Origin of the sequence: Sphaerisporangium rhizosphaerae (assembly GCF_042665155.1) — a bacterium.
Classification (GTDB): Bacteria; Actinomycetota; Actinomycetes; order Streptosporangiales; family Streptosporangiaceae; genus Sphaerisporangium; species Sphaerisporangium rhizosphaerae.
In genome coordinates this window covers 57,163-102,961 of record NZ_JBHTCG010000033.1, presented here as the reverse complement: position 1 = coordinate 102,961, position 45,799 = coordinate 57,163, and the positions used below count along the sequence as shown (strand labels likewise).

The following is a 45,799-nucleotide window of genomic DNA, read 5'->3' as shown; positions in this document are numbered from 1 at the left end:
TCCAGGATCACCGGGTTGGACACGCCCTTGTCCTTCAGCGTCTTGCCGATGTAAGTACCCGCGGCCACGCCCATGCCGTAATTGTCCCCCCCGATCCACGTCCGGTACGAGAGCTTGTCGGGGAAGATCCGGTCGACGTTGATCACCGGAATGCCGGCGTCCATCGCCTTACGAGCCACCTGGTTCAACTGCTCACCATCGTTGGGCAGGATCACCAGCGCACTCACCTTGGCGGCGATCAACGACTCCACCGCCGAGATCTGCTGGTTGATGTCATTGGTCGGCTCGACCGGCTTGAACTCCACATCCGAGTACTTCTTCGCCGCGTCCTGCGCGTTCTTGGTGATCGCCGCGATCCAGCCATGGTCGGCCGCCGGAGCCGAGAACCCGATGACCACCTTCTCGCCGGGCTTGTCGTTGTCCGTCCCCGCCGCCGCGGCGGCCTGGGTGGCGGCGGCGGAGGGCGCGGCGGCCGGCTCGTTGCTCGTGCAGGCGCTCACCAGGGCGCCGGCGCCGACGACGGCGCCGCTCACCAGGAAACCGCGCCGGCCTACGTTCTTTTCCATGATCTCTCCTTTGGGTGCAGCTGATCGCATGCGCGATCCGGCCGCGGAGCCCTCGCCGCGAAGTGGAGAGGGCTCCGCGGTTTCAGGTGCCTGTCGCCAGGCTTCGCCGCTGCAACAGCACGGCGACGACGATGATGATCCCCTTGGCGATGAGCTGGTCGCTGGTGTTCAGCCCGTTCAGGATGAACAGGTTGGTGATCAACGTGAAGATCAGCAGGCCGAGGATGGAGCCGATGATGCTCCCCCGGCCGCCGGTGAGGAGCGTGCCGCCGATGATGACCGCGGCGATCGCGTCCAGTTCGTACAGGTCGCCGTGCGTCGACGAGCCGGTCGTCGTCCTGGCCATGATCAGTACCGCCGCGATGCCGCAGCACAGGCCGGACAGCACGTACAGCAGCACGGTGTGGCGGCGCACGTCGATGCCGGCCAGGCGCGCGGCCTCAGGGTTGCCGCCGACCGCGTAGGTGCGCCGGCCGAAGGTGGTGCGGTTCAGCAGGATCCAGCCCAGCAGCACGACGACGGCGAAGATGTACACCAGCACGGGCAGGCCGAGCACCCGCGTCGTGGAGAGCCCCACGATCGCGTCGTTGCCCTGCTGCACGAGCTGGGTCCTGCGGTCCGACATCCGCTGCGCCAGCCCGCGGGCGGCCACGAGCATCGCCAGCGTGGCGATGAACGGCACCATCCGCCCATAGGCGATCAGCAGCCCGTTGACCAGGCCGGCGCCGGCGCCCACCAGGACGGCGCACACGATCATCACGAACGGGCCGTAGGCCTGCGTGGCCAGCGTGGTGGCCCACACCGAGGCCAGCGCCATCAGGGCGCCGACCGACAGGTCGATGCCGCCGCCGATGATCACGAAGGTCATGCCGACGGTGATCACGCCGATGGTCGCGGTCAGCGACAGCACGCTCACCAGGTTGGACCCGGTGCCGAAGGCGTCGGGCACCGTCACCATGCCCACCGCCGCGAGCAGCGCGAGCGCGATGATCAGTCCGAGATGGGGGATCGCCCCCAGGCGGTTCAGCGTCGTCGTGGTAGGGGCGGGTCCGCCGGTCCGTGACCGGCCGGTCGTCCCCTGTTCGTCCACCGCGGGCTTCAGGGAGTCGCTCACGCCGGTCTTCCTTCCATGATCATGTCGAGGACGTTGTGTTCGTCGAGGTCCCGGGCGTCGCTCTCGTGGATCACGCGCCCCTCCCGGATGACGAGCACCCGGTCGGCCAGGCCGAGCACCTCGGGGACCTCGCTGGAGACCAGCAGCACGCCGATCCCCTCGTCGGCCAGCTTCCTGATGACGGCGTAAAGCTCCGCCCGGGCCCCGACGTCGACGCCGCGGGTCGGCTCGTCGAGCAGCAGCAGCCTGCGGCCGTTGATCAGCCAGCGCGCCAGCACCGCCTTCTGCTGGTTGCCGCCGGACAGGTTCTTGATCGGCCGTTCCAGGTGAGGGGGGCGGATGCCCAGGTCCTCGACCTGGCGCCAGGCGTCGGACGCCTCCCGGCGGCGGTCCATCCAGCCGAACCTGGCGTAGCGGCCGAGGCTGCTCAGCGAGATGTTGCGCATGACGCTCTGGTCGAGCAGCAGCGCCTGGGCCTTGCGCTCCTCGGGGGCGAGCCCCATGCCGGCCCGCACGGCGCGGGTGGTGCTGCCGCCACGCACCGGGACGCCCTCCACGACGACCCTGCCCGTGGCGCGGCGGGCTCCGTAGACCGCTTCGATGATCTCCGAACGGCCCGACCCCACCAGCCCGGCCAGCCCGACGATCTCCCCGGCGTGCACGGTGAACGACACGTCCCTGACCCGGCCGGGGACGCTCAGCCCCTCCACGCGCAGGATCTCCGGACGGCCCTCGTGGCCGCCGGGCGCGGGCCGGGGCGGGAAGACGTGCTCGACGTTGCGGCCGGTCATGAGCGAGACCACCTGCGAGGTGGGCGTCTGCTTGGCCGGCAGCCCGACCGCGACCGTGCGCCCGTCCTTCAGGACCGTCACCCGGTCGCCGATCTCGCGGATCTCCTCCAGCCGGTGGGAGATGTAGACCACCGCCACACCCCGCGCGGTCAGGTCGCGGATGATCCGGAACAGGTTCTCCACCTCGTCGTGGGCCAGGGCCGCCGACGGCTCGTCCATCACGATCAGCCGGGTGTCGTACGAGAGCGCCCGGGCCATGCTGACCACCTGCTTGGCCGCGGGCGCCAGCCGGCCCACCTCGGCCGTCGGGCGGATCTCGCCGTGGCCGAGCCCGGTCAGCAGCTCGCGGGCGGCGCGGCGCACCTCGCCCTGGCTGACGAACCCCATCCGGGCCGGCTCGTGGCCGAGGAAGATGTTCTCGGCCACGCTCAGCCCGTCGACCAGGTCGAGCTCCTGGTAGATCGTCGAGACGCCCAGCCTGATCGCGGCGGTCGGGCTGGTCAGGCGAACCGATTCGCCCCCGAAGGTGATGGTGCCCTCGTCGGGCTGGTGCGCTCCGGCCAGCACCTTGATGAGGGTCGACTTGCCCGCGCCGTTCTGGCCGAGCAGGCAGTGCACCTCCCCGGCGCGGACGTCGAGGTCGACGCCGTCGAGGGCGCGCACGCCGGGGAACTGCTTGACGATTCCTCGCATGACGAGGAGAGAAGCCGAGTCGGGAGATGACCGCGGCACGGGGAGCCTCCGGGGGTGTGTCTGGACGGCCGAGCGGGGAGAGGGGATCCCGTTCGCCGGCCGGGTCAGACGGCACGACTGGGACGGCACCGAAGTCGGCGAGGACGGTGACGTCACAGCTCTGACCGACGGCCGGCGAACGGGACGCTTGGTGAGGGGCGGTGAGGACAGGGGGAAGCGTTCAGGGTGCGGGGGTGGTCGTTGCCTTCCGTGCCAGGGATCTACGAGTCGCGGATCGCGATGGTGGTGGGGTCGGACAGCACCCGCTGGATGACGACGTTGACCGCGCCCCGTGCGGCCGCGCCGAAGCCCAGGGTGGAGGCGAGGAAGCGGCAGCGGCCGGTGACGGCGGTCATACCCAGCTCGTCCAGCTCCGTCTGCGCGACGGGGATGAGCCGGTCGGCGAGCCGGGCGAAGTATCCGCCCAGCACGACGGCCCGCGGGTTGAACAGGTTGATCAGCAGCGCGGTTCCGCGGCCGAGCCACCGGCCCACCTCGGTGATGGCGGCGTCGACCCGGGGATCTCCTTCGGCCCGCCGTTGGTCGATCTCCGCCAGTCGCTCCTCGGGATCGCGCAGCAGGTGCCGGTCGGTGCCGTAGGCGTGGTCGGGGACCGCCATCCGCACCAGCGCCGCGAGCCCCACCTTGGTCTCCCAGCAGCCGGTCCTGCCGCAGCCGCACGGCTCGCCCGACGGGTCGACCACGACGTGGCCGACCTCGCCCGCGAACCCGTCCGCCCCGCTCAGAGGACGGCCGCCGGAGATGATGCCGCAGCCCACGCCGACCTCCCCGGTGAGGTAGACCAGGTCGGGCGTGCCCATGGCGACCCCTGAGGTGTACTCGGCCAGCGCGGCGAGGTTGGCGTCGTTGTCGATGGTGACGGGCACCCGCGCGGAGATGCCGGCGGACTTCAGCCGGTCGACCAGCGGCACCTGGTGCCAGCCGAGGTTGGGGGCGACGACGACGGTGCCCGTGGCGGCGTTGACCAGTCCGGGGATGGCCACGGTGATCCCCGCCAGCGTGACTCCGAGCCGGTCGAGGTCCGTGACGGCCTTGTCGATCACCTGGGAGAGCTTGCCGAGGGAGCGGCCGGGGCCGGCTCCCATCGCGTCGAAGCCGATCCTGCGGTCGATGAGCACCCGTCCCGCCAGGTCGGTGGCGAACGCGGCGACGTAGTCGACGTTCACCTCCACGCCGAGGGCGCCGACCCTCGCGCCGTCGAGGGTGAGCGCGAGGCTCGGCCGCCCGACGGAGCCCGCGTGCTGCGGCCCGATCTCCTTGAGCAGTCCGCGCGCCTGCAGCTCCCCCACCAGGCTGGTGATGGTGGTCTTGTTCAGGCCGGTCTCGATGGCGACCGCCGACCGGGAGCACTGCCCGCGTTCGCTGACATGGCGAAGCACCAGGGAGAGGTTGGAACGGCGAACCGTGGTCTGGTCGGCGGGAAGCCCCGCCGGTCGGCCGAGACCCCTCGGTTCGACGAGGCGGCCGTCGGGCTGGTTGTGCTCCACGGCCCTCCCTTAATTGATTCGCATGGCTCGCCGAATTAAAGACATAGACACCCGGATCAGACAAGCGGCGCAGGGCGACGAGCTGTGTAACTTTCCCGTAACGAGAGGTTTTTTGCTGCTGACCTGCCGTTCTCCGGCGCGATGCCAACTCGTTACCTCGCAATGGAGTGCATACCGGACATCTCCGTGTTACAAACCTCATTAATTGATCACGGAGATAAACGAAGGGCGGTGACCGCGTGACCCAGGACCCCCGCCTTATCCGCGCGGCGAGCGGCACCGCCCCGCCCACCAGTGCCACCGCTCTGCGCAGGGCCAACCTGTCATCGGTGCTTCGTCAGCTTCGCGACCATGTGTCACGTTCCAGGGCCGACATCGCCGAGGCGACCGGCCTGCACCGGGCCACGGTCTCCAACCTCGTGGCCGAGCTCCTCGAATGGGACCTGGTGCGGGAGGTGGGCATCGAGCACGTCGGCGCGGTCGGCCGTCCCCGGCGGGCCGTGGCGCTGCACGGCGCCCACGTCGGCGCGCTGGGCCTGGAGATCAACGTCGACTACATCTCGGTCCACGGCCGCGACCTCAGCGGCCATGTCCTGGTGGAGCGCCGGGTCAGCTTCGACGCGGTGGGCAGCGGCACCGACAGGTCACTGCGCCGGCTCGGCCTGGTGGCCCGGGAGGCCATCGAGGCGATGAAGCGCGCCGGCGCCGTCCCGGCCGGCGTCGCGGTGGCGATCCCGGCCCTGGTCGACGTCGCGCGCGGCGTCGTGAGGTTCGCGCCCAACCTCGACTGGCACGACCTGCCGCTGGCCGATCGGCTGTCCTCCGCGCTCGGCCCGCTCAGCGTGCCGGTGATGGTGGACAACGACGCCAACCTGGCGGCTCTGGCCGAGTACACCTCGGGCGTCGCCGCCGGCACGCCGCACATGGTCTACCTCACCGGCGAGGTCGGCGTGGGCGGCGGGATCATCGTCGACGGCAGGCTGCTGCGCGGCGCGGACGGCTTCTCCGGGGAGGTGGGGCACCTGCCCGTCGACCCGGCCGGCGCCCGCTGCGGATGCGGCCGGCACGGCTGCTGGGAGACCAAGGTGGGCCTCGCGGCGCTGGCGCGCGCGGCGATGCCCGAGCAGGCGTACACGCTGCCCGGTCTCCCGGTGTCCGACCCGGAGGAACGGGCGACGGAGATCGCCCGAAGGCTGGCCGCGGGCGACCGCGGCATGCTGGAGGCGGTCACGCAGGTCGGACGGTGGCTCGGGCTCGGCGGCTCGATCGTGGCCAACCTGTTCAACCCGCGCGTGATCGTCGTCGGCGGCTACTTCGCCACGCTGGCCGAGTGGCTGCTGCCGCACGCCCAGGCGGAGCTGGAGCGGCTCGTCGTGGCCGGCCCCGCCCCCCAGTGCAGATTCACCGCCTCTGATCTAGGTTTCGGCGCCGCGTCCCGCGGCGCCGCGAGCATGGTGGTCAACCACCTCATCGACGACCCGACGACGATCATGAGTTCCTTACCCAGGCCGACGGTTCCCTGACGGCCTCCCAGTACCTGGAGACGGCACATCTCCAGTCACCGCAGTGTCCATCTCAACAAGCGGCAACAAGCGCGGCGGCGCGCGCCTTGCCTGACGTCCCCCCGGTCAGGAAAGGGTTTCCCATGTCACCACGTTCTCGAACGTGGGCCAGGCCGTTCACCGCGGTCCTGCCAGCAGATCACCTTCGCCTTCTACGGGCGACGGCGGCGACGATGGCCCTCGCCCTCGTCCTTCCCATCCTCACCTTCCTGGTGTCCTCGCCGAGCGCCGCGAACGCCGAGAGCACGGCGAGCGCCGCGGCCCCCGACTTCAAGGTCCTGGTCTTCTCCAAGACCACCGGCTTCCGGCACGACGCGATCCCCGAGGGCATCGCGGCCGTCCAGAAGCTCGGCCAGGAGAACAACTTCGCGGTCGACACGACCGAGGACAGCACCAAGTTCACCGACGAGAACCTGGCGCAGTACCAGGCCGTCATCTTCATGTCCACGACCGGCGACCCGCTGGGCACGCAGGACCAGAAGGACGCCTTCCAGCGCTACATCGAGGCCGGCGGCGGTTACGCCGGTGTCCACGCCGCCTCCGACAGCGGCTACAACTGGGCGTGGTACGGCAAGCTGGTCGGCGCGTACTTCAAGCAGCACCCGGCCATCCAGCAGGCCACCGTCAAGGTCGAGGACCCGGCGCACCCCTCCACCCAGGGGCTGCCGACGTCGTGGACCCGCACCGACGAGTGGTACGACTACCAGTCCAACCCCCGCGGCACCGTGCACGTGCTGGCGTCGATGGACGAGAAGTCCTACACCGGCGCCACCATGGGCATCGACCACCCGACGGTGTGGTGCCAGGACTACGACGGCGGCCGCTCCTGGTACACCGGCCTCGGCCACACCAAGGAGAGCTACGCCGAGCCGAACTTCCTGAAGATGCTGCTCGGCGGCATCGAGACCGCCGCGGGCGCCGTGAAGGCCGACTGCTCGGCCTCGCAGAGCGACAGCTTCGACAAGGTCAGCCTCGACGAGAACACCTCCAACCCGATGATGCTGGACGTGGCCAAGGACGGCCGGGTCTTCTACATCGACCGGCTGGGCGACGTCAAGATCATCAAGACCAGCGGCGGCTCCGTCACGGCCGGTCACCTGAACGTCTTCACCGCCAACGAGAGCGGTCTGCTCGGACTGGCGCTGGACCCGGCGTTCGACACCAACCACTGGCTGTACCTGTACCACTCGCCGGCGGGTGAGAACGTCGACCGGCTCAGCCGGTTCACGGTCACCGGGGACACCCTGGACATGTCCAGCGAGAAGAAGATCATGGACGTGCCGGTGCAGCGCGCCGAGTGCTGCCACCACGGCGGCGGCATGGTGATCGACGCCAAGACCGGCGACCTGTGGCTCGCCACCGGTGACAACACCAACCCGTTCGCCTCGGACGGCTACGCGCCGCTCGACGAGCAGGCGGGCCGGTCCTCCTGGGACTCCCAGCGCAGCGCCGGCAACACCAACAGCCTGAGCGGCAAGCTGCTGCGCATCCACCCCGAGGCCAACGGCACCTACACCGTCCCCTCCGGCAACCTGTTCGCCGCCGGGACGGCGAAGACCAAGCCCGAGATCTACGGCATGGGCTTCCGCAACCCGTTCCGCATGGGCCTCGACCCGAAGACGGGCCGTCCCATGGTCGCCGAGTACGGCCCCGACGCGAACTCCGCGAACGCCAACCGCGGTCCGGAGAACACCGTCGAGTGGAACCTGATCGCCAAGCCGGGCAACTACGGCTGGCCGTACTGCAACGGCAACAACAAGCCGTTCGTCGACTACAACTTCGCGACCAAGACCTCCGGAGCGCCGTTCAACTGCGACGCGCCGGTCAACGACTCGCCCAACAACGACGGCCTGACCAACCTGCCGCCGGTGATCCCGGCGACGGTCTGGTACCACTACAACACCGACGCGCAGAACTTCCCCGAGCTGCACGGCGGAGCGCCGATGGGCGGACCGGTCTACCGGTACAACCCCGACCTGCAGTCGGCCACCAAGTGGCCGGCGTACTGGGACGGCAAGGCGATCTTCGGTGAGTGGAACAACAACCAGATGTTCTCGTTCCAGCTCGACGAGGACGGCGCCAAGCTCGTCAAGATCAACCAGATCCTCAAGACCCTGAGCTTCAAGAAGCCCATGGACATGAAGTTCGGCCCCGACGGTGCGCTGTACCTCATCGAGTGGGGATCGGGCTTCGGCGGCGACAACGCCGACTCGGGGGTCTACCGCGTCGACTACACCAAGGGCGTGCGCCCGCCGGTCGCCCGCGTCTCGGCCGACAAGACCGACGGCCCGGCGCCGCTGACCGTGCAGTTCTCCAGCGAGGGCTCACGGGACCCGGACGGCAAGACCATCACCTACGCGTGGGACTTCGACGCCGACGGCACGACCGACTCGACCGACCCCAACCCGTCGTACACCTACACCAAGGCGGGCAACTACAGCGCGGTCCTGACGATCACCAACCCCGAGGGCGTCACCGCCAATGCCAGCGTGCCGATCGTCGCGGGCAACACCCGCCCGACCGTCACCCTGCTCCCGCCGCCGGACGGAGGCTTCTTCGAGTTCGGTGACCAGGTGAAGTACAAGGTCGCCGTCACCGACCCCGAGGACGGGGACATCGACTGTGACAAGGTCCAGGTCCAGGCGTTCCTCGGTCACGACAGCCACTCCCACCCCCTCGACCAGCACACCGGTTGCGAGGGTGTGCTGCAGACGCTCACCGACAACGGTCACGGAATCGACGACAACCTCTTCTACGTGATCGAGGCCACCTACGCCGACAAGGGCGGCGCCGGCGGCGCGGCCAAGTCCCTCACCGGACGCGGCCAGGTCATCCTGCAGCCCAAGCGCAAGCAGGCCGAGCACTTCACCCAGACCGGCCGCGCCGCGGGCGGCACGGGCACCGACGCCCCGGGCGTCCAGGTGGAGGACACCACCGACCCGCAGGGCGGCACCAAGAACATCGGCAACATCCAGGACGGCGACTGGTGGTCCTACTCCCCGGTGTACCTGGGGAACATCAGCGCGGTCCGGCTGCGCGTCTCGTCGGCCACCTCCGGCGGCACCGTCCAGGTGCGGCTGGGCGACCCGGTGAACGGGCAGCTGATCGGATCGGCCGACGTGGCGGGCACCGGGGGCTGGCAGACGTTCACCGACGTCACGATCAACCTGACCGACGCCCCGGCGCAGACGGGGACGCTGTACTTCGTCGTGCGCAAGCCGGCGAGCGCCGCCAACGACGCCTTCCTGATCAACGCCAACTGGGTCGACTTCATCGGCAAGGGCGTCACCGAGAACCAGCGCCCGCTGGTCACCGCGTCGGCGAAGCCCACGACGGGAACCTCTCCGCTGAAGGTCGACTTCACCGCGACGGCGACCGACCCCGACGGCGACGAGCCGCTCACCTACAAGTGGAACTTCGGCGTGGCCGGAGCTCCGGAGCCGACGACCGCCGCGGCGAGCTACACCTACAACGCGCCGGGCACCTACACCGCGACGGTGTCGGTGACCGACGCCAAGGGTGCGGTGGCCACCGCCAAGGTCACGGTCAAGGTGGACGCGCCGGCCACGCAGTGCTTCACCGGCCGTTCCGACGACTTCCTGGGGACCACGCTCGACCGTGACCGCTGGTCGGTCATCCGGGAGAACCAGGACCTCAAGGTCGTGGACGGCAAGCTCATCATCCCGACGTCCACCACCGACATCTACAGCGCGGGCGGCAACACGACCAACATCGTCGTGCAGCCGGCGCCGTCGGGGGCCTGGACGGCCACCACCAAGCTGACGATGAACGCCCGCGACCAGTACCAGCAGGCGGGCCTGATCATCTACGGCGACGACGACAACTACGCCAAGATGGTGCTGCAGGCGCGGGGCAACAACTCCCACGCCAACCGCGTCTTCCAGTTCATCCGGGAGGAGAAGGGCACTCCCAACGAGGTCACGGCGAGCAACTCCGCCCAGCTCGGGGACACCTACCCCGACACGGTGTACGTGCGGTTCGTCAGCGACGGCACCAACATCACCGCTCACTACTCCTCCGACGGCGTCACCTTCACCGCCATGTCGCAGACCAAGCCGCTCGCCGGGATGACCAACCCGAAGATCGGTTTCCTCTCGCTGGCCGGCGCCAACCACCCCGTGGTCGACGCTGCGTTCGACTGGTTCCAGATCACGCCGGACGACAAGGCCACCAGGCCGGGCACGGACGACGAGTTCGACGGGACCTCCCTCGACGGCTGCCGCTGGGACGCCTCGGTGCGCCCCGACCCCACCGCCTCGCGGGTGACGGGCGGCAACCTGGAGATCGACACCCAGACGGGCGACATCTACGGGACCGGCAACAGCTCGCCGAAGAACTTCATCCTGCAGCCGGCGCCGGAAGGCGACTGGACGCTGGAGACCAAGCTCGACGGCTCTGCGATCAGCGAGCAGTACCACCAGGGTGGTCTGATCGTCTACACCGGTGACGACGACTACGTGAAGCTGGACCTGGTCGCCGACAGCACCCCCGGCTCGACGGTCGCCCGTCGTCTGGAGTTGCGCAGCGAGGTCGGCGGCGCCGTGCAGGACCCGCAGCCGCAGGTGGGCAACGTCACCGGCGGCGTGTGGTGGCTGCGCCTGGTGAAGAAGGGTGACGCCTTCAGCGGGTTCTACTCCGCCGACGGCACCACCTGGACCGAGATCGCCGCGAACACCCCGGTGCGCAACAGCGTGGTGGCCAACGGCGGCAAGATCGGCCTGTTCGCCTTCGGCGCGAGCCAGACCAAGTCCGCGACCGTCAAGTTCGACTACTTCCACCTGTCCAAGGTGGTCGAGCAGTCCGACAAGACGGCCCCGGTGACGAGCGCCACGACCGACCCGGCGCAGCCGGACAGCGGCTGGTTCACCGCGCCGGCGCAGGTCACGCTGACCGCCGCCGACGAGGAGAAGGGCAGCGGGGTCGACCGCACGGAGTACCAGCTGGACGGCGGCGCCTGGACCGCCTACACCGAGGCGATCGTCGTCTCCGGTGACGGCGCGCACACCCTCGCCTACCGCTCCGCCGACAAGGCGGGCAACGTCGAGGACGCCAAGACCCTCGAGGTCAAGGTGGACACCACGGCTCCGACGACCACCGCGGCGTCCGCTCCGGCGAACGACGACGGCTGGCACAACGGCGCCGTGCCGGTGACCCTCACCGCGGCGGACCAGGCGTCCGGCGTGGCCTCCATCGAGTACTCGCTGGACGGGGGCGCCTGGACGCCGTACACCGCGGTCGTCGACATCACGGGCGAGGGACAGCACCAGCTGCAGTACCGCTCGACCGACAAGGCCGGCAACGTCGAGGACGTCAAGGCCGTGACGGTCAAGATCGACACCAAGGCCCCGACCGTCATGGTCACCGGGGTCGCCAACGGCGCCCAGTACGGCGACAGCCAGGACCTGAAGGTCGCCTGGCAGGCCATCGACAACGGGTCCGGCCTCAAGTCGGTCACCGGCACGCTGGACGGCCAGACGATCACCTCCGGGACCGTCGTCGCGCTGTACCCGCTGTCGCTGGCCGAGCACACGCTCACCGTCACCGCCGTCAACAAGGCGGGCAACACCACGGCACAGACGGTGAAGTTCACCATCGCCACCTCTACCGCCGAGATCGGCCGGTTGATCGACCGCTTCGAGAAGGAGAAGAAGCTCGACCGCAAGGCCGCCGAGAAGCTGCAGAAGGCGATCGCCGAGGTCCGCAAGGCCGAGGACGACAACGGCCACGGCCACGGTCACGGCGACAAGGGCAAGGGCAAGGACCAGAACAACGACAAGAAGATCGTCAAGGCTCTGGAGGACTTCAAGAAGGTCGTCAACGACAAGAAGGTCGTCAAGGACGCGCAGGTCCGCACCACGCTCGTGCGTGACGCGGACACGCTGATCGTCCGGTACGGCGGCACGCCGAAGAACTGATCACCAGCGGGGCCCCGGCCCCCAGGGGCGCCGGGCCACCGGAAGGAGACCCGGCGCCCCGCTGAACCCAGGGGTGCCCCGTGACACGCGTCACGGGGCACCCGCCCCACTGTCCCCCCGAAAGCGCCCTGAGGAGGTGGCGGTCATCGGCCAGAACAGGAAAGCGACGCCGGTCCGGAACTCGTCAGCGTCCCAGAACCCCCCGGCCGGCGGTTCACCCGTCCGCACTCCGTCCCGGACCAAGAACGCACCTCGCACCGAGAACGCGTCTCGAACCGGAAACACGTCTCGAACCGAGAACGCGCCCCGGACCGCAAGCACACCCCGGACCGGCAACGCGCCCCGAGCCGGAAGCGCGTCCCGGACCTGGAACGCGCCCCGGCCCGGAAGCGCACCTCGGGCCTGGAACGCACCCCGGACCTGGAACGCGTCCCGGGTCTGGACGCTCGTGGCCGCGTTCGCGCTCGGAGCGCTCCTGTCCGGCGGCCTGGTCTTCGCGGTGACCGGGCCGGACTCCACCGAGCGGACGGCCGACCGGCTCCGGACCGAGGCCGCCCTCCGCGACAAGACACAGATCAAGGACCTCACCGCGCTGGCGCGCACCACCCGCGACCGGCTCGCTCCCGTGCTGGAGGGACTGGCCCTGGCCATGCCCGACGGCGACGCCGCCGCCGGCCCCGCCGCGGTGACCTCCGCGGACGTCGGCGAGTGGCGCGAGGCGGTCACCGCGGCCGTCGCGAGCTTCGCCGACCCGCCCTCGGGCGAGACCGCGACCAACGTGGCCAGGTCGAGTCTCGCCTCCGCCGTCCGGCAGCTCGCCACCACCGTCGACGCCTACGCCGCGACGCGCGACCTGCGCGGACCGTCCGCCGCGAGCGCGCTGGAACGGGCCGCGCGGCAACGCTCCGACGCGCTGTTCACCTGGTCGGTCGGAGCCACCGCACTGGACGCCGTGAACGTCGAGGCCGGCTACGGACACCAGCACGTCTTCCTGCAGGCACCACCCGGCGACGGGGCGCTCACCCCCGACACCGAACCCGAGGGGCACCACCCGTGAACATGACACTCAGATACGCCATGACCGTCCTGCTGTCCGGACTCGCGCTGCTGCTCGGTGCACCGGCGGCCTCCGCCCACGGCGGGCCGATCAAGCTGGAGGTGATCGGGGACGGCGCCCACAACATCAACGTCCTGGTGACCTACAAGGAGGACGACCACCCCGTCACGGAGACCGTCACCGCGACACTGCTCGCCACCTCCACCGACGGCCGCTCCTTCGGTCCGATCCCCCTCAGATCCTCATCCGAGGGCCAGAACCTCTACCACGCCGCCGAGCCGCTGCCGAGCGGCGAGTGGAAGGTCACGGTGACCGCCACCGACCCCGGCAAGGCACACAAGACGGTCAAGGTGACCGCCCAGGACCCCGCCGCCCCCGCCGCACAGGAAGCCGCCTCCCCCGCACCGCTGAACAACGCGGCGCCGAAGGCCCCCGCCCTGGACAACGCCGCGGCGGCCGCCTCCGAGCCCGGCGACGACAGCCCGCTCGGCACCCTGCTCATCATCGGCGCCCTCACCCTCGCCGCCGCCACCGCCGCCGTCCTCTGGCTCCGCCGCCCCCGCTCCCACCCCTGACCCCCGCCACGGCCGAGTCCGGCGAGCCCCACGGGCCCGGCGCCACGGCCCCGGCACCCACTCCTGGACGGGTGCCGGGGAGACCCCGGCGGGCGCACATCAAGGTGCTTCGCGATCGTTTCCACGCCTCGCAAAGCCCAGCCGGACGATCTGGTCGTATCCAGATGATCCAGATCCGGCCGATGGTCGCCGGACGAAAACGGCACACCGCCACGTGCGGCACCGGCGCGGGGAGCTGATCAGACCATGGCTCGGAAACGATCAGTTCCAGCACGTAGACTCGGGGCCATGACGGCTGCTGCTCCTGAAGAGTACGAGGACATGCATCGGCTGGTAGACCGGCTCACCGGAGACCAACTCCGGGAGATCCGCGCGCACACCCTGCGACTTGTTCATTCCTCTGAGCACACCGAGAGCGACTCCTGGCCCCCGGCCTTCTTCGGTTCCATCCGTGCCGGCCGATCAGACGTGGCCGCCCGTACCGAGGACATCCTTGCCGAGGGCTTCGGACACGACGAGTGATCGTCGTCGACACCGGCCCGCTCGTGGCCACCACCATCTCCGACGATGCCCATCACCAGCGCTGCGTCCGCGAATTTCAACGTCTCCACAATGCACGCCGGGAGCTTCTCATCCCAAGCTTCGTCGCGGCCGAAGTGTGCTACATGATCTCCAGGTTCGGCGGCGCCGCGCCGGAGGCGCTTTTCTCCGTGCTCTCGAAGCGGACGTATTCACACTCGTCGAGCTGACAAAGCCTGACCTGTCCAGAGTCGCCGCGCTGATCGAACGCTATGCGGACTTTCCCCTCGGCGCCGTGGACGCCTCAGTCGTCGCGGTGGCCGAGCGACTGAAGGTCGCCGAGGTGTTCACGCTCGACGTACGCCACTTCGCCGCGGTCCGCCCCGTACACGTACCCGCCTTCACCCTGCTTCCCGGGTAGCACTTCTCTCGGCTGGGCGCCCGATCAACCTCCTGCGCCCGTGCGGTCCGCGAACCCACCCCGCCGGACGCGAGCCGACGGGGATCAGAGTCACTACCTCATGCTGTCGATGAAGGCACGCCAATCGTCCTTTGAAACGAACAACTTTGGCCCCTCCGAGTCTTTTGAGTCCCGAAGAGCGACCGAGGCACCCAGATACGCGATTTCCAGGCAGTTGCCGTTCTGCTGGCTGTAGGTGCTCTTGCGCCATGCCACGTCGGACAAGTCCCGCTCAGACATTGCGAGCCTCCTTGTGCTGGTCACTCCAGCTCATGCATCGCTGTATTGAGCATATCTCGCGTGTCTTTCACATTGAGGGCCTCGGCCATCAGGTGATGGAACGCGGTGGCGTAGTGACCGACCTCTGCCGACTCATCTACATAGAGATTTCCAGCGATCGTCTCCATGTAGACGACGTCGAGATCGGACGGCTCGGAGAAGCCCAGCAGGACGAAGGGGCCGATCATGCCAGGGTGTGCACCCCGCTGGAACGGAACCACTTGAACGGTCGTCTTGGCCTGCTCCGAGGCGTCGAGCAGGTAGCGGATCTGGGTTCGCAGGACGTGGGCTCCGCCGACGGGACGGCGCAACACGGCCTCGTCCAGGATCACCCACAACTGCGGGCGGTCACTCGCCTCCAAGACCTTCTGCCGGGTCATCCGGACCTCGACCCGGCGTTCGATCTCCTCGGGATCGAGTTCCTGTGGTCCGCTGCCGACCAGTGCGCGGGTGTAGTCCTCCGTCTGCAGGAGGCCGGGGACGGCGGCGAGTTCGAAGTTGCGAATGGACGCGGCCTCGGACTCGAGGCCGATGTACACCTGGTACTGGCTGGGGAGGATGTCCCGGTAGGAGTACCACCAGCCGTGCTTGCGAGCTTCCCGAGCGAGCTGGATGAGCCCCTCGCGCTCCTTCGGATCGGTGACGCCGTAGAGGTCGAGCATGCCGCGCACGTCGTTGGGGTGCGGGCTGTTGCGTCCGGTCTCGATGCGGAAGACCTTGGTCGGGTGCCAGTCGAGTTGCTTGGCGACCTCGCTCTGGATGAGCTGGGCGGCCTCTCGTAGCCGCTTGAGCTCAGTGATCAGCTGACGACCTCGGACGCTCGGGCTGTGACCGGCGGGCATCGTCGCCTCCCTCTCCTCGATCGAATGCAGAGAACCCGCATGCAGGTCTGCATCGGCGTGGTATCCATTAACCGTTACCGTCCGAAGCGTAGCCACTACAGGCAGCTATCGCAGCGAGATGGCGTAAGCGGTCATCGTCACCGGCCGGAATGAAGCGGGGCCGGCCACGGCTGGACGAGCCCTTCCACACTGGACGTCTGGAGGTCCGAGCCCGTGAGTGGCCTTAACCGCCCGCATTGGGGTGATCCGGATCCGGCCGATGGCGGCCGCATGGAGACCGCACGCCGCCGTGGGCGGCACCGGCGCGGAGAACCGATCACACCATTCGTCCCCGGCGATTGGGATCCCGCGGCCAAGGCCGCCGCCCAGCAGCTCGACCAGCTCGAACCCTCCTGGACGATTTGGTACGGCGCGGGCACCAGACGCTTCTACGCCGCCGCCTGGACGACCCCCGAGCCCTTGGCCGTACGCGCCCGCACCACGCAAGAGCTGCGCGAACTCATGCGTGAGGCCGAATCTGCCATGTCGGCCACACCCTCCCCTTCCCCGTCTCTATTCGGCCACCCCATACCGGGACGGCGCCGACCCACCGCCCCTCCACCACGTCAAGGAGCACAGATGGCTGAAACGCCGCCAGGCCTGCGTACCGTCTGCTGGGACGTCCCCCACGACCCGGCCGTGCTGAGCAAGGTTCGCGGCATGGTGCACGAGGCGCTCACCACCTGGAACCTCACCGGCATCGCCGAGGACGTCGTGCTCGCCGTCGGCGAGCTTCTCGGCAATGCCGTCACTCATGGCGCGCCGCCGATCAGGCTCTCGTTGTGGGTGGGGACCGGCGAGTTCTGCGTCCGGGTCACCGACCACGGCCCTGGCCGGCCCCGCCGGTTGGACCTCGCCGCCGATGCCGTACACGGCCGGGGACTCGCGATCGTGGCCGCGCTGGCCGATGACTACGGCGTCACGCCGACCCCCGACGGGACCGGCAAGACGGCATGGGCCCGCTGGCGCTTCCCCTCCCAGACCGCCACACTCACCGCCACCATCGCACTCCCGCCACCGCCCCAAGCGGAAGGCACGCCCGAGCGTGCTCCCGGGCGTCACTGACCGGTGGCAGGCCAGAATTGCAGGAGAAAGGACTCCGCCTCGTAGTCCTCGGCGTCCAGCTCGTATTCCGCGATCTCGCCATCGGTCAGGCGCCGCACACGGACATGGGCTCTGACGTACCAGACTTGACCGCCTGCGCCCAGGTCGATCGTTACGGGCGATGTCCCGCCTTCGATGTCGGTCAGGTTGATCCGGCCCGAGGTCAGCAGAACCTGATCGCTCACGTACGTGTCCCACGCTTCTGCCGACGACGATGGTGGTCTGCCGTTCCACGTCTCGAATGCGAAGCCGGCGGTGTGCAGTCCGAGCGGGTCCTCACTCGCGGCGGTTCTGATGACCATGACATTGGGTGTGGTCTCGAACCAGTCGCCGCCGAGCTCCCACGGCTGTTCGCTGTCATCGGTGAGGCCATCCTGGTCGGCCAGAATGAAGTGGCCGTACAGAGGCTTGAACAAGTCGGTCGCCGACGACATCAACACAGCCACGGACACGTCCTTCCCGCTGTTCCAGGGCATTCGAGCCCGGCGCGGTCGAGAACAATACCTGCCGGATCGTTCATTCGGCTGTCGGATCCTTGGTGGCCCGGCGCTGGAGATGTGAGAGTTGACTCTCAGGATATGTGAGAGGAGACTCTCACGTATGGAGTATGGGAATCGTCTGGGCGATATCGAGATCACTGATCCGCAGGCGATGCGGGCGTTGGCGCATCCGGTGCGGCTGGCGATCCTTGAGCGGCTGCAGCGGTACGGGGCGGCGACGGCGACGGAGCTGTCGCCGTACGTGGGAGCGACCCCGTCGGTGACGAGCTGGCATCTGCGGCACCTGGCCGGCTTCGGGCTGGTCCGCGATGCCGAGCCCGGCCCTGATCGCCGGCAGCGGCGATGGGAGGCGGTGGCGCGCGGCTTCCGGTTCGAAATGCCGGAGGATCCGGATGACCAGGAAGGCAGGGCGGCCGCGCGGGTGCTGTCCCGGGAGATGTTCCTGCGCTCGGCGGACCTGGCGAGCCGATGGGTGGCCGAGGTCGAGCCCGAGCTGGAACCGGAGTGGCTGAGGCACGCGGGTCTGGCCAACACCCGCCTCGTCGTCTCCCCTGACGAACTCGCCGCCATCGAGGACGCGATCGAGCGTGTTCTCGCGCCCTACGTGACGCGTGAGCAGGCCGCGCGTCCGGCCGACGGCCGTGGCGTCCGGCTGCTGCGCTACGTCCTGCCGGAGTGTGGCGAGGAGCAGACCAGCGGGCCGTCATGAGCGCCGTGGACCAGGCCGTAGCCGTATCGCTGTGGCGTGATCGGCGGTTCCGCCGTTTCTGGGCCGGCCAGTCGGTCTCGCAGTTCGGCGACCGGATCACCGAGCTGGCCCTGCCGCTCATCGCCGTGGGGGCGCTGCACGCTTCGGCCGATCAGGTGGCGTGGCTGACAGCGCTCATCTGGACCCCCAACCTGCTCGCGATCGTCCTCGGCGCCTGGGTCGACCACCGCGCCGACAAGCGGCGCCTGATGGTTCTCGCCGACCTGGTGCGCGCGGCCGTGCTGCTCTCCCTCCCGGCCGCCTACCTCATGGGAGCGGTGACACTGGTCCAGTTGTACGCCGTGGCCCTGCTGACGGGCGCGGCCGGAGTGCTGTTCAACACCGCCTACCCTCCCTTCTTCGCCCACCTGGTGGCCAGGTCCTCCTACGTCGACGCGAACAGCAAGCTCAGCGCCAGCCGGTCCGCGTCGTACGTCGCCGGACCGGCGATCGGCGGCGCTCTGGTCCAGGCGTTGACCGCTCCCCTCGCCGTCGTCGTCGACGCGCTGACGTTCCTGGCGTCAGCGGTCCTGATCCGCCGGGTTCCGATCGGCGAACCGCCGGCCGCTCATGACCACGCGGCGCCCTCGCTGCTGCGGCGTGCCAGGGAGGGACTGGTGTTCGTCGTCCGCCACCCCGTGCTGCGGGCGAGCCTCGGGTGCGCCGCGACCGTCAACTTCTTCACCTTCGTCGCGGGCAGCGGGCTGCTCGTGCTGTACGCCAGCCGGGACCTCGGACTGACCGCCGGAGTCATCGGCATGGCGTTCGGGATCGGCGCCACCGGCTCGCTCCTCGGCGCGGTGATCGCCCCCCGGATCTCGCGCGGAATCGGCGTGGGCCGCAGCATCGTCGTCGGCGCCGTGTTGTTCCCGGCGCCGATCGCCATCGCCGCCGCCGCGGACGGCCCTCTTTGGGCCCGTGCCGGAGCCCTGGCCCTGGCCGAGTTCCTCTCCGGCGTCGGCGTCATGCTCTTCGACGTCAACCTCAACTCCCTGCAGGCGCACGTGATCCCCGACGGCATGCGCAGCCGGGTCGCCGGCGCGTTCAGCACGATCAATTACGGCTCACGTCCGGTGGGCGCCGTCCTCGGCGGCCTGCTCGCCACCCTCGTCGGCCTGCGGGGGACCCTTCTCATCGCCGCCGCCGGCGGGGCACTGTCGCTGCTCTGGCTGCTCCCCTCGCCGATCCCCCGCATCCGCTCCCTGACCCCGGACCGTCAGACGGCTCAAGCCAGCGACACCGACGCACGACCATCACCACGCTGACCTGGCCTGGAGATGGCTGACTCCAGGCCATGTCGTTGGCGTCGTTGGCTTGGAGAAGCTGGACACGATGCGGCGCGAAGGTCACCCGAAGAGTTCATGGAGAACGGCGAGGGCGCGTGGCGGAATGGTTTCGCCCGGAAAGAAATCGGCGCAGACACTAAGGGCGTCATCGACGGTGGCGACACCTGTGAGAGTGGCGAGGGAGCGGAGATCGTCAATGTCGCGGGTGCGGCCGGCCAAGGCTTTCATTGCGAAGAGGTGGTCAGGAGAGGCTGCCATGACGCGGAGCCCGGGATGATCGAAGACACGGCGTCTACCAGGGTCGTCTTTGCCGGAGACGTAGACGGTGGCTTGTTCGTTGAGCCACCAGCGGGGCAGGCCGAGCTGGTCGGCGACGGTCTGCGCTTCTTCGAGGACGATTCCGTGGGGGACGAACATCGCGTCGACGTCGCGGGTGACGCGTTATGCGTCGTAGGCCAACGCCATCGCGGCACCTCCGACGACGAAGAGGTCGGCGGTGACTCCGCGTCGGAGCAGAGGTTCGCCAAGGGCGGTGAAAGCACGTTCGAGCCCGGCGCGGTCGAGAAGGATGCCTGCGGGGTCGTTCATGCGGCTGTCAGGTCCTTGGCAGAGAGGTAGACGCCGTGTTTGCGGAAGGCCGCCGGGGCGTGGGCGAGAGCGTCGGCTCTTTGGACCGCGAGTTCGGCGGGAAACCAGGCTCGGCGAAGGATCCGCGGTTCGGCCCATTCGGGCGGTGCGAGGTCGTGTTGTGCGGCGAGGTGCTCAGCCAGTGCCGCGAGCAGCACGTCCCAGCGTTCGTCACCGGTCGGCGCGGGCTCGTCGGCAAGAAGCGCCGGCTGTGAAGGTGCAGGCTCCCAGCGGTATTCCTCAAGGAACTCCCAGACGAGTTTCCAGCGGATCTTGTCGCTCGCGGCGGCGCTGAGGTGCCTGGCCAAGCCACCGAGAGTGATCGGCTGGTACGTGTTCGCCATGTTCCCATCGTATCCGGCGGTATCGCCCTGGAGATCGGGACGTCATCGCAGCAATGCGCGACAAGCATGGCGAACTTATACTTCGTAACTTGCGAACTCGGTCGTCACGCCGCTAACGGCGGGGTCGCGGACTCCGTTACCGACGAAACACTGCTTTTCGCGGTCGGGAGGTCGGGAGAACGCCCGGGGACCCGGTGGCCCGTGCGGACGAGCCACCCGGGGGGCGGGTCAGGGCCAGGTGGTGTCGGCGTGTTCGGGGGGTGGTTTGGGGCAGGCGACGCCCAGGCGGTCCAGGAGGGTGAGGAACGTCGAGGCGTACGGCGAGGTGGAGGCGGCGACGGCGACCCGGTCCCAGTCGACCTGCTCCCTGAGCGCGCGCACCTGCGGCAGGATCGACCCGTAGTCGCAGCTGTGCTCCGACATGGGCAGGATCCACGAGATCACCAGGTCGGTGGCGTCCAGCACCGGCAGGTTCAGCGCCGCGACGTTGATCATGTTCGACCGGGCGATCATCTCGGCGGTGATCGGGCGCTCCTCGATGCGGAAGATGAGGTCGACGAGCCGGTCGCCCTCGTCGAACGCCTTGACCAGCCAGTCCTCCGGGGGCTTCGCGGTGCGGAAGCCGACCCCTCTGAGCATCTCCAGCGCGCGCGGCACGTCCTCCTCGACCAGGACGAAGTCGACGTCGTGCAGCGACGGCGCCGCTCCGCGCGCGTACGCCGCGCAGCCTCCGGCGAGGGCGAACCGCACCCCCTCGGCTTTGAGAACCGACCCGGCGCGCTTCAACGTGTCGATGATCGCGTCGGTGACCTCATGCGTGTGACTTCCCAAGGCTCACCCCCATACGAGCGATGGCTGGAGATCTTCCGTACCCGTCCTGTCGCAGGCCAAACGGAGGGCATGGTCACCGCGGCCGGGGGTAGGCGGCGAGCTATGGCGAACAATCTGACCAAGACGCTGCGTAAGGAGGAACGGGCCTACGAGAACGGCGCAGACCGGCCGCTCGGCTCCTACCTGCGCGTCCTCGGCGTATACGGCGGCGCGGTGGCGGGCCTGGTGGCCCTGGGAAGGGCGACGGGCGTACGGCCGCCTGAGCGGATCGCCGTTCTCGACCTGCTGCTGATGGGTGTGAGCACGCATCGGCTCTCCCGAACGATCACCAAGGACCCGGTCACGAGCCCGCTCCGGGCACCTTTCACACGGTACGCCGGACTCAGCGGACCCGCCGAACTGAGGGAGGAGGTCCGCGGCCACGGCGTCAGGCACGCCGTCGGCGAGCTGGTGACCTGCCCCTTCTGCATCGCGCAGTGGATCGCGACCGGCTACGCCGCGGGCATGGTCTGGGCGCCGCGCTTCACCCGCCTGGCCGGGGCGACCATGACCGCCGTCGCGATCTCCGACTGGCTCCAGCTCGGATACGCGCGGCTGATGCAGGCGGCGGAGAACCCCGGCGGGCGGGGCGGGAACGACGCGAACGGCGAGCAGAAATAAGAACTGGAATAAGAAGAAGAGGAGGAGTGATGACGGAGATCCCCTTCGGCACGTCGCTGAAGGTGTTCCAGGACAACCCGTACGGCAGATGGTTCGGCTACGCGCTGATCGCCCTGGCGGCCTCCACCCTTCTCACAGTGGTGGCGAGCGCGGCCGGCGTCATGTGGCTGACGATCATGATGGGGCTGCTGGCCTACGCCTCGCTCGGGGCCGCCCTGCTCTATGGGCGGCGGGCCGCGCGGGCGCACCGCCGCGAAGGGTACAGGGCACGCCGATGACCTTGGGTGAGGTGACCGGGCACGACCCCACCGGGGACGGCGCGCGGCAGGAGTCGGACGAGACCCACAAGGAACGGGTGGACCGCGAGCTCGGCGAGCTGCTGCAGGGGCTGCGGGTGGCGGCCACGGGCGTGCAGGTGCTGTTCGCCTTCCTGCTGACCCTTCCCTTCTCCGCGGGCTTCGGCAAGGTCGACGAGGCGGGCCGCTGGCTGTTCTACGTGGCGATGCTCAGCGCCGCGATCGCGTCGGTCTGCTTCATCGCCCCGGCGACGCAGCACCGCATCCTGTTCCGCAGCACGCTGAAGGAGATGATGCTGCACCGGGCCAACCGGCTCGGCGTGGTGGGCGGCATCGCGCTGGCCCTGTCCATGACCTGCTCGACCGGGCTGGTCGTGGAGGCGTTCCTCGGCGTGCTGCCCGCGGCGCTGCTGGCGGGCGGGGTGGCGGGGCTGAGCGCCTGGCTGTGGTTCGTGCAGCCGCTGGTGTCCCTCGCCAGAAGGCGAGGGAGCGGCACGTCCGCCGTTCGGCCGGAGACCTCGTGATCGGCGACTCGGACGTGGCCGGCGCGCCGGGCCCGGTCGGTGCACCGTGTGCGACCGGCGAAGGGCGGGGCCGGCGGAATCGGCCCGGCACCTGCGGCGGCGTCTTGACCAAGCCTTGAGAGAAGTTGATCCGCTAACACGTTAATAGGGCATTTGTCAGGGCAGTGGGATGCCCATGGGTACACTTCTCTGGCTCATCGCCGTCGTTCTGGTCATCGCCGGGATCTACGTCATCCTGGCCCGTCGCGATCTCCTCTGGGGGATCGTCCTCATCGTCGTCGGGTTGCTCGTCGGCCCGGGTGGCGTAAGCATCTTTCATCCTTAGGCACGCCCCGCACATCGCGGGGCGTGTGAGACGCGGAAACGGCGGACCGGTCATCCGGTCCGCCGTTCCCCGTTGCCCATTGCCCGTCCTCGTTCCTCGTTCCCCGTTCCCCGTTCACGTCGATCCTCGCCGTTCCCCGTCGTGCCCGCCGTCTCGGGATCTCCCCGTCCGGGCCCGCCGGGGACGGTGGGTCGCGCCGCCCCCGGGGCGCGGCGGTCAGGGCTCGGGGTCCTCGCCGCCCAGGCCGTACACCGCGTACGCCCGGCGCAGCACCGGGAGCGCCACGTTGCGGACGCGGACGCCGCCCGGGGTGAGGCCCTTCTCCACGCCGGAGTGGGCGTGCCCGTGGATGAACAGGTCGGCCCCTTCGGCGTCGACCGCCTCGGCGAGCAGGTAGCTGCCGAGGAAGGGATAGATCTCCAGCGGCTCGCCCGCGAGGGTGTCCTTGACCGGGGAGTAGTGGCTGAGCACGACCCGGTGGTCGGTCTCCAGGCTCTTGAGCGCCTTGTGCCAGAGCTCGGAGATCTCTCTGGTGTGCCGGACGAACGCCTTCATCTGCGGCTCGCCGAACTCGCTCGCGCACTTGCCGGCGAACCCTCCGCCGAAGCCCTTGCCGCCCACCACCCCGAGCCGCAGGTCGCCGCACTCGATGATCGTGGACTCGTCCTGGAGGACCTGGATGCCGGCGTCGCGCAACAACGCCACGATCTCGTCCTCGGCGTCGGACTGGTAGTCATGGTTGCCCAGGACGGTGACGACCGGAATCGGCAGGTCGCGGAACTCCTCGGCCACGACCCTGCCCTCCTCCGGCGTGCCGTGCCGGGTCAGGTCACCCGCGATCATCAGGACGTCGGCGTGTTCCTCGATGCCGTCGAGCCTTCTTCGGTAGTGCCCGCGCAGGTCCTCGCCGAGGTGGACGTCCCCGACGGCCGCGACTCTGATCTTCACAGGGTCTCCTCCTCTCCCGGCCCTCTGATCTCGACCACCGTGACCTCGTTGTGGACCGTCAGGCCCGGCGCGGTGTCTCCTGCCACCGCGGCCACGAGCCGGCGTCGTTCGTCGCACTCCACCTGGCCGCGCAGGAAGAGCTGGTCGCCTCTGATGAGCACACGGATCCCCAGCTCGTAGGTGCGCTCATCCTCCGCCAGCGCCCGTTGCACACGGGCGGCCAGGTAGTGCGGAGCGTCGTAGTGCGGAGCGTCGTGATGCGGGACGACGTGATGCGGGGCCTCGTAGGACATCGTCTACCCCCCTTGGATCGGCCAATCAGGATTCGCATGCCCGCCGTTCAGGCCGCGAAACCGGGGAGGTTTGGTCCTCTGCTTTCAGGATAGAAGGGTGCCCTAACAGCAAGTGCGGGAGAACTCAAGCCTCCGGACGCCAAGCCCGCCTTCCGGACAACGGAACATCACAACGGAACATCGCCGACGCGGAACGCACGAAGCCTCGGTCGGCGATCGATCGTGACAACCGTGCACCCTGCCCCCGTGCACCTCAGTGATCGGGCGCCGCTCCGGCGGCGCCGCGGACGTTCCTGTTCGCCCTTGCCGGACGGCGCTCGCCGAGCGAGGTCACCGATGCGGATCCGCCCATCCCCGGTCGCCCGGGCATTCTCGACCCGGCGATCTCGCCGTGGCGCGTCCGCCGGACTTGGAGGAGACACGGTGAAGATCGCCATGGTGTCCGAACACGCCAACCCTCTGGCCTCGGCCGGCGGCGCCGACTCGGGGGGACAGAACGTCCACGTCGCGGCGCTCGCCCGCGGCCTGGCCGCGCAGGGTCACGAGGTGACGGTGTACACCCGCAGGGAAAGCGCGCACGTCCCCGAGCAGGTCGAGCTGGCCGAGGGGGTGAGCGTCGTCCACGTGCCCGCCGGGCCGCCCCGGTGCGTCTCCAAGGACGACATCCTGCCCTGCATCCCCGATTTCGGGCACTGGCTGCGGCAGCGCTGGACGTTCCAGCCTCCGGACGTGGTGCACGCGCACTACTGGATGAGCGGCCTGGCGGCCCTGGCCGCGACCCGCGGCCTCGGCGTCCCCGTCGTCCAGACCTTCCACGCACTCGGTGTCGTCAAGCAGCGGCACCAGGGGGCCGAGGACACCAGCCCGCGCGAGCGCCCGCAGGCCGAGGGCCTGGTCGCCCGCCGGGTGGACCGGATCATCGCCACCTGCCGCGACGAAGTGCAGGAGCTGACGCGCATGAACGCGCCGCCGCCGTCGATCCGGACGGTGCCCTGCGGCGTCGACACCGCGGTCTTCCGCCCGGACGGGCCCGTCGTGCCACGCCCCCGCCGGGCCCGGCTGCTGTCCATCGGACGGCTCGTGCCGCGCAAGGGCGTCGGCACGCTGATCGAGGCGATGCGGATGATCCCGGACGCGGAGCTGATCGTGGCCGGAGGCCCGGCCGGGCACCGGCTGGACGACGACCCCGAGGTGCATCGCCTTCGCCGCGCCGCGTCCGAGGCGGGGGTGGCCGGGCGGGTCCGGTTCGTGGGCGGCGTCTCCCACGACGAGGTCCCCGCGCTCATGCGCTCGGCCGACGTGGCCGTCTGCGTGCCGTGGTACGAGCCGTTCGGCATGGTCGCCCTGGAGGCCATGGCGTGCGGGGTGCCCGTGGTCGCCTCCGCGGTCGGCGGGCAGCGGGAGACGGTGGCCCACGGCCGGACCGGCCTGCTGGTGCCGCCGCGCGACCCGCGAACGCTGGCCGTGGCCGTCAACACCCTGCTGGCCGAGCCGCGGCTGCGGGCGGCGTACGGCAGGGCGAGCGCCGAGCGGGCCCGCGCGCTCTACGGCTGGGAGCGGGTCTGCGCGCGGACGCGTTCGGTCTACGAGGAGGTCGTCGCGGGCGGGGTGGGCGCGTCCGGCGAGAGGAAGGCGTCATGACCTCTTCTCCGGTGATCCCCGGGGTGCCGGGACCATGAGCATCGCCCTGGTGTTGCGCGCGCTCGGCGTCGGCGGGCTGCTGACCGCCGTGCCGGCCCTGCGCGCGCTGCGCCAGGGAGGGTTGAACGTGGTGCTCGCCGCGCCCGGCGAGCTGCGCGACCTGGCCGTGCTGACCGGCGCCGTCGAGGGGTTCGTCCCCGTGCGCGGGCTGGAGGGGCTGACGTGGAGCGCCCGCCGGCCCGACGTCGCGGTCAACATGCACGGGCCCGGGCCGCGCAGCACCCGGCTGCTGATGGACGTGCGGCCCCGGCGGCTGTGGGGGTTCGCCGACCCCGCCTTCCCGCGGCTGAAGGGCCCCGACTGGGAGGACGGCGAGCACGAGGTCGAGCGGTGGTGCAGGCTCGTGCGCTGGTACGGCTCGCGCGTGGACCCCGGTGACCTGGCGCTTCCCGTGCCGCTGGTGGCCAATCCGGCGCCGGGTTCGGTCGTGGTCCACCCGGGGGCGCGGGACGTGGCGCGGCGCTGGCCGCCGGAGCGGTTCGCGGAGGTCGCGAGGGCCCTGACCGCCGAGGGGATGCGGGTCGTGGTCACCGGCACGCGGCGGGAGCGCCCGCTGGCCTTGCTGGTGGCGGCGCAGGCGGGACTGGCCCCGCACCGCGTGCTCGCCGGGCGCACGTCCCTGCGCGAACAATGCGCGCTGGTCGCGGGCGCGCGCCTGGTGGTGAGCACGCACACCGGGACGGCGCACCTCGCGACCGCGTACGGCGTGCCGTCGGTGACCGTCTTCGGCCCGGACTCCCCCGCCCGCTGGGGGCCGCCGGCGGACCGTCCGTTCCATCGGGCGCTCGCGGGGGGCGGCGACACCGGGGCGGTGACCGTGGAGGACGTCCTGTCGGCCGCCCGCAGAGTGCTGTCGGTCGCGTGCCACTGACCAGGGCGGGAGGTTTGGAGCGACCGCTCGACGGTAGCTGGACGGGGTCGGCACGACGGCGGTGGGAGGGGATGCGGATGCGCCGGTCGGCTCCGCCGCCACCTGGCAGGAGCGCACATGACGTCGGATTTGTCGGGTATGGGAAATGTTCACCGGAAAGGGGTGGCCACGATGAGTGAAACACCGGAACAGCGATCGGAGACGGGCAAGCCGATGGTGACCGCGACACCTCGCGATGTCATCCACATCCGCCTGGCCTCGTTCGCGATCTTCCTCGCGCTGGCCCTCGGCGCGCTCGCGCTGGTGGCCAAGGCGACCATCGTGGCCGTCGTCCTCGGCGTGATCGCCCTGATCGCCGTCGTGGACATCATCTTCGCCGTACGGCGCCAGCGCCGCCTCGGCCTCGGACCGCGCTCCACCGGATGAGAGGACCAGACGTGCTGAAGGACAAGGTCGTCGTGGTGACCGGCGCCAGCGGCGGCGTCGGCCGCGCGGTGGTGCGGATGCTCGGCGAGAAGGGCGCGAAGATCGCCCTCATCGCGCGTGGCGAGACCGGCCTCGCGAACGCCGCCGTCGAGGCCGGCGCCGAAGGCGGCACCGCCAAGGTCTACCCGGCCGACATGGCCGACCACGAGCAGGTCGAGGCCGTCGCCGACGAGATCGAGAAGGACCTCGGCCCCATCGACGTGTGGGTCAACGTGGCCTTCTCCTCGGTGTTCGCGCCGTTCACCGAGGTCGAGCCGGCCGAGTACGAGCGCACCACGGCGGTGACCTACCTCGGGTACGTGTGGGGCACCCGCGCCGCGCTGCGCCGGATGCGCCCGCGCAACCAGGGCACCATCGTCCAGGTCGGCTCCGCCCTGGCCTACCGCGGCATCCCCCTGCAGGCCGCCTACTGCGGCGCCAAGCACGCCATCAAGGGGTTCACCGAGTCGGTCCGCACCGAGCTGTTCAACGAGGGCAGCGACGTCCAGATCACCATGGTCCAGCTGCCGGCGGTGAACACGCCGCAGTTCGACTGGGTGCTCTCGCGGCTGCGCCGCCACCCGCAGCCCGTCCCGCCGATCTTCCAGCCGGAGGTCGCCGCCCAGGCCGTCGTGTTCGCGGCCGAGCACCCCGCCCGGCGCGAGTACTGGGTGGGCGGCAGCACCACGGCCACCATCATCGGCGAGCGGATCGCCCCCGGCCTGATCGACCGCTACCTCGGCAGGACGGGCGTCAAGTCGCAGCAGACCGACGACAAGCGGCCGACCGGCGTCGCCAACCTGTGGGAACCCGCCGACGACGGCCGCGACTACGGCGCCCACGGTAGCTTCGACGGGCGCTCGAAGGACCACAGCGTCCAGGTGTGGCTCTCCCAGCACCGCACCCTCGTCCTGACCGCCCTGGCCACCGCCGCCGCCGCGACCGCCGCCGGACTCGCCACCCGCCGCTGACCCGACCCTCACCCGACTCCGAAGGCCGGCCCCGAAGGGCCGGCCTTTCTCATGCGCCCTTTCCCGGCAGGTCCCACGAAGCTTTTCCCGGCATATCCCACGAAAGAGCGCCGGGCCCTGTGGGGCGCCGGCGCTTCTTTCGGTCGGAGTGGGGAACCGCTGTGCGGCCGGGGTGTCAGTCGCCGGGCCATTCGCCGGTGGCGTTCTGGACGCCTTCGGCGCTGGCGCGGTCGATCGCGGCCTTGACCAGGCCGAAGATGGCTCCCTGGATGGCCGCGGCGACCAGGACCTCGCCCCAGCCGTACTGCTTGGAGGTCGCCTGGGGAGCGTCGTCCTTGCCGGCCACCAGCTTCCAGACCTGCTTGAAGATCAAGCTGGACACGAAGCCGCCGGCCATGCCGGACAGCGCTCCCACGGACCTGTAGGCGAGCTTCTTCACGGTTACTTCTTCCTCCGCAGCATCCTCCACAGGAGCAGGGCGCCGGCCGCCACGGCAGCGGTCACCCACGGCCGGTTCTTCGCCTGGGTGACCACCTTGTCGGCGGCGTCCTTCACCTCGTCGGGCATGGTGGAGCGCGCCCTGTCGGCGAGTTCCCCGGCCTTGCCCGCCAGGTCGCTGTTCTTGGCCTTGGCGGCCAGTTCGCCGGCCTTGTCCCCCGCCATCACCGCGAACTCGCCGGCCTTGTCCCCCGCTCGGGCGGCCAGGTCGCCGGCCTTGTCCCCGGCCTTGGCCGCCAGGTCGCCGGCCCTGTCCCCCGCCTTGGCCGCCAGGTCCCCCGCCACGTCGCCGGCTTTGGAAGCCAGCACGCCGGCCTTGTCGCCGGCCTTGACCGCGAGGTCGCCCGCGTTCTTCTTCACATCGACCAGCGCGTCGTGCGCGCGGCCCGTGGTGTCCGCCATCGTGTCCTCCTTTGCCGTGGACCCCCCGCTACCCGTCGGAAGAGGGCTCTAACGTGGGATCCCCGCACCGGCAGGGGACACTGGCGCACCGGTCAGCGCGCCTTGGCGGTGGCCCGGCGGTTGGCCTTCTTGATGGCCTCTACCAGCTCCTCTTTGTCCATCTTGGAGCGGCCCGGAATGCCAAGACGTGCGGCGACCTCGGCGAGGTGCTTCTTGCTGGCGTTCGCGTCGACGCCTTCGGCGGTCTCGCCCTGCTTAGGGGTGCTCCGAGCGGCCTGCGCGTCGGAGGGACCCTTCTTGCTCTTGGGCTCCCAGTGGTCGCCGACCTTCTCGAACGAGTGCTTCAGGGCGGAGAAGGCGGTGCGGTGCGCCCGCTCCCCCTCACCGTAGGTCTCGACGGCCGAGTCGTGGGCCTTGATCCAGGTCTCCTGCGCCTTCTTCGGCGAGCGCTCGATCGTGGACGGAAGTTCCTGCTTTCCCGGCATGGCGTGTGCCTCCTTGTGACTCGACGGACCCGCTCGCTGGGACGACGGTTGACGTTCCCGGCGGCGCGGTGCTCGCGCGTGCCGGGTCGCGAACTTTGCGCAACCCGGCACACGTGTGGAGCAGGCCATGACATTTCGTGACACGTCCGTACTGGACGGCACCTGCCGCGGCCTCCGCCGCCGTCCCAGCGGCCACGTCCGAGGTCAGATCATGGGGTCGTCGTAGCGCCGCTCCTCGTACACCTGGGTGCGCGTGCTGTCGACCGGGGTCACAGGGTTGACCGGCACCGTGCTGACGGGGGTCGTCCTGGTCACGGCGGTGCGGCGCACGTTCGTCAGACGCCAGATGCCGAACAGCAGTCCGGCGATGCCTCCGAGCATCAGGATCACACCGACGACGTTGATGTCGACGCCCGCGAGGTCGAACTCGACGGCCCATGTGAGAATGGCGCCGAGCATGATCAGGAAGATGCTTCCGGCTATGGTCATGGAAAAGCCTCCTTCGCTCCTCGCCCCCCTTCTTTCCCGCACACGAATCTCAAACGTCGAACCCGCCTCAAGCTCGGAGAACTCCGCAAAAAGCCGGCGCGCACGGAGGCGCGCACGGAGGCCCGCGCGGAGGCCCGCGCGGGTGTCAGGGGCGGACGGCGCCCATCAGGCGGCCGCGCCAGTAGGAGTCCAGCGCCACCACCTTCACCACGTCACCGGTGTGCGGGGCGTGCACCATCTTGCCGTCGCCCGCGTAGATGCCCATGTGTCCCAGGCCGTTGCTGAACAGCAGGTCGCCGGCCTGCAGGTCGTTCAGCGAGACCCGGCGGCCGGCCCCCCACGCCCACTGCTGGTAGGTGGTGCGCGGCAGCCTCACCCCCGCCTTGGCCCACGACGCCTGGGCGAAACCGGAGCAGTCGTACGCGCCCGGCCCCGTCGCCCCCCAGCGATACGGCTTGCCCACCTGGGCGAAGGCGAACTGCAGCGCCACCCTGGCATTGCCCGACGCCGGGCCGTCGTAGCGGATGCCCCGGCTGTCGGGGTTGCCCGCGTTGAACTGGTTGAGCCGCCGCAGCAGCCTCTCCTGCTCGCCGACGAGCTTCTCGACCTTCTTCTTCTCCTTGCCCACCTCGGCGAGGGTCTGGGCCATGTCGTCGTAGGCGGTCTTGGCCTTGCCGCGCCTGGCCTGGAGCCCGCGCGTGGCGACGTCGAACTCCTCCAGCGTGCGCGCCTGCCCCTCCGACACCTGGTTGGCCACGGCGAGCGCGGACAGCAGCCCCGACGGGTCGTCCTGGCTGATGATGCCGGACACGCTGGTCATCTCCCCGTACTGGTACAGGTTCGAGGCCGCCGACACGACGCTCCGGCGCAGGTCCTCGACCTTGCCCCGCTCGCGGCCCAGCTCGCCGTCGAGCTGCCGGTACTTCTTCCTGGCGGCCTTGTAGCGCTCGTTGACGGTGTTGTAGCGCTCGACCATCGCGTCCGCCTGGTCCTGCAACTTCGTCAGGCGCGCCTTCGCCTGGGCGATGGTGGGGCGCGGCTCGGCGGCGGCGCTTCCCTGAGACGTGAGCAGCACGGCGGCGGCCAGCGCGGCCGCCGCCGGGACCAGCCCCTTGCGGATGCTGCGCACCGGCACGGAGACCCCTTCCCGATCGACCCGCGCCGTGCCCGGGGCCGCCACGGCACGCGGAAGCCAGGGCACGGCGATTCGCGCCAGGAGGTACGCGGGACCGGCCCCACCGGTTCACACCAATCGGGATCCGCGAGCGCGGGCGTCAGGTCTGGGCGGCCTCGCGCACCTTGCCGCCGTCCACCCGCAGGTGACGCGTGGTGTGCACGGCCTTCAGCATCCGCCGGTCGTGGGTGACCAGCAGCAGCGTGCCGGGGTAGGAGTCCAGCGCGGATTCGAGCTGCTCGATGGCCGGCAGGTCGAGGTGGTTGGTGGGCTCGTCCAGCACCAGCAGGTTCACCCCGCGCGCCTGGAGCAGGGCGAGCGCCGCCCGGGTGCGCTCGCCGGGTGACAGGGTGGCCGCCGGCCGCAGCACGTGCGCGGCCCTCAGCCCGAACTTCGCCAGCAGCGTCCGCGCGTCGGCCGGCGCCATGTCCGGCACGGCGGCGCCGAAGGCCGACATGAGCGGCTCGTCCCCGAAGAACATGCCGCGCGCCTGGTCGACCTCGCCGACCACCACGCCGGGGCCGAGAGCGGTGTGCCCCTCGTCGAGCGGCACCCGGCCGAGCAGGGCCGCGAGCAGCGTCGTCTTGCCCGCGCCGTTGGCCCCGGTGATCGCCACGCGCTCGGCCCAGCCGATCTCCAGGTCGACCGGCCCGAGGGCGAACGCGCCGCGCCTGACGACCGCGCCGCGCAGAGTGGCGACGACCGCGCCGGCCCGGGGCGCGACGGCGATCTCCATGCGCAGCTCCCACTCCTTGCGGGGCTCCTCGACGACCTCCAGCCGCTCGATCATGCGCTCGGTCTGGCGGGCCTTGGCGGCCTGTTTCTCGGTCGCCTCGGTACGGAACTTGCGGCCGACCTTGTCGTTGTCGGGCGCCTTGCGGCGGGCGTTCTTCACGCCCTTCTCCATCCACGCCCGCTGCGTCAGCGCCCTGGACTGCAGCGCCGCCCGCGTGTCGGCGAACTCCTCGTACTCGGCGCGCGCGTGCCGGCGGGCGACCTCCCGCTCGGCGAGGTAGGCCTCGTACCCGCCGCCGTAGACGTGGACCTGCTGCTGGGGAAGGTCGAGCTCGACGACCTTGGTCACCGTCCTGGCGAGGAACTCGCGGTCGTGGCTGACCACCACGGTGCCCGCGCGCAGCCCGTTGACGAAGCGCTCGAGCCGGTCGAGGCCGTCCAGGTCGAGGTCGTTGGTCGGCTCGTCGAGCAGGAAGACGTCGTACCGGCTGAGCAGCAGGGACGCCATGCCCGCGCGGGCGGCCTGGCCGCCGGACAACGAGGTCATCGGCTGGTCGAGCCGCACGGCCAGGCCGAGCTCGGCGGCGACCTCCTCCGCGCGCTCGGTCAGGTCGGCGCCGCCGAGGGCGAGCCAGCGTTCCAGTCCGGCCGAGTAGGCGTCGTCCGCGCCGGGACGGCCCTCCACCAGGCCCTCGGTGGCCGCGTCGAGGTCGCGCTGCGCGGCGGCGACGCCCGTGCGGCGGGCGAGGAACGCCGCGACGGTCTCCCCCGGCCTGCGCTCGGGCTCCTGCGGCAGGTAGCCGACCACCGCGGAGGGCGGGCTGAGCTGCACCGACCCCTGCTCGGGGGCGGCGATGCCGGCGAGGATGCGCAGCAGCGACGACTTGCCGGCGCCGTTCACCCCGACCAGGCCGATCACGTCCTCGGGGGCGACGACCAGGTTCAGCCCGGAGAACAGGGCCCGGTCGCCGTGCCCGGCGGCGAGATCTTTGGCGACGATGGTGGCGCTCATGCCCAAACGCTATCCGGCCCGGACCACACCGTGGCACAACCCGCCCGCCACCCCGCACGGCGGTTCCGCGGCGACGACCCGGCCGCCCCCTCCCCCTTGCCCACCCCTACCCGCCATGGAAGGCGGGTGCGCCGCCCGTCGCGGCATGACCGGTCAGGGAGATCCCGGCTACGATCGCCGTGTGATGATCGGAGGCGCGGACGGCGGCAACCTGATGGCGATAAGCGACCTGCATGTCGCCTACGCCGAGAACCGCGAGATCGTCGAACGCCTGCGGCCGCAGTCCGACGACGACTGGCTCGTCATCGCCGGCGACGTGGGCGAGTTCGTCGCCGACATCGAATGGGCGCTCACCGTGCTGGCGCGGCGCTTCGCCACCGTCATCTGGACCCCGGGCAACCACGAGCTCTGGACGCCGAAGGACGACCCCGTGCAGTTGCGCGGCGAGACGCGGTACCGCCACCTGGTCGGCATCTGCCGCCGCCTCGGCGTGCTCACCCCGGAGGACCCGTACGCCGTGTGGACGGGCCCCGGTGGCCCGGTGACCATCGTGCCGTTGTTCCTGCTGTACGACTACACCTTCCGGGCGCCCGGCACCACCAAGGAGGAGGCGCTGGCGGGGGCGTACCAGGCGGGGGTGGTGTGCACCGACGAGTTCATGCTCCACCCCGACCCGTATCCGAGCCGCGACGCCTGGTGCCGGGCCCGGCTGCGCGAGACCGAGCGGCGCCTCCTGTCACGGGACCCGTCGATCCCGACCGTCCTGGTCAACCATTTCCCGCTGGTGCGCGAGCCCACCGACGTCCTTCGGCACCCCGAGTTCGCGCAGTGGTGCGGCACGGTGGAGACCGCCGACTGGCACCTGCGCTACAACGCCGCGACGGTGATCTACGGGCACCTGCACATCCCGCGCACGACCTGGTACGACGGCGTGCGCTTCCAGGAGGTCTCCCTGGGCTACCCGCGCGAGCGCCACATGTACAACGTCCCCGGGATGGACTCCCTCCGCCACGTCTTCCCCGACCTGTCCCACGCCTGAGCCCCGGCCTCTCCCGGCACTCCCCCGTCTCCGAACCCAGTCCCACCTCTGGGTTTCCGCCGCCGGACCCCGGATTCTGTCGGACCTGGCTGCGATGATGCGAGTGTCGCGCGCGACGTTCCCATCCGCCGCTCTGCCGAGAGGTGTACTTCTCATGCCCGGACAGGTTCCTCCCATCGCGGACGAGCGCGAGGGGCTGCTCGCCTTCCTCGCCCAGCACAGGTACGTGCTGCGCCTCGCCGCCCACGGCCTCACCGAGGAGCAGGCGCGGGCCACCCCGTCGGCCTCCTCCCTCAGCGTCGGCGGCCTGATCAAGCACGCCGCCACCGTCGAGCGCGGCTGGGTCGCCATGGTGCTCCAACGGCCGGGCGGCGACTCCGAGGAGGAGTACGAAGCCAACTTCCGCCTGGCGCCCGGCGAGACGCTGGCGGAGGTCCTCGACCTGTACGACCAGGTGGCCAAGGAGACCGAGGCCGCCATCGCCGGCATCCCCGATCTCGGGCAGGCCGTCCCGGTGCCCAAGGGGGTGCCGTGGTTCCCCGACGACGTCGAGGCGTGGTCGGTCCGCTGGGTCCTGCTCCACCTGATCACCGAGACGGCACGGCACGCGGGCCACGCCGACATCGTGCGCGAGTCGATCGACGGGGCCGCCGCGTTCCCGCTCATGGCCGCCGCCGAGGGCTGGCCCGCCACCCCCTGGCTCCAGCCCTGGAAACCCCCCACCGACCACGCCTAGTGCGGTGAGCACATACGTTCACCGAACGCGGCTCTCCACCGGTCTGGTGCCCGGCGTCCGGGTGACCCGGCCCGGGGTTCCCCTGCTCGTCCCTGATCCCGCCAAGGGCGGGCAACTTCCGGTTTATGGTTGTTCGTCGTATTCCTACGCCGGGTAGGACCTTATGACGGAGAAGGCGTTCCGGAGCACGGGCCAGCGGGAGGAGGGATGCCCGATGTTGACCGTCGGCCTGCTGGTGCGCGTCCACGCGCGGCCGGGCAAAGAGGCGGAGATCGAGAGCTTCCTGCGCGAGAGCCTCGGCCGCATCGAGGACGACTCCGATCCGCCGATGTGGTTCGCGCTGCGCATCAACTGCGCGACGTACGGCATCTTCAACGCCTTCACCGAGGACACCGGGCGGCAGGCGCACCTGAGCGGCAGGGTGGCGGCGACCCTGATGGAAAGGGCGGACGAGCTCTTCGTCCGGCCGCCGACCGTCGAACGGGTCGACGTCCTCGCCGCCAAACTGCCGACCTGACCGCCGAAGTGCCGCTTCGGCTCAGGGGTGTGCCGCTACGAGGTAGGCGGGGTGGTTCCGGGTTGGAGTCGCTCGGCCAGCCAGGCCAGTGACAGCGTGTAGCGGTAGTCGATGCCGCCGTGGCCGGCGTCGAACAGCTCGAAGCAAATGATCTCTTCCGAGACGCCGTGGGCGAGCAGCGCCTCCCGGAACGCCTGCGCGCCGATGTCGAGCTTGAACTCGTCCCGGGTTCCCGCGTCGATCCACACCGCGCACATCGAGCGCATGGCCTCGGCGTACTTCGGGACCATGCGCACGGGGTCCCAGTCGAGCCAGCGCTGCCAGACCTGCGGCCGCAGCACCCCGGTGCGCGGGTCGAACGGCAGCTCGGGTGTGCCGTCCTCGGCGGCCGAGAACGCCGACGAGCAGCCGAGGACGCCGAGCAGCGTGCCGTCCGCCGGGTCGGTGAAGGCGGTGCGGCCGAGGAAGGCGTCGAACCATCGCCCGATGTCGCCGTCGTAGGCCCGCAGGTGGCGCACGGCGTCCGCGAACTCGGGCAGGTAGCAGAACTCGTAGAGGGTGTCGCCCGCGTGGGTGGCGAAGGCGCCGAACAGGTCGGGGCGCAGCATCGGGGTGATCATCGCGCCGAAGCCGCCGCTGGACTTGCCGGTGATCGCGCGATGGTCGCGGCCGGCGAGGGTGCGGTAGTGCGCGTCCACCCACGGCACGATCTCGTCGCAGAGGTAGGAGTGGTAGCGGCCGGTGCCCGGCGAGTCGACGAACTGGCTGCCTCCATAACCGGTCCAGGCGTCCACGTAGACCACGATCACCGGCGGGGCCTGCTCCATGGCGAAGACATGGTCGGCCGCCTCGGGGAACGGCAGCCGGAACGGCGTGCGGTTGCGCCACATGGCCACGTGACCGGTGTAGCCCTGGATGACGTACACCGTGGGGTAGCGCCGCTCCGGCTCGTCGTCGTAGCCCGGCGGCACGTAGACCCACAGGGGTCGCTGGTGGGGGTCCTTCAGCGGGTTCCCGCGCAACAGCTCGCTGTCGAACACGTGCTCGTCGAGCCGTCCCGCAAGGTCAGCCTGCCAGGGCAACATCGGCATCCTCCTTAGGCCCTCACATGCGTATCACGAACCTCCCTGGCGCGCCTCCCCGCCTTCTGGTCACCCACTCCCGCACCGGGCCTCCTCAACTCGGCATACCTCCCAAGCGGCGGGTGCCGCCCGGCATTCCCTTCTTCGCTCGCCAGGCGATCGACGCTCGCTCCAGCCGCCTCCTGGATGCCGTCTCACGCCGCACCATGGTCGTCTTCATGCTGTCCACCAGGCACGATAGGCTCTATCCATCGTTTGTTGACGTGACATCATTTGCTGGGTAGCTTATTCCTCGCAGCAACTTCTGACACGTCAATGATGTGCGGATCAGCCGCCTCAGAGCGTCCTGGCAACCACGGGCCGATCGGCCACGAAGCAGACAGACAAGGGATTCGGACCACCATGACCAAGATCGCCATCATCCTCGGCAGCACCCGTCCGGGCCGTAACGGCGAGGCCGTCGCCAACTGGGTCTACGACATCGCCAAGCACCGCGACGACGCCGAGTACGAGCTGGTCGACATCGCCGAGTACAACCTGCCGCACCTCGACGAGGCGATTCCGCCCTCCATGGGCCAGTACGCCAACGCGCACACCAAGGCGTGGGCGGCCAAGATCGCTTCCTTCGACGGCTACGTCTTCGTCACGCCGGAGTACAACCACTCCACCTCGGGTGCGCTGAAGAACGCCATCGACTTCCTCTACGGCGAGTGGAACAACAAGGCGGCCGGGTTCGTCAGCTACGGCGGCGCGGGCGGCACCCGCGCGGTCGAGCACCTGCGCCTGATCATGGGCGAACTGCAGGTGGCCGACGTCCGCGCCCAGGTGGCCCTGTCGCTGATCACCGACTTCGTCAACTACAGCCAGTTCGCGCCCGCCTCATACCACACCCCGGCCGTCGACACCATGCTCGACCAGGTCGTCGCTTGGAGCAAGGCGCTGTCCTCGCTGCGCCGGCCGATCGCCGCCTGAACGGGTCGCACCGCCCCATCGCGACGACGTCACCCGCGACCCGGGACGGACGCCGTTCTGACCGCGACGACGTCACCCCGACCGGGGACGGACATCGCCTCAGCCGCGACGGACGTCACCCGGACCGGGGACGGACATCGGCGAGGCGGCCCGGTCGCCGCCTCGCCGGATCCCCGGGCCCTCGCCCGGGGATCTCGCGTTTTCCGGGCTTCTTCCTCCTTCTGCCGCGCTGACCTGGGGGTCGTCCCGTACGGGTCGCACGGGCCCGTGCGGGCCGTACGCCACCGCGCTCCGACCGGCGTACCCTCCGAGCAGAACCAACGCAATGCAGGAGGCTTCCCCATGGCCGAGGACCGCACCCCCTCGAATCCCGCGTCCGAGACAGAGCTCCCGGCAGCCGAGACGGAGGTCCCGGCCAACGCGCCGGACGACCTGGAGCGTCCGGCGCCGCCGCGCATCAACACCTCGGTCCCGCACTCCGCCCGCATCTGGAACTACCTGCTGGGCGGGAAGGACAACTACCCGGTCGACCGGATGGCCGGGGACAAGGTCCGCGAAGTCTTCCCCGGCATGGTGGACATCGCCCGACATTCCCGTCACATGCTCACCCGCGCGGTGCGCTTCCTCGCCGACGAGGCCGGCATCCGGCAGTTCCTGGACATCGGCACCGGCCTGCCCACGGTGGACAACACCCATGAGGTCGCCCAGCGCCTGGCCCCGGAGTCGCGCATCGTCTACGTCGACAACGACCCCTTGGTGCTGGTGCACGCCCAAGCCCTGCTGACCAGCACGCCGGAGGGGGCGACCGACTACATCGAGGCGGACGTGCGCGACCCTGAGCTCATCTTGGCGGAGGCGGCCAAGACGCTCGACTTCACCAAGCCCACAGCGCTCATGCTGATGGGCATCCTCGGCCTGGTCCCCGACTACGACGAGGCCCGCTCGATCGTGAACCGGCTGATGGACGCCCTGCCCTCGGGCAGCTACCTGGCGCTCTACGACGGCGCCGACACCGATCCGTCGTACGTCGAGGCGTTGCGGCGCCACAACGCCGGGCCCGACGTCGTGGGCTACACCCCGCGCAGCCCCGAGCAGATCGCCGGCTACTTCGAGGGGTTCACCGTGCTCGAACCCGGCATCGTCTCGGTGTCCCGGTGGCGCGTCGACCCGGGCCTGTGGAAGCAGGCGGCCGAGGTCGCCTGCGTCGGCGGCGTGGCCTACAAGTCCTGACCCGCCGGACCTCCTCCTCCGGTCACCCTCCGCATGGCCCGTCGCGTGGCCCGTCCGCGTCGTCACACGGCTCGGACGGGCCACGCGGCTCGGACGGGCCACGCGGCTCGGACGGGCCACGCGGCTCGGACGGGCCACGCGGCTCGGACGGGCCACGCGGAACGAGGTCACCGGCCGGGTCGACGCCGGCCCCATCTCCCAGCGGTCACGCCCCGGCCCGCCGCCCTCTCGTCGGACGCGGGTATCCCGAACACCCGCTGGTCCGGCCGGGGCAGCACCGGCGGCATGGGCGTGCCGTCCGCACGAAACTCGTGCAGGGCCAGCAGTTTGCGCCGCTGACGATCATCGAGCGCCCACCGCAAGATCCATTGCCCCAACACCCCAACCGGCAACGCCCACCACGTGCTCGGGTGGAGTCCCGGTAGCAGACTCGGCGACCAGAGCAAGAGCAACGTCCGAATGGCGCTCTTGGTGGCGCGCCACGCGCGGCCTCCTTCCAGCAGATCATCACGGGCCCACCACCGATAGTGGAATGGCAGACGCTGCCCCAGAACGACGTAACGCAGCCAGGGGCCGGGCCGGGGATGCTCCCGTAGACGAAGCGCGATCCCACCGCGAATCACGTCGAGCGAGTCGCGCAGAGTCGGCCGGGTCTGGCCGCGCTCGGCCAGGTCCAGCAGCGTCGAGAGCAGTTCGTCGCCGCGGTACTCGCGGAAACGCGGAGGGTAGGCCAACATGAGCCGCCGTGCGGCGCGCTCGTAGGCGTCCACTCGATCACACCCCCATCCCTGGCTGGGCACGCAGGTTGAGCCGCCGCTGTGCGCCGGCGGCCAGCCGGACCAGGCGCGCGGTCTCCTCGGTGAGGAGCTCCTCGCCCGGACCGGTGAGCTCGTAGTAGCGCCGGTGCCGGCCGTCGACGACCTCTTCGCCGCTCACGCGCACCAGCCCTTCGGTCGCGAGGCGGTCGAGGGCGCCGTAGAGCGTGCCCGGCCCAAGGCGGACGCGCCCCTCCGACACCTCCCGCACGGTCTTGATCACCCCGTACCCGTGCGAAGGCCCCTCGGCGAGAGCCAGCAGGATCAGATAGCTCTGTTCACGCAACGCCATATCCGATATATATCGCCAAACGATGTATCAATCAAGAGGCCGGCACCTACGACACGGCCGGGACGGGGTGCGGGGGTGACGGCACCGACGATCAGGCGCGGCCTCTGGCACGCGAGGACGGTCAGCGGCGGGCGGTGAAGTACGCGACGGCGCCGTCGCGGTCGACGGCGATCTCGCGGAGCCCCGCCGCTTCGAGCCAGGACGCCAGGTCCGCCGCCGTCCCCACCTCGCCGAAGACGCCGAAGCGCCGGAGGACCGCGATCGCCGCGTCCTGTCGCCGACCGCCACCGCGCACCACCGACGTCCCCCTCAGAAGCCCGCCCGGCCGCAGCACCCTCGCCATGTCCGCGAGCGCCGCGGCCGGGTCGGGGAAGCAGTGCAGGCCGAAGTAGCTCAGGCACAGGTCGAAGGTCGCGCCGGGGAAGGGCAGCGCCGTCACGCTCGCCTGCGTGAGGGCGAGATTCGCAAGTTCGTAACGCTCCGCGACGGCCCGCGCGCGTCGCAGCATCACCGGCGCGAGGTCCACCGCGACGTACCGCCACGAGCCGTCCCGGGGGATGCCCCGGAAGGCGACGCCTCCCCCGCACGGGACGTCGAGCACCCGCGCTCCGCGGCCCGCCGACGAGCCGAGCGTGGCGATGTCGCGGTAGTGGCGCCGCAGGTCCGCGCCCCACACCGCACGCCCGCCGATCAGGCCCAGCCACCTGTGCTCGATCCCGACGTCGTACAGGACTCCGATCAGCCCGGCATCACGCCAATCCATGGCCTCACCACCCGACCGACACGGCGGAACGTCCCTATGACCGATTTCAGCACTTTTTCGGCAGTGGCGTCGACCTAAGCTCTGCCCGGCTCACGGCCCCGGCCGCGCGCCCCCACGTGGCGGCGCGATCATCCGCCACGGATCGGCCTGTGGTCCCTCTGGAAGGGAATATGAGAACGTCCCAATCGCGCACCCCGTCGGCCGCGCCGCAGGAGAATGCGGAGGGCACACGGGAACGCCATCTCGGCACCCTCGTGCGAGAGCACGAGAAGGCCCTGCTGGCCTACACCGAGAAGCTCCTGAACGATCGCCATCTGGCGGAGGACATCGTGCAGGAGACCATGGTCCGCGCCTGGCACAACGCCGAGCGGCTGCGCGACGGCGAGGGGTCGGTCCGCGGCTGGTTGCTCACGGTCGCCCGCAACCTCGTGATCGACCGGTCCAGGAGCGGGTTCCACCGGCACGAGGTGACCGGCGCCGACATGTTCGACCCCACGCAGCGCGACCACGCGGACGCCGTGGTGGCCTCGGTGGCGGTCGCGGAGATGCTCGGCTCGCTGTCGGCGGAGCACCGGGAGGTGCTGGTGCACACCTACCTGCGCGGACGCACCCTCCGGGAGGCGGCCGACGACCTCGGCATCCCCGTCGGCACCGCGAAGTCCCGGCAGCACTACGCCCTGGACCACCTCAGAAGACGCGAGCGCCCCACCCCCTCCCCCGCCCTGACCTGACCCGGGCTCACACCGCCGGGGGCTCACGCGAAAGCCGGCGCGGCCGAACCAGACACGGGGTCTCCGCCAAGCCGTCCGGCATCGCCTGACCCGCCGAACTCGCACGGCCGGGGGCTCACGCGGGGGCCGACACGGTGAGGTTCAGCACGGGGATCTCGACCGAGCCGTCCGGCAGGGCCTGCCAGCGCCAGTGGGCGCCGTCGGCGTCCCCGCACACCAGGGCGGTCCATCCGGTGGCCGGGTCGCAGAACGCGGCCAGGTCCGCGGCCTCCTCCCCCGTCGGCGGCCCGGGGACCACCAGCAACGCCCGCAGGAGGCGGCGCTGAGCCGCCGCGCGCAGCGTCCCCGTGCCGCGCGCGCCCGCGAGGACGGGCGCCGAGCCGGGCCTCGGCGCCTCGACCCGCGGCAGGCCGTCCGGCACCGCCACCGCCCCGGCCCCCGGCCGCGGCAGCACGGCGACCGGCGTGGCCGGCGCGGTCCGCGCCACCTCGGCGAGCAGTCCCCGCACCACGTCGCCGGCCACGGCACGGTCGCCGGTCACGCTCAGCACCCCGTCGAGCCGGCTGAGGTCCACGAACACCTTGCCGCCCTGGTCGTCCACCCCGACCCGCACGAGCAACGGCGTCGGGGTTCCGGGGGCGGGGTGGGCGCGGCGGGCGGCGGGCGTGGGGGCGTCGGCCGGACGCCGCCACCGCGCCCCGCCCAGGTCACGCCACGGCGCCGGCGGTTCGTCCCGGGTCGCCACCCACGCGGTGACGCCCGCGTCGTCCACCGACATCGCGTGCACCGGGTACCCTTCCGGGCCGGTCAGCTCGGAGAGCGCCGCGTAGGCGCGGCGCGGCGCCTCCGCGTCCCCGGCGAAGGCCTGGGCCAGCGACCTGCGATAGGCCAGCCGGCGCGCACGGCGGGCCGGCTCGCCGAGGCGGCGGACCAGTCGCGGGACCCAGGCGAACGCCCGCCGGAGCCGCCGCCTGGCCACGATCGCCGCGGTCAGCAGCCCGAGGAGCAGCGCGCCCAGCACGGACAGCACGATGGGCAGCGGCAGCACGACGGCGTTCGCGGCGGGCGAGCCGCCCACGGGAGCGGACTGGTCCCCCTGAGCGGAACCGCCACCCTGGCCGGCACCGTTCCCCTGGCTGAAACCGTTCCCCGGACCAGAACCGTTGCCCTGACCGGCACCGTCACCCTGGCCCGAGCCGGTGCCCTGACCTGAATCGTTCCCTTGGCCGGAGCCGTTCCCTTGGCCGGAATCGTTCCCCTGGCCGGAGCCGGGGCTCGTCTCGCGGGCGAGTTGGACGTCGGGGCCGTTGGCGTCGGCGGGCAGCCGCAGGATCCAGCCCGGCCGCAGTTCGCGCGGATCCCGCAACGACGATCCGTCGGACTGGGGGCGCCCGGCGTTGAGCTGGAAGATCTCACCGGCCCTGTTGGCGTCACCCAGCGTGCGCGCCGCGATGGCGGTGAGCGAATCCGGTCGCCCGCCGTTCCGCTCCGCCGTCCGCACCACGTACACCTTGATCAGGTCGTCGCCGTCCCGCGCGGAGGTCGCGGAGAAGACCGCGGTCGCGGCGGAGGCGTTCGCCGTGGCCGGCGTCCACACCGAGAAGAAGATCGCCCACAGAGCCGGGATCACGATGGCCGCCCGCCGCGCCCTCTCCCACCGACCGCTCACCATGTGGCCCACCCATTCCCGGCACGGCACCCGCCGGCCTCACGTCATGCGGGGTCCACTCGGACCTGCGCCTCTTCCGGGCACACGTGATGGAAGGGGAGAAAGTTCGACCTGAATTTCTTCCATCCGACCATGAACCCTTCGGTCCGCCGTCCCCGTGTATCGGGCGACAGGAGCCATCACTTCGGGGGGATCACGTGGCACGACGGCATACCTCGGGCTTCGACGTGCTCGGGATGTCGGGTGATCCGACACCTGGTGACCCGGACGAGATCCGGCGACTCGCCGACCGCTACCAGGAGATCGCGGACCAGGCGAGCACCGCCGCGCAGATCCTCGGCAAGGGCGGCGCCGTCGAGCGGGGAACCGGCAAGGCGATGGACGCCCTGCGTGCCCAGCTCAAGTCCCTCCCGGACAAACTGGCCAAGACTCGCGACTCCTTCGAGTCGGCCGCGAGCGCCTACAAGACCTATGCCTCTCAGCTCCAGGAGGCGCAGTCGCAGGTGGACCGCGCGATGGACCAGGCCGGGCCCGTCGCCGGCACGGCCGGGCAGACCGCGCCGTCCCTGCCCCCGGACGCGAGCGACGAACAGAAGGACGCGGCCCGCAAGCAGGAAGACGGCATCAACGCCGCCAACCAGACCATGTCCGCCGCCCGGAGCCTCGCCGAGCAGGCCAGGAGCCTGCGCGAGCAGGCCTCCAGCCGGGCGGGCCGGGAGTTGGACGACGCCGCGGCGAAGGCGATCCCCGAACGCAACTTCTTCCAGAAGATCGCGGACTTCTTCAAGGACTTCCCGTTCGTGAAGATCCTTCTCGACATCCTCGTGGCGGTCGTCGCGATCTTCTTCCCGGTGATCGGGTTCGTCCTCGGCGCGGCGCTGTTCGCGTTCCAGACGATCCAGCAATTAGCGACAGGCGACTTCAAACTCGGCGACTTCGCCGCGGGTCTGATCGCCCTGGTGCCCGGCGGATCCGTGCTCCGTGCCGGTGGGCGGGGGATCAGCGCCGTCGGCACGAAGATCGCGCCAGGGCTGTTCAAGGGCGGCGCGGAGTCCGGCGGGTTCTTCCAGACGGTCTCCGGCAACATCAGCAAGATCAGCGAGACCTTCACCGCCAGTAAGCCGTTCACCATCGCCTTCGACAGCCCGGGCGGCAAGCTCATCACCGGGACCATCGGCCAGTTCGGCAAGGGCGTCGGCGAGGAGGCCGTCGTCAAGAAGCTCAACGGCGACGAGATCACCGCGGGCAACCTGCTGGGAGGCGCGGCCGCGGCCGCCGTCGGCGGCGGGATCTTCAAGGGCGTCAAGGCCGGCCGCGGCGGCGACTTCGGCGGGGGCGCCTTCACCCCCCGGCCGGACGCCCCCGGCACCCCCGCTCCGGCCGCCGCCGGCGCGGCCGGTTCCGGCGCCGCCGCGCCCAAGCCCACGTTCAAGGACAATGCCATCCAGCAGGCCGAGGAGCTGATCCCGGAAGGCGCGTCCGCCGCCGTCAAGGTCGGCGTCGCGATCAGCGAGGGAGCGGATCCCAAGGAGGCGATCGCCGGCGAGGCGGGCAACGTCCTGCCGAAGACCGTCGGCTCGGTCGGCAAGCGCCCGATCGCCGACAAGATCGACTCGATCTTCCCGACCAAGGGCACTCCCCGCCCGACCACCGGCGACAACGGCCCCGGCACCACGCCGTCCACCAATCCCCCCGACACCACTCCCTCCGCACCCACCACGGGCCCCGACGCCGCTCCGGCCTCCCCCACCACCGCTCCGGCCTCCCCACCGGCGTCACCGACCACCGGCACCGGCCCCTCCTCCCCCGCCACGGGCCCCGACGCCACCCCCGCCACCCCGCCGGCCTCTCCGACCACCGGTACCGGCCCCTCCCCCGCCACGGGCCCCGACGCCGCCCCGTCATCGCCGGCCGCGGGCCCTGCCGCCGCACCCGGTTCCCCCACCACGGGTACCGACGCCGCGCCCTCCTCGCCCACCACCACTCCGACTTCCCCGCCGGTATCACCGACCACGACGACCGGCACCGGCCCCTCCTCGCCCGCCGCGGGTCCCGATGCCGCGCCGTCCTCTCCGACCGCCGCTACCGGCCCGGCGGCCTCATCACCGGCCGCCGGGCCCGACGCGGCTCCATCAGCACCGGCCGCGGGCCCTGGTTCCGCCCCCGCCTCTCCGGTGGCGGCTCAGGGTCCGGATTCCGCGGGCGGCGCAGCGGGCGCGTCCGGGACCGGCAGCGCGTCCGGGACGGGCGGCGCCTCTGGGACGGGCGGCGGCACACCTCCGTCGTCGCCCACCGGCGCCACCGCCTCCCCGAGCAGCGCCACCGCCTCGTCGTCCGGTGACGCGCCCCCGCCCTCGCCGAGCACGCAGGCGCGGAACACACCGCTTCCGCCCTCCCCCACGGTGTCCGAGACCCCGGACACCCTCCCGCCGCCACCGGCCACCCCCTGACCCCATCGGCCCGGCCGGCCTCGGACGGGCCCCACGAGACCGCCACCTTTCGGTGGATGGATGACAACGACCGTTCAGGAGAGAGACCATGCCCAACTTCACCGTCAACTCCGACGAGACCGCCTCCACCTCGGCGGCGCTGCTCAACGACTTCTCGCAGCTCCAGGACAAGCTCAGCGAGGTCCGCGGCAAGATCCAGAACCTGCTGGCGCAGGGGTACAGCACCCCGGCCGC

49 protein-coding genes (1 of these 49 cut by a window edge) are annotated in these 45,799 nt (G+C 70.7%); 27 read left to right on the top strand and 22 right to left on the bottom strand.

Annotated features, from left to right (window positions below):
• The 4 genes from ACFQSB_RS33120 to ACFQSB_RS33105 form a co-directional block, all read right to left on the bottom strand.
• The coding region (locus ACFQSB_RS33120; protein ID WP_380830766.1) for a substrate-binding domain-containing protein at positions 1–533 on the bottom strand (533 nt) is incomplete at its 3' end.
• A gap of 115 nt (positions 534–648) precedes the next feature.
• Positions 649–1,680: an ABC transporter permease gene (locus ACFQSB_RS33115; RefSeq protein WP_380830764.1), complete on the bottom strand. Its 1,032-nt coding sequence runs from the start codon at positions 1,678–1,680 to the stop codon at positions 649–651.
• Positions 1,677–3,164, bottom strand: coding sequence for a sugar ABC transporter ATP-binding protein (locus tag ACFQSB_RS33110; RefSeq protein ID WP_380830763.1), 1,488 nt, complete (start codon positions 3,162–3,164; stop codon positions 1,677–1,679). Before ACFQSB_RS33110 ends, ACFQSB_RS33115 begins: the two co-directional genes overlap by 4 nt.
• Before the next feature lie 260 nt (positions 3,165–3,424).
• Entirely contained in the window at positions 3,425–4,711 is a 1,287-nt protein-coding gene (locus ACFQSB_RS33105) for an ROK family protein (protein ID WP_380830761.1), read from the bottom strand.
• A 239-nt stretch (positions 4,712–4,950) separates the two neighbouring features.
• Here ACFQSB_RS33105 and ACFQSB_RS33100 point away from each other — a divergent pair, with 239 nt between their 5' ends.
• From ACFQSB_RS33100 to ACFQSB_RS33070, 7 genes are all read left to right on the top strand, one after another.
• A complete protein-coding gene (locus ACFQSB_RS33100) occupies positions 4,951–6,234 on the top strand; it encodes an ROK family protein (protein ID WP_380830759.1) in 1,284 nt (427 codons plus the stop codon).
• A gap of 212 nt (positions 6,235–6,446) precedes the next feature.
• Positions 6,447–12,209, top strand: coding sequence for a ThuA domain-containing protein (locus ACFQSB_RS33095; RefSeq protein WP_380830757.1), 5,763 nt, complete (start codon positions 6,447–6,449; stop codon positions 12,207–12,209).
• Between the two features lie 448 nt (positions 12,210–12,657).
• Positions 12,658–13,266, top strand: a complete 609-nt coding sequence (locus tag ACFQSB_RS33090) for a hypothetical protein (protein WP_380830755.1) — start codon at positions 12,658–12,660, stop codon at positions 13,264–13,266.
• On the top strand, positions 13,263–13,841 hold the full coding sequence (locus ACFQSB_RS33085; protein ID WP_380830753.1) for a hypothetical protein: 579 nt from the start codon (positions 13,263–13,265) through the stop codon (positions 13,839–13,841). The genes ACFQSB_RS33090 and ACFQSB_RS33085 overlap by 4 nt, the downstream gene beginning before the upstream one ends.
• Before the next feature lie 288 nt (positions 13,842–14,129).
• On the top strand, positions 14,130–14,363 hold the full coding sequence (locus ACFQSB_RS33080) for a hypothetical protein (RefSeq protein WP_380830752.1): 234 nt from the start codon (positions 14,130–14,132) through the stop codon (positions 14,361–14,363).
• Complete coding sequence (locus ACFQSB_RS33075; protein ID WP_380830751.1) at positions 14,360–14,590, top strand: hypothetical protein; 231 nt, start codon at positions 14,360–14,362, stop codon at positions 14,588–14,590. Before ACFQSB_RS33080 ends, ACFQSB_RS33075 begins: the two co-directional genes overlap by 4 nt.
• 65 nt (positions 14,591–14,655) lie before the next feature.
• Entirely contained in the window at positions 14,656–14,781 is a 126-nt protein-coding gene (locus ACFQSB_RS33070; protein ID WP_380830749.1) for a hypothetical protein, read from the top strand.
• 93 nt (positions 14,782–14,874) lie between these two features.
• Here the strand turns inward: ACFQSB_RS33070 and ACFQSB_RS33065 are convergent, their stop codons facing one another.
• The gene (locus ACFQSB_RS33065; RefSeq protein WP_380830748.1) at positions 14,875–15,060 is read right to left on the bottom strand and encodes a DUF397 domain-containing protein; all 186 of its coding nucleotides are present in this window, start codon (positions 15,058–15,060) and stop codon (positions 14,875–14,877) included.
• A 20-nt stretch (positions 15,061–15,080) separates the two neighbouring features.
• A complete protein-coding gene (locus tag ACFQSB_RS33060; RefSeq protein ID WP_380830747.1) occupies positions 15,081–15,941 on the bottom strand; it encodes a helix-turn-helix domain-containing protein in 861 nt (286 codons plus the stop codon).
• Positions 15,942–16,559: 618 nt separating this feature from the next.
• Between ACFQSB_RS33060 and ACFQSB_RS33055 the strand changes: the two genes are divergently transcribed.
• Positions 16,560–17,045, top strand: coding sequence for an ATP-binding protein (locus ACFQSB_RS33055; RefSeq protein ID WP_380830745.1), 486 nt, complete (start codon positions 16,560–16,562; stop codon positions 17,043–17,045).
• Here ACFQSB_RS33055 and ACFQSB_RS33050 read toward each other — a convergent pair.
• Positions 17,039–17,530 carry a hypothetical protein gene (locus ACFQSB_RS33050; RefSeq protein WP_380830744.1) on the bottom strand — a complete coding sequence of 164 codons (492 nt, stop codon included), beginning with the start codon at positions 17,528–17,530 and terminating at the stop codon, positions 17,039–17,041. The genes ACFQSB_RS33055 and ACFQSB_RS33050 overlap by 7 nt on opposite strands.
• Positions 17,531–17,684: 154 nt before the next feature.
• Here ACFQSB_RS33050 and ACFQSB_RS33045 point away from each other — a divergent pair, with 154 nt between their 5' ends.
• From ACFQSB_RS33045 to ACFQSB_RS33035, 3 genes are all read left to right on the top strand, one after another.
• On the top strand, positions 17,685–18,293 hold the full coding sequence (locus ACFQSB_RS33045; RefSeq protein ID WP_380830743.1) for an ArsR/SmtB family transcription factor: 609 nt from the start codon (positions 17,685–17,687) through the stop codon (positions 18,291–18,293).
• Positions 18,290–19,597: an MFS transporter gene (locus ACFQSB_RS33040; protein WP_380830742.1), complete on the top strand. Its 1,308-nt coding sequence runs from the start codon at positions 18,290–18,292 to the stop codon at positions 19,595–19,597. The genes ACFQSB_RS33045 and ACFQSB_RS33040 overlap by 4 nt, the downstream gene beginning before the upstream one ends.
• Positions 19,598–19,693: 96 nt before the next feature.
• Entirely contained in the window at positions 19,694–20,236 is a 543-nt protein-coding gene (locus ACFQSB_RS33035; RefSeq protein ID WP_380830741.1) for a hypothetical protein, read from the top strand.
• On the opposite strand, the gene ACFQSB_RS33030 is transcribed toward ACFQSB_RS33035, so the two are convergent.
• Together ACFQSB_RS33030 and ACFQSB_RS33025 are read right to left on the bottom strand one after the other, a co-directional pair.
• A complete protein-coding gene (locus ACFQSB_RS33030) occupies positions 20,203–20,589 on the bottom strand; it encodes a hypothetical protein (protein ID WP_380830740.1) in 387 nt (128 codons plus the stop codon). The two genes, ACFQSB_RS33035 and ACFQSB_RS33030, sit on opposite strands and share 34 nt — an antisense overlap.
• Positions 20,590–20,817: 228 nt before the next feature.
• Positions 20,818–21,420 carry a nucleotidyltransferase family protein gene (locus tag ACFQSB_RS33025; protein ID WP_380830739.1) on the bottom strand — a complete coding sequence of 201 codons (603 nt, stop codon included), beginning with the start codon at positions 21,418–21,420 and terminating at the stop codon, positions 20,818–20,820.
• A 102-nt stretch (positions 21,421–21,522) separates the two neighbouring features.
• On the opposite strand from ACFQSB_RS33025, the gene ACFQSB_RS33020 reads away from it, so the two are divergent.
• The 4 genes from ACFQSB_RS33020 (at position 21,523) to ACFQSB_RS33005 (ending at position 23,225) form a co-directional block, all read left to right on the top strand.
• Positions 21,523–22,080, top strand: a complete 558-nt coding sequence (locus tag ACFQSB_RS33020) for a DUF1360 domain-containing protein (RefSeq protein WP_380830738.1) — start codon at positions 21,523–21,525, stop codon at positions 22,078–22,080.
• Between the two features lie 29 nt (positions 22,081–22,109).
• Entirely contained in the window at positions 22,110–22,358 is a 249-nt protein-coding gene (locus ACFQSB_RS33015; protein ID WP_354852040.1) for a hypothetical protein, read from the top strand.
• Positions 22,355–22,900: a DUF6328 family protein gene (locus tag ACFQSB_RS33010; RefSeq protein WP_380830737.1), complete on the top strand. Its 546-nt coding sequence runs from the start codon at positions 22,355–22,357 to the stop codon at positions 22,898–22,900. The genes ACFQSB_RS33015 and ACFQSB_RS33010 overlap by 4 nt, the downstream gene beginning before the upstream one ends.
• Before the next feature lie 175 nt (positions 22,901–23,075).
• Positions 23,076–23,225, top strand: coding sequence for a GPGG-motif small membrane protein (locus ACFQSB_RS33005; RefSeq protein ID WP_189166679.1), 150 nt, complete (start codon positions 23,076–23,078; stop codon positions 23,223–23,225).
• A gap of 216 nt (positions 23,226–23,441) precedes the next feature.
• Here ACFQSB_RS33005 and ACFQSB_RS33000 read toward each other — a convergent pair whose 3' ends face one another.
• On the bottom strand, positions 23,442–24,173 hold the full coding sequence (locus ACFQSB_RS33000) for a metallophosphoesterase family protein (protein WP_380830736.1): 732 nt from the start codon (positions 24,171–24,173) through the stop codon (positions 23,442–23,444).
• Positions 24,170–24,466, bottom strand: a complete 297-nt coding sequence (locus tag ACFQSB_RS32995; RefSeq protein ID WP_354852034.1) for a BON domain-containing protein — start codon at positions 24,464–24,466, stop codon at positions 24,170–24,172. The genes ACFQSB_RS33000 and ACFQSB_RS32995 overlap by 4 nt, the downstream gene beginning before the upstream one ends.
• A gap of 423 nt (positions 24,467–24,889) precedes the next feature.
• On the opposite strand from ACFQSB_RS32995, the gene ACFQSB_RS32990 reads away from it, so the two are divergent.
• The 4 genes from ACFQSB_RS32990 (at position 24,890) to ACFQSB_RS32975 (ending at position 28,474) form a co-directional block, all read left to right on the top strand.
• Positions 24,890–26,107, top strand: a complete 1,218-nt coding sequence (locus tag ACFQSB_RS32990) for a glycosyltransferase (protein ID WP_380830735.1) — start codon at positions 24,890–24,892, stop codon at positions 26,105–26,107.
• Between the two features lie 34 nt (positions 26,108–26,141).
• Positions 26,142–27,038, top strand: a complete 897-nt coding sequence (locus ACFQSB_RS32985) for a glycosyltransferase family 9 protein (RefSeq protein WP_380830734.1) — start codon at positions 26,142–26,144, stop codon at positions 27,036–27,038.
• 171 nt (positions 27,039–27,209) lie between these two features.
• Positions 27,210–27,464, top strand: a complete 255-nt coding sequence (locus tag ACFQSB_RS32980; RefSeq protein ID WP_354852029.1) for a hypothetical protein — start codon at positions 27,210–27,212, stop codon at positions 27,462–27,464.
• Positions 27,461–28,474, top strand: coding sequence for an SDR family oxidoreductase (locus ACFQSB_RS32975; protein ID WP_459117357.1), 1,014 nt, complete (start codon positions 27,461–27,463; stop codon positions 28,472–28,474). Before ACFQSB_RS32980 ends, ACFQSB_RS32975 begins: the two co-directional genes overlap by 4 nt.
• 175 nt (positions 28,475–28,649) lie before the next feature.
• Here the strand turns inward: ACFQSB_RS32975 and ACFQSB_RS32970 are convergent, their stop codons facing one another.
• The 6 genes from ACFQSB_RS32970 to ACFQSB_RS32945 all read right to left on the bottom strand — a co-directional run bounded on the left by ACFQSB_RS32970 (position 28,650) and on the right by ACFQSB_RS32945 (position 33,269).
• On the bottom strand, positions 28,650–28,913 hold the full coding sequence (locus ACFQSB_RS32970; RefSeq protein WP_354926235.1) for a DUF4235 domain-containing protein: 264 nt from the start codon (positions 28,911–28,913) through the stop codon (positions 28,650–28,652).
• Between the two features lie 2 nt (positions 28,914–28,915).
• The gene (locus ACFQSB_RS32965) at positions 28,916–29,374 is read right to left on the bottom strand and encodes a hypothetical protein (protein WP_380830733.1); all 459 of its coding nucleotides are present in this window, start codon (positions 29,372–29,374) and stop codon (positions 28,916–28,918) included.
• 92 nt (positions 29,375–29,466) lie between these two features.
• Positions 29,467–29,859: a ChaB family protein gene (locus tag ACFQSB_RS32960; protein ID WP_380830732.1), complete on the bottom strand. Its 393-nt coding sequence runs from the start codon at positions 29,857–29,859 to the stop codon at positions 29,467–29,469.
• A 204-nt stretch (positions 29,860–30,063) separates the two neighbouring features.
• Complete coding sequence (locus tag ACFQSB_RS32955; protein WP_354852021.1) at positions 30,064–30,348, bottom strand: DUF6458 family protein; 285 nt, start codon at positions 30,346–30,348, stop codon at positions 30,064–30,066.
• A 145-nt stretch (positions 30,349–30,493) separates the two neighbouring features.
• The gene (locus ACFQSB_RS32950) at positions 30,494–31,483 is read right to left on the bottom strand and encodes a C40 family peptidase (protein WP_354926229.1); all 990 of its coding nucleotides are present in this window, start codon (positions 31,481–31,483) and stop codon (positions 30,494–30,496) included.
• Positions 31,484–31,622: 139 nt separating this feature from the next.
• A complete protein-coding gene (locus ACFQSB_RS32945) occupies positions 31,623–33,269 on the bottom strand; it encodes an ABC-F family ATP-binding cassette domain-containing protein (RefSeq protein ID WP_380830731.1) in 1,647 nt (548 codons plus the stop codon).
• Between the two features lie 184 nt (positions 33,270–33,453).
• On the opposite strand from ACFQSB_RS32945, the gene ACFQSB_RS32940 reads away from it, so the two are divergent.
• From ACFQSB_RS32940 to ACFQSB_RS32930, 3 genes are all read left to right on the top strand, one after another.
• A complete protein-coding gene (locus ACFQSB_RS32940; RefSeq protein WP_354926268.1) occupies positions 33,454–34,308 on the top strand; it encodes a metallophosphoesterase family protein in 855 nt (284 codons plus the stop codon).
• Positions 34,309–34,462: 154 nt separating this feature from the next.
• On the top strand, positions 34,463–35,044 hold the full coding sequence (locus ACFQSB_RS32935; RefSeq protein WP_354852016.1) for a DinB family protein: 582 nt from the start codon (positions 34,463–34,465) through the stop codon (positions 35,042–35,044).
• Between the two features lie 214 nt (positions 35,045–35,258).
• Positions 35,259–35,561 carry a putative quinol monooxygenase gene (locus tag ACFQSB_RS32930; protein WP_380830730.1) on the top strand — a complete coding sequence of 101 codons (303 nt, stop codon included), beginning with the start codon at positions 35,259–35,261 and terminating at the stop codon, positions 35,559–35,561.
• A 35-nt stretch (positions 35,562–35,596) separates the two neighbouring features.
• Here ACFQSB_RS32930 and ACFQSB_RS32925 read toward each other — a convergent pair whose 3' ends face one another.
• The gene (locus ACFQSB_RS32925) at positions 35,597–36,646 is read right to left on the bottom strand and encodes an alpha/beta hydrolase (RefSeq protein ID WP_380830729.1); all 1,050 of its coding nucleotides are present in this window, start codon (positions 36,644–36,646) and stop codon (positions 35,597–35,599) included.
• Between the two features lie 399 nt (positions 36,647–37,045).
• Here ACFQSB_RS32925 and ACFQSB_RS32920 point away from each other — a divergent pair, with 399 nt between their 5' ends.
• Together ACFQSB_RS32920 and ACFQSB_RS32915 are read left to right on the top strand one after the other, a co-directional pair.
• The gene (locus ACFQSB_RS32920) at positions 37,046–37,615 is read left to right on the top strand and encodes an NADPH-dependent FMN reductase (RefSeq protein ID WP_380830728.1); all 570 of its coding nucleotides are present in this window, start codon (positions 37,046–37,048) and stop codon (positions 37,613–37,615) included.
• 342 nt (positions 37,616–37,957) lie between these two features.
• Positions 37,958–38,845 carry an SAM-dependent methyltransferase gene (locus tag ACFQSB_RS32915; protein WP_380830727.1) on the top strand — a complete coding sequence of 296 codons (888 nt, stop codon included), beginning with the start codon at positions 37,958–37,960 and terminating at the stop codon, positions 38,843–38,845.
• A 167-nt stretch (positions 38,846–39,012) separates the two neighbouring features.
• Here the strand turns inward: ACFQSB_RS32915 and ACFQSB_RS32910 are convergent, their stop codons facing one another.
• The 3 genes from ACFQSB_RS32910 to ACFQSB_RS32900 form a co-directional block, all read right to left on the bottom strand.
• The gene (locus ACFQSB_RS32910) at positions 39,013–39,615 is read right to left on the bottom strand and encodes a hypothetical protein (protein WP_380830726.1); all 603 of its coding nucleotides are present in this window, start codon (positions 39,613–39,615) and stop codon (positions 39,013–39,015) included.
• Between the two features lie 4 nt (positions 39,616–39,619).
• The gene (locus ACFQSB_RS32905) at positions 39,620–39,952 is read right to left on the bottom strand and encodes a PadR family transcriptional regulator (protein WP_354926212.1); all 333 of its coding nucleotides are present in this window, start codon (positions 39,950–39,952) and stop codon (positions 39,620–39,622) included.
• Positions 39,953–40,073: 121 nt separating this feature from the next.
• Positions 40,074–40,715: a class I SAM-dependent methyltransferase gene (locus ACFQSB_RS32900; protein WP_380830725.1), complete on the bottom strand. Its 642-nt coding sequence runs from the start codon at positions 40,713–40,715 to the stop codon at positions 40,074–40,076.
• A 170-nt stretch (positions 40,716–40,885) separates the two neighbouring features.
• Between ACFQSB_RS32900 and ACFQSB_RS32895 the strand changes: the two genes are divergently transcribed.
• Positions 40,886–41,446, top strand: coding sequence for a sigma-70 family RNA polymerase sigma factor (locus ACFQSB_RS32895; RefSeq protein ID WP_354851998.1), 561 nt, complete (start codon positions 40,886–40,888; stop codon positions 41,444–41,446).
• Between the two features lie 115 nt (positions 41,447–41,561).
• Here ACFQSB_RS32895 and ACFQSB_RS32890 read toward each other — a convergent pair whose 3' ends face one another.
• Entirely contained in the window at positions 41,562–43,118 is a 1,557-nt protein-coding gene (locus ACFQSB_RS32890) for a LysM peptidoglycan-binding domain-containing protein (protein WP_380830724.1), read from the bottom strand.
• A 194-nt stretch (positions 43,119–43,312) separates the two neighbouring features.
• Here ACFQSB_RS32890 and ACFQSB_RS32885 point away from each other — a divergent pair, with 194 nt between their 5' ends.
• Both ACFQSB_RS32885 and ACFQSB_RS32880 read left to right on the top strand, forming a co-directional pair.
• On the top strand, positions 43,313–45,565 hold the full coding sequence (locus ACFQSB_RS32885) for a putative T7SS-secreted protein (protein WP_380830723.1): 2,253 nt from the start codon (positions 43,313–43,315) through the stop codon (positions 45,563–45,565).
• An 88-nt stretch (positions 45,566–45,653) separates the two neighbouring features.
• A protein-coding gene (locus ACFQSB_RS32880) for a WXG100 family type VII secretion target (protein WP_354851990.1) crosses the window boundary here: on the top strand, positions 45,654–45,799 show its 5' end (the start). Its footprint extends 148 nt past the window's final position; the window shows 146 of its 294 coding nt (coding positions 1–146); its start codon is at positions 45,654–45,656; its stop codon lies beyond the right edge, outside the window.

Bases quoted from the DNA above. Each gene is read 5' to 3' on its own strand.
- ACFQSB_RS33110 (WP_380830763.1), bottom strand. From the start codon at position 3,164: ATGCGAGGAATCGTCAAGCAGTTCCCCGGCGTGCGCGCCCTCGACGGC.
- ACFQSB_RS33095 (WP_380830757.1), top strand. From the start codon at position 6,447: ATGGCCCTCGCCCTCGTCCTTCCCATCCTCACCTTCCTGGTGTCCTCG.
- ACFQSB_RS33080 (WP_380830752.1), top strand. From the start codon at position 14,130: ATGACGGCTGCTGCTCCTGAAGAGTACGAGGACATGCATCGGCTGGTA.
- ACFQSB_RS33065 (WP_380830748.1), bottom strand. From the start codon at position 15,060: ATGTCTGAGCGGGACTTGTCCGACGTGGCATGGCGCAAGAGCACCTAC.
- ACFQSB_RS33060 (WP_380830747.1), bottom strand. From the start codon at position 15,941: ATGCCCGCCGGTCACAGCCCGAGCGTCCGAGGTCGTCAGCTGATCACT.
- ACFQSB_RS33055 (WP_380830745.1), top strand. From the start codon at position 16,560: ATGGCTGAAACGCCGCCAGGCCTGCGTACCGTCTGCTGGGACGTCCCC.
- ACFQSB_RS33045 (WP_380830743.1), top strand. From the start codon at position 17,685: ATGGAGTATGGGAATCGTCTGGGCGATATCGAGATCACTGATCCGCAG.
- ACFQSB_RS33040 (WP_380830742.1), top strand. From the start codon at position 18,290: ATGAGCGCCGTGGACCAGGCCGTAGCCGTATCGCTGTGGCGTGATCGG.
- ACFQSB_RS33035 (WP_380830741.1), top strand. From the start codon at position 19,694: ATGGAGAACGGCGAGGGCGCGTGGCGGAATGGTTTCGCCCGGAAAGAA.
- ACFQSB_RS33030 (WP_380830740.1), bottom strand. From the start codon at position 20,589: ATGGCGAACACGTACCAGCCGATCACTCTCGGTGGCTTGGCCAGGCAC.
- ACFQSB_RS33020 (WP_380830738.1), top strand. From the start codon at position 21,523: ATGGCGAACAATCTGACCAAGACGCTGCGTAAGGAGGAACGGGCCTAC.
- ACFQSB_RS33015 (WP_354852040.1), top strand. From the start codon at position 22,110: ATGACGGAGATCCCCTTCGGCACGTCGCTGAAGGTGTTCCAGGACAAC.
- ACFQSB_RS33010 (WP_380830737.1), top strand. From the start codon at position 22,355: ATGACCTTGGGTGAGGTGACCGGGCACGACCCCACCGGGGACGGCGCG.
- ACFQSB_RS33005 (WP_189166679.1), top strand. From the start codon at position 23,076: ATGGGTACACTTCTCTGGCTCATCGCCGTCGTTCTGGTCATCGCCGGG.
- ACFQSB_RS32995 (WP_354852034.1), bottom strand. From the start codon at position 24,466: ATGTCCTACGAGGCCCCGCATCACGTCGTCCCGCATCACGACGCTCCG.
- ACFQSB_RS32985 (WP_380830734.1), top strand. From the start codon at position 26,142: ATGAGCATCGCCCTGGTGTTGCGCGCGCTCGGCGTCGGCGGGCTGCTG.
- ACFQSB_RS32980 (WP_354852029.1), top strand. From the start codon at position 27,210: ATGAGTGAAACACCGGAACAGCGATCGGAGACGGGCAAGCCGATGGTG.
- ACFQSB_RS32975 (WP_459117357.1), top strand. From the start codon at position 27,461: ATGAGAGGACCAGACGTGCTGAAGGACAAGGTCGTCGTGGTGACCGGC.
- ACFQSB_RS32965 (WP_380830733.1), bottom strand. From the start codon at position 29,374: ATGGCGGACACCACGGGCCGCGCGCACGACGCGCTGGTCGATGTGAAG.
- ACFQSB_RS32960 (WP_380830732.1), bottom strand. From the start codon at position 29,859: ATGCCGGGAAAGCAGGAACTTCCGTCCACGATCGAGCGCTCGCCGAAG.
- ACFQSB_RS32955 (WP_354852021.1), bottom strand. From the start codon at position 30,348: ATGACCATAGCCGGAAGCATCTTCCTGATCATGCTCGGCGCCATTCTC.
- ACFQSB_RS32945 (WP_380830731.1), bottom strand. From the start codon at position 33,269: ATGAGCGCCACCATCGTCGCCAAAGATCTCGCCGCCGGGCACGGCGAC.
- ACFQSB_RS32940 (WP_354926268.1), top strand. From the start codon at position 33,454: ATGATCGGAGGCGCGGACGGCGGCAACCTGATGGCGATAAGCGACCTG.
- ACFQSB_RS32935 (WP_354852016.1), top strand. From the start codon at position 34,463: ATGCCCGGACAGGTTCCTCCCATCGCGGACGAGCGCGAGGGGCTGCTC.
- ACFQSB_RS32930 (WP_380830730.1), top strand. From the start codon at position 35,259: ATGTTGACCGTCGGCCTGCTGGTGCGCGTCCACGCGCGGCCGGGCAAA.
- ACFQSB_RS32925 (WP_380830729.1), bottom strand. From the start codon at position 36,646: ATGTTGCCCTGGCAGGCTGACCTTGCGGGACGGCTCGACGAGCACGTG.
- ACFQSB_RS32920 (WP_380830728.1), top strand. From the start codon at position 37,046: ATGACCAAGATCGCCATCATCCTCGGCAGCACCCGTCCGGGCCGTAAC.
- ACFQSB_RS32915 (WP_380830727.1), top strand. From the start codon at position 37,958: ATGGCCGAGGACCGCACCCCCTCGAATCCCGCGTCCGAGACAGAGCTC.
- ACFQSB_RS32905 (WP_354926212.1), bottom strand. From the start codon at position 39,952: ATGGCGTTGCGTGAACAGAGCTATCTGATCCTGCTGGCTCTCGCCGAG.
- ACFQSB_RS32900 (WP_380830725.1), bottom strand. From the start codon at position 40,715: ATGGATTGGCGTGATGCCGGGCTGATCGGAGTCCTGTACGACGTCGGG.
- ACFQSB_RS32895 (WP_354851998.1), top strand. From the start codon at position 40,886: ATGAGAACGTCCCAATCGCGCACCCCGTCGGCCGCGCCGCAGGAGAAT.
- ACFQSB_RS32890 (WP_380830724.1), bottom strand. From the start codon at position 43,118: ATGGTGAGCGGTCGGTGGGAGAGGGCGCGGCGGGCGGCCATCGTGATC.